This window comes from Pseudomonas sp. XK-1 (assembly GCF_038069885.1).
GTDB lineage: Bacteria > Pseudomonadota > Gammaproteobacteria > Pseudomonadales > Pseudomonadaceae > Aquipseudomonas.
In genome coordinates this window covers 1-57671 of the sequence record NZ_JBBPES010000002.1, presented here as the reverse complement: position 1 = coordinate 57671, position 57671 = coordinate 1, and the positions used below count along the sequence as shown (strand labels likewise).

Below are 57671 nucleotides of genomic sequence, written 5' to 3'. Positions count from 1 at the left end.
ATTCCTGCCTCTGATTACAGTGAACTGCGCCATCATGGGCGGTACCCTGTTTATGGTCGAGCGTGACTACAACCTGGCGGAAAGTACCGTGTATGGCTTCGGCTCCGGTCTGTCCTGGGCGCTGGCGATTGCCGCATTGGCGGGGATTCGCGAGAAGCTCAAGTACAGCGACGTTCCGGCTGGCCTGCAGGGCCTGGGTATCACCTTTATCACCATCGGCCTGATGTCTCTGGGCTTTATGTCCTTCTCCGGCGTGCAGTTGTAAGGAAGGGATGCATAGATGATCAATTTAGAGATTCTTATCGCCATCGGCATGTTCACCGGCATCGTGCTGGCGCTGGTGCTGGTCATTCTCGCGGCGCGCGCCAAGCTGGTTTCCAGCGGTGATGTGAGCATCGAGATCAACGGCGAAAAAACCATTGTGGTACCGGCCGGCGGCAAGTTGCTGCAGACCCTGGCGGCCAACAATATCTTCCTGTCTTCGGCTTGCGGTGGCGGCGGTACCTGCGCCCAGTGCAAGTGTGTGGTCGAGCATGGCGGCGGTGAAATGCTGCCGACTGAAGAGGCGGCATTCACTCGCCGCGAGGCCAAGGCTGGCTGGCGTCTGTCCTGCCAGACTCCGGTCAAGCAGGACATGAAGATCGAAGTGCCGGAAGAAGTCTTCGGCGTGAAGAAGTGGGAGTGCACCGTTGAGTCCAACCCCAACGTGGCCACTTTCATCAAGGAACTGACGCTGAAACTGCCGGAAGGCGAAAGCGTCGACTTCCGCGCCGGTGGTTATGTGCAGCTGGAATGCCCGCCGCACACCGTGTACTACAAGGACTTCGACATTCAGGAGGAGTACCGCGGCGACTGGGACAAGTTTAACCAGTGGAAGTACGTGTCCAAGGTCGAAGAGACCGTGATCCGTGCCTATTCCATGGCCAACTACCCGGAAGAAGTGGGTCTGGTGAAGTTCAATATCCGTATCGCCTCGCCACCACCGGGCAAGGACGATCTGCCACCGGGCAAGATGAGCTCCTACGTGTTCAGCCTCAAGCCGGGCGACAAGATCGACGTGTACGGTCCGTTTGGTGAGTTCTTCGCCAAGGACACCGACGCCGAGATGGTATTTATCGGCGGTGGTGCCGGTATGGCACCGATGCGTTCGCACATCTTCGACCAGCTCAAGCGTTTGAAGTCCAAGCGCAAGATCAGCTTCTGGTATGGCGCGCGCTCCATGCGTGAGGCCTTCTACGTCGAAGAGTACGACAAGCTGCAGGAAGAGAACCCCAACTTCAAATGGCATCTGGCGCTGTCCGATCCGCTGCCGGAAGACAACTGGACGGGGCTCAAGGGCTTTATTCACAACGTGCTGTACGAGAACTACCTCAAGGACCATCCGGCTCCGGAAGAGTGCGAGTTCTACATGTGCGGTCCGCCCATGATGAACGCCGCGGTGATCAAGATGCTGGTCGACCTGGGTGTGGAGGAGGAGAATATCCTCCTCGACGACTTCGGCGGTTAAGCATGAGTTATGCGGTACTACGGCCCGTTATCGCTGCCAGCTTGCTGGCAGCCCTAACGGGCTGCTTGTTTTCAGATCGGGTGGAAGAGTTTTCCGGCCCGACCATGGGCAGCACCTATTCGATCAAGTACGTGCGCGGCAAGGATTCGCCCAGCCTGGACCTGCTTAAGCGCGAGACCGAAACCATCCTGGCCGACATTGACCAGCAGATGTCGACCTATCGCGATGATTCCGCCATCGAGCAGTTCAATCAGGCACCCGCAGGCAGCTGTCAGGTCATGCCGGATGGGGTGCTGGAACTGGTTGCAGCCGGGCAGGTGCTCAATCAGCAGAGCCAGGGGGCTTTCGATCTGACCCTGGAGCCGCTGCTCAACCTTTGGGGTTTTGGCCCCAAGGCGCGTGCCGAGAAGGTTCCCTCTGCGCAGTTGCTGGCGGCCGCCCGTGAGCGCATGGGGATGCAGCATCTGCGTATCGAGGCGGGCCAGCTGTGCAAGGAGGTCGATGTGCAAGTCGACTTCAACAGCATCGCTGCCGGCTATGCGGTGGACCGTATCGTCCAGCGTCTCAACGAGCTGGGCATCGACAGCTATCTGGTGGAAGTCACCGGCGAGCTCAAGGCGGCGGGAAGAAAGCCCGACGGCGAGCACTGGCGTATCGGCCTGGAGGCTCCTCAGGACGGCCAGCGCGTCGCGCAGCGGGTGCTGGAGCTGGATGGCTATGGCATTTCCACCTCCGGCGATTACCGCAACTATTTCGAGGAGAATGGCCAGCGTTATTCCCATACCCTCGATCCGGCAACCGGGGCACCCATTACCCACAAGCTGGCGGCGGTGACCGTGGCCGATAAATCGACCTTGCGCGCCGATGGCTTGTCTACCGTACTAATGGTGATGGGCACCGAGCGTGGTCTGGCATTTGCTGAACAGCAGGGCATTGCGGCGTTTTTCGTGACCCGTGAGGGCGAGGCATTCGTCACACAGAGTACTCAGGCTTTTGAGCAGCTATTCGCTGCAGGAGAAGAGCAATGACGTTTTTAGTGGTGTTTCTGACCATGCTGCTGGTAGTCGGCATGATGGCAGTGGGCGTAATGATGGGCCGCAAGCCTATCGCCGGCTCGTGCGGTGGTATCGCCAACCTGGGTATCGAGAAAGAGTGCTCGATCTGTGGTGGCAGCCGCGAGAAGTGCGAGGAGATCAACAGCGACCCGCAAGGCAAAACCGCAGCCCTGGCTTACGACGCGACCAAACGCTAATCGTCCTGCGGCTAGCTGAAAAGCTGGGCTTGCAGTGAACGCATTGATTGTCAGGCTGCGTGCGCAGTGCTGGCCCTGCCGAGAGCACGGTACAAGTGCTCCGGTGTGATCTGAAGGAGTAAACATGGCGGTCTACAACTACGATGTGGTGGTGCTGGGCTCAGGCCCGGCGGGTGAGGGCGCGGCAATGAACGCGGCCAAGGCCGGGCGCAAGGTGGCCGTGGTCGATAGCCGGCGCGAAGTCGGCGGCAACTGCACCCACCTGGGCACCATCCCGTCCAAGGCGCTGCGCCACTCGGTGCGGCAGATCATGCAGTTCAACACCAACCCGATGTTCCGTCAGATCGGCGAGCCGCGCTGGTTCTCCTTCCCGGATGTGCTGAAAAGCGCCGAACGGGTGATCGCCAAGCAGGTGACCTCGCGTACTGGTTACTACGCACGCAACCGTATCGATGTGTTTTTCGGCACCGGCAGCTTTGCCGACGAGCAGACCGTCGAAGTGGTGTGCCCCAATGGCGTGGTGGAAACACTGGTGGCCAAGCAGATCGTCATCGCCACCGGCTCGCGGCCTTACCGCCCGGCGGACGTGGACTTTCACCACCCGCGCATCTACGACAGCGACACCATTCTCAGTCTCGGCCATACCCCGCGCCGCATCATCATCTACGGTGCCGGGGTGATCGGTTCCGAGTACGCCTCGATCTTTAGCGGCCTGGGTGTACTGGTCGATCTGATCGACAACCGTGATCAGCTGCTGAGCTTCCTCGATGCGGAAATCTCCGATGCGCTGAGCTATCACCTGCGCAATAACAACGTGCTGATTCGCCACAACGAAGATTACGAAAGCGTTGAAGGTGTGGATAACGGGGTGGTTCTACACCTCAAGTCCGGCAAGAAGATCAAGGCCGACGCCTTTCTCTGGTGCAATGGCCGTACCGGCAACACCGATCAGCTTGGCCTGGAGAATATCGGCATCAAGGTCAACGGTCGTGGCCAGATCGAAGTCGACCAGAGTTACCGCACAGAGGTGTCGAACATCTACGCTGCGGGCGACGTGATCGGCTGGCCGAGCCTGGCCAGTGCGGCGGCCGACCAGGGCCGTTCGGCTGCCGGCAGCATCGTCGACAATGGCACCTGGCGCTTTGTCGATGACGTACCGACTGGCATCTACACGATTCCGGAGATCAGCTCGATCGGCAAGAACGAGCGCGAACTGACCCAGGCCAAGATTCCCTACGAAGTGGGCAAGGCCTTTTTCAAGGGCATGGCCCGGGCGCAGATTTCCCACGAACCGGTGGGCATGCTGAAGATCCTGTTCCACCGCGAGACCCTGGAAGTGCTTGGCGTACACTGTTTCGGCTACCAGGCCTCGGAGATCGTGCATATCGGTCAGGCGATCATGAACCAGAAGGGCGAGGCCAACAGCATCAAGTATTTCGTCAACACCACCTTCAACTACCCGACCATGGCAGAAGCCTACCGGGTGGCGGCGTTCGACGGTCTCAACCGGCTTTTTTGAGCGGCTCCGGCCGGTGGCCTGAGCCGGCCGGGGAGAACCCGTTCAGCGACTCTTGCGACTGGCGTTGGCCAAATCGGGAGAGTTTCTGATCAGGCTTAACGAAAAACCGGCCCTGGTGGCCGGTTTTTTTATGCGTGCTGGGTTGGGTGCTGTTGGTATACAGAGCCGGTGCAACCGGCCTCCAGGTCGCAAATGACTCCCCGGCTACAGCGCCTAGGCCTTGAGCGTCTGCACCGCCAGGCCCGGGAAGTCGGTGATGATGCTGTCCGCACCGAAATCCGCCAGCCGGCGCATCAGCGCCGGTTCGTTGACCGTCCACACCGAGACATGCAGGCCGTTCTTCTGGGCCTTGAGCAGGCGTTCCGGGGTGCACAGGGTCCAGTTCAGGGCCAGCAGGTGGCAGTCGTAGTGCTGGGCCACCTTCAGCGGGTCGAGCCAGGCATATTCGGCCACCAGGCCGCGTTTGAGCTGCGGAGTCAGGTGCAGCAGGGCCGTGAGTACTTCCCGGGAGCTGGAGGTGACGGTGAGCTGGTCGCTTAGCTGGTAGCGCTCAGCCAGCTCGGCAATGGCCTTGACGGTCTGGGCGGCGCGGGTCTTCGAAGCGCTTTTGACTTCCAGCTGCCAATGCTCGAATGGACACTGCTGAAACAGTTCCTCCAGGCGCGGGATAGGGCAGGGGTGGACCCAGCCAGGGCCACCCTTGCGCGCGTCATAACCGACCAGTTCGGCGGCGTCGTGTTCGATCACCTTGCCGCGGTGGCCTGTGGTGCGCTTGAGGCTGGGGTCGTGAATGACCATCAGTTGGCCGTCGCGCGACAGGTGCAGGTCCAGTTCGCAACGGTTTACGCCTGATTCCAGGCATTTCTGGAAACTGACAAGGGTGTTTTCCGGTGCTTCGCCCTTGGCCCCCCGGTGTCCATAAATATGCGTCACTGCTGCTCCTTGTTGGCTGGGGTTGCGCCGGGTTGGTGATGGCGCACGCTGTTGATCACATGCTGGTGTTCGAAATAGACGCTGAATTCGCGGTAATCCCAGCGGGTAATCGGCGGGTTGCCGACGCTGGGATGCTCCTGGTCGGCCAGGCCGAAACGTTCGAGTACCGCGCGCTGCGATTCACCGCGCTGGGGCAGTGCGAGCTGGTTTGCGCCCTGCTGGCCGATAGGAATTTGCAGGACCTCCGCGGCTGCGCCCAGGGGCAGCAGGCAGAGCAATAACAGCAGGCGTGGCAGCATCAGAGTGCTCATCAGGGTGTATCCGGTAGTTCGCGGGCCTGGCGTCGTTCCAGTGCCTGACGTTGCAGGATATGCCGGGCCAGCAGCTGGCGCTGGGCATCGGTCAGGGCTTCGAACGCGGTGCCGATCTCGAACTGTTGCGACGGCAGCGGACTGCAGTGCACCACCTTGGCCCTGAGCAGCAGGCCCAGGGCCTGTGGCATCAGGACCATCTTGATCGCCAGGTGGGTGTCGAGGGCGATGCTCTGCGCGTTGTTGAAGCTCACGCCGCCTTCGGACAGGCTGACCTGGCGCGGCGCGCCGATATCGCGCAGCAGGCTCTGGGCCACGGCTTGGCCGAGCAGGTCGATGCGCTTGTTGATGACCTTGAGGTAGTTGGCCAGGGTGCGGTCGCGTTCGCTGATATGCCGCAGCAGGTGCTGCGACTCGAAGTCCATCAGGTGCAGGTCGCTGAGCAGGTTGAACAGCGGCGAGCTGTCGTGCAGCGCGTCAGTGGCCAGGGCATCTGCGCCGGACAGTGGGGTGAATTCCAGTGCGATCGTATCGTCGATACGATAGTATTCGCGGCGGTCATCTTCATCTTGAGTCGACATGGCGAACCCATGGCAGCAGTAGTGGTCTGAGTGTAAAGCTGCTGGCCAGGCCCCGCCACAAGGACGTTCCTCTTTACCTGCAAAAGCCCTCACATGTTCAGACCTCTGTTCGTATTTATTGGCACGCGCTACACGCGGGCCAAGCGTCGCAACCATTTTGTCTCCTTTATCTCGCTGACTTCGATGATCGGGCTGGCACTGGGTGTGCTGGTGATGATTCTGGTGCTGTCGGTGATGAATGGGTTCGATCACGAAATGCGCACCCGGGTGCTCGGCATGGTGCCGCACGCCACCGTCGAGAGTGCCACGCCGATCGATGACTGGCGCAGCCTGGCCGAGCAGGCCCAGGCCAATCCTCAGGTGCTGGCAGCCGCCCCCTTCAGCCAGATGCAGGGGCTGCTGACCTATGAGGGCAAGGTGCAGAAGGTGCTGATCAACGCGATTGACCCGCTGGAAGAGGTCAAGGTGTCGATTATCGATGACTTCTTCCAGCAGGGCCGGCTGGCGGATCTGCGCCCCGGCGAATTCGGCATGGTGATCGGCGACAAGGCCGCGGCCAAGCTGGGTGTGGGCCTGGGCGACAAGATCACCTTCGTCGCCCCGGAAGTAACCGTTACCCCCGCCGGGATGTTCCCGCGGCTCAAGCGCTTTACCGTGGTTGGCCTGTTTCATGTCGGTGCCGGCGAGATCGACGGTCACCTGGCCTTGACTCATGTGCAGGACCTGGCCCGCCTGCAGCGTTGGCAGGCCGATCAGGTGCAGGGCATTCGCCTGAAATTCGCCGACCTGTTCGAGGCCCCGCGCACGGCCTGGGCGCTGGCGCAGACCCTTGGCGAGGGCGATTACCATGCCCGCGACTGGACCCGCACCCATGGCAACCTGTATCAGGCGATCCGCATGGAGAAGGCGATGATCGGTCTGCTGTTGTTGCTGATCGTCGCGGTGGCGGCCTTCAATATCATCTCCACCCTGGTCATGGTGGTCACCGACAAGAAGGGCGACATCGCCATCCTGCGCACCCTGGGCGCGACGCCGGGGCAGATCATGGCGATTTTTATGGTCCAGGGCACGGTGATCGGGGTGTTCGGCACCGCCATAGGCGCTGTCCTGGGCATCTTCGCCGCGCTCAATGTGAGTGCCGCTATTGCCGCTCTGGAGTCGCTGCTGGGCATGCAGTTTCTCAATGCCGATGTCTACTTTATCGACTATATCCCCTCACAACTGATGCTCCAGGATGTGCTGCTGGTGTGTGCCGCGGCTCTGCTCCTGAGTTTTCTTGCCACCCTTTATCCAGCCTGGCGCGCGGCCCGTACCCAGCCCGCGGAGGCGCTGCGTTATGAGTGATCAGCTTATGCAAGACAAGGCAGTTCTTAGTTGTCGCAACCTCGGTAAAAGTTATGAGGAGGGCCCGCAGTCGGTGGTGGTGCTGGCGGACCTGCAGCTCGAACTGCATCCCGGCGAGCGCCTGGCCATTGTCGGCACTTCCGGCTCGGGCAAGAGCACCCTGCTCAATATGCTCGGCGGCCTGGATACGCCGAGCACCGGCAGTGTCTGGCTGGCGGGCGAAGAGCTGTCGGCGCTGAACGAGAAGGAGCGGGGGCTGCTGCGCAACCGGGCCCTGGGCTTCGTCTATCAGTTCCATCACCTGTTGCCGGAATTCACTGCCCTGGAAAACGTCTGCATGCCGCTGCTGATCGGCCGCACGCCGATCCCCGAAGCCCGGCAGCGTGCTACCGCGCTACTGGAGCGAGTCGGCCTGGGCCATCGCCTGGCGCACAAGCCGTCAGAGTTGTCCGGCGGCGAGCGGCAGCGCGTGGCGATTGCCCGGGCGCTGGTGAACAAGCCGGGGCTGGTGCTGCTCGATGAGCCCACCGGCAACCTCGACCACCACACCGCCCAGGGTATTCAGGAGCTGATGCGCGAGCTGAGCAGCTCTTCGCAGACGGCGTTTCTGGTGGTGACCCACGACATGGGGCTGGCCCGGCAGATGGACCGCATCCTGCGTCTGGAAGACGGCAAGCTGGTGGCTGTCTGATGTTCCGTCCGCTGAGTATCTTTATCGGTATGCGCTATACCGGGGCCAAGCGGCGCAATCACTTTATTTCCTTTATCTCGCTGACTTCGATGATCGGTCTGGCCCTGGGCGTGCTGGCCATGATCGTGGTGCTGTCGGTGATGAACGGTTTCCAGAAGGAAATGAGCACGCGGATTCTCGGCATGGTGCCTCACGCCAGTATCGCCGGAGTGCAGCCGCTGGATGATTGGCAGCAGGTCGCGGCTGCCGCGAAGAACAATCCGCAGGTTGTCGCCGCGGTGCCCTTTGCCGAGCTGGAGGGGATGCTGTCCTTTCGCGGGGCGATGCAGCCGATCCAGTTGCAGGGCGTCGATCCGGCGCTGGAGCCGCAGGTGTCGATCATCGACACGCATATGCAGCAGGGTCGCCTGAGCGATCTGCGCGAGGGTGAGTTCGGCGTGGTGATCGGTGAGATCACCGCACGACGTTTCCAGTTGCAGGTGGGCGACAAGCTGGCGCTGATCGTGCCGGAGCTGAGCAGTGTGCCGGGCGGTATCAGCCCGCGCATGCAGCGTCTGAATGTGGTCGGGGTGTTCAAGGTTGGTGCCGAGCTGGACAGCTCCCTGGCCCTGATCCATGTCGCCGATGCCGCGCATATCCAGCGCATGCAGCCGGGCCAGGTACAGAGCGTGCGCCTGAAGCTGCAGGACCTTTATCAGGCCCCGCAGGTGGCGGCGAGCATTGCCGCCGGTCTGGGGAAGGGCTACAAGGCCAGCGACTGGACCCTGACTCAGGGCAGTCTGTTCAGTGCGATGAAGATGGAGAAGACCATGATCGGTCTGCTGCTGCTGCTGATCGTGGCCGTGGCGGCCTTCAATATCATCGCCACGTTGATCATGGTGGTGGCCGACAAGGGCGGCGATATCGCCATCCTGCGGACGCTGGGAGCCACGCCCAGGCAGATCATGGGGATCTTTATGGTTCAGGGCACGGTGATTGGCGTGACAGGTACGCTGATCGGTGCGCTACTGGGTATTCTCGCCGCCTTGAATGTCAGCCAACTGGTGGGCTGGATCGAGCGTCTGAGCGGCCAGCAGATCATGAGTTCGGATGTGTATTTCATCAGCAACCTGCCGTCGCAGTTGCTGTTCTCCGATGTGCTGCTGATCTGCAGCGCGGCATTTGCCCTGAGTTTTCTGGCGACGCTCTACCCCTCCTGGCGAGCGGCGCAGATACAACCGGCCGATGCGCTGCGTTACGAGTAGGCTAAGCTGCCTGAAACGAAAAAGCCGTTACTGAGTAACGGCTTTTTGCTGTTTAGGAGTCCGACAGGGTTCTAGGGTTGCTGTTCACGCAGGCGGCGTTTTTCCTGGCGTTTGCGCCAGCTGCGCCTGACCCACCAGTGCCAGTAGGCGTTGGTGGCGAAGTAGCCGATCACGGCCAGCACAATGCCCAGCACCAGGGAACCGAGATAGAGCGGTTGCCAGTGGGTCTGCAGCATATGGCCGATCCAGCCCAGGCTCATGTGTTCAGGCATCTGCATGGCCGGCGTGTTTATCAGCCAGGCACCGAGCTTATAGTTGCAATAGAACACCGCGGGCATGGTCACCGGGTTGGTCAGCCAGACCAGGCCGACCGAGATCGGCATATTGGCCCGGGCGGGGATAGCCACCACGGCGGCAACCAGCATCTGCATGGGCATGGGGATCATGGCCCAGAACAGGCCGATGGCCATGGCGCGGGAAACGGAGTGACGGTTGAGGTGCCAGAGATTGGGGTCGTGAATCAAGGCCCCGAGAAAACGCAAGGATTTGCTAGCCTTGATGCGTTCTGGGTTGGGCATGTAGCGCTTGAATAAACGACGCGGCATGAAGGCTCTCGGACGAGGAAAAAGCGCCGATATTATGCACAGTTTAATGGCGGCCTGCTTTCACACTTTGTGACAGCAAATATGCAAAAGCTGAGCGAGGGGTCAGTACCCGGTATCGGCTGATGGAGCGAGTCTATGCGCACAGGGATATTGGCGCTTGCAGCGGGATTGCTTGCGCTGCGCTTTCTACCGGCATTGCCGCCGTTCTGGCTGCTGTGTCTGTTGCCGCTGCTGGGCCTGTTGCTGCTGCCCTCGCGCGCTTACTCCCTGGGTTTCTTTCTGTTCGGCTTGAGCTGGGCCTGCATCTCGGCGCAGTGGGCGCTGGATGACCGCCTGGCCGCCGAGCTCGATGGCCGCACCCTGTGGCTGCAGGGGCAGGTGGTGGGTTTACCCGAGGTAGGCGCGGGGGTGGTGCGTTTTCAGCTACAGGGCGCGCACTCACGGCGGGCCGAGCTGCCTGCCCGCATGCGCCTGGCCTGGTATGGCGGGCCGGCGCTGCAGGCGGGGGAGACCTGGCGGCTGGCGGTGCGCCTCAAGCGCCCCCATGGCCTGGTCAACCCGCAGTCATTCGATTTCGAGGCCTGGCTCCTGGCACAGCGTCTGGGTGCTACCGGCACGGTTAAAAGCGGCGAGTTGCTGCGCGCCGCCAATGGCCTGGGGAGCTGGCGCGACATCCTGCGTCAGCGTCTGCTGGCCACCCCTGCGCAAGGGCGTGAGGGGGCGCTGACGGCACTGGTGCTGGGTGACGGTTCGGGCTTGTCCACCGCCGACTGGCAGGTGCTGCAGAGCACCGGCACCGTGCATCTGATGGTGATTTCCGGACAGCATATCGGCCTGTTGGCGGGCTTGCTGTATGGCCTGGTGGCCAGTCTGGCGCGGCTGGGCTGGTGGCCACGGAGCCTGCCTTGGCTCCCCTGGGCCTGTAGCCTGGCCTTTGCCGGGGCCTTGGGTTATGGGCTGTTGGCGGGTTTCGAGGTGCCGGTGCGGCGCGCCTGCGTGATGGTCGGACTGGTGTTGCTCTGGCGTTGGCGCTTTCGTCATCTGGGCGTCTGGTTGCCGCTGCTACTGGCATTGGTCGCGGTTCTATTGCTGGAGCCCCTGGCCAGCCTGCAGCCGGGTTTCTGGCTGTCGTTTGGCGCGGTATTGCTGTTGATTCTGATCTTCAGTGGCCGCCTTGGTGCATGGCCCTGGTGGCGAAGCCTGGGGCGGGCGCAGTGGGCTATGGCCGTCGGCCTGTTGCCCTTGTTGTTGGCGTTGGGTTTGCCGGTGAGTGTCAGCGGCCCGCTGGCCAATCTGATTGCGGTGCCCGTGGTGGGCATGCTGGTGGTGCCGCTGGCGCTGTTCGGCAGCCTGTTGTTACCGGTACCCTGGTTGGGCAGCAGTGTGCTCTGGCTGGCCGGGGCCGCGCTCGATTTGCTGTTTATCTTGCTCGGGCAGATGGCGACCTGGCTACCGGCCTGGTTGCCCAGCGCATTGCCCCTGTGGGCCTGGTTGCTGGTGCTGCTGGGGGCCTGGCTCTTACTGCTGCCGGCGGGAATCCCGGGGCGCAGCTTGGGTGCGGTGCTGCTGCTGCCGCTGTTGTTCAGCCCGCAGCCGCGCCCGGATTACGCGCAGGCCGAGGTGTGGATGCTGGATGTGGGGCAGGGTCTGGCGGTGCTGGTACGCACCCAGAGGCACGCGCTGCTCTACGATGCCGGGCCGCGCTTCGGCGATTTCGACACCGGCGAGCGGGTGGTATTACCGTCCATGCGGGTCCTGGGTGTGCACGAGCTTGACCTGTTGCTGCTCAGTCATGGCGACAACGACCACGTCGGTGGCGCGCCGGCGATTCAGCGCGGGATGCCGGTACGCCGGATCGTCAGTGGCGAGCCTGGACGCTTGCCCGGCCGGCTACAGGCCGAGGCCTGCGTCAGCGGGCAGCGCTGGGAATGGGATGGCGTGCAGTTCAGCCTCTGGCAGTGGGCGGCCGCCGGCGACGGCAACCAGGCCTCCTGCGTATTGCGGGTCGAGGCCGCTGGCGAGCGTCTGCTCTTGACCGGCGACATCGACAGCCACGCCGAGCAGGCGCTCCTGGCCAGCGATATGACGCCGCGTGCCGAGTGGCTGCTGGCTCCCCACCACGGCAGCCGCGGTTCCTCATCGCAGGCCTTGCTGGCGCAGGTAGCACCTCACGGGGCGCTGATCTCCCGCGGGCAGCACAATGCCTTTGGTCACCCCCATGCCGAGGTGCTGGCGCGCTATCGGGCGGTTTCCGCGGACCTGTACGACAGTGTCGAGCAGGGCGCGGTATTGATTCGCCTGGGCGTTTTCGCGCCAGCGCAGGGTTTGCGCCATCGCGCACGTTTCTGGCGGGAAAAATGAGAACCGCGGCGGTCGGCGTGGCCGCGACCCTATGCTAGAGTGCTGCCACTTTTGTGAAGGGGATCTGCCACCGTGTGGGAACTGGTCAAAGCTGGCGGCTGGATGATGCTGCCAATCATTCTGTGTTCTATCGCAGCGGCCGGCATTATTGCCGAACGCCTGTGGACGCTGCGGCCGAGCCGCATCACCCCACCCAACCTGCTTGGTCAGGTATGGAAGTGGATCAAGGACAAGAAACTCAATAATCAGAAGCTCAAGGAGCTGCGCGCCAATTCGCCCCTTGGGCAGATCCTGGCGGCGGGGCTGGCCAACTCCAAGCATGGTCGCGAGATCATGAAGGAGTGCATCGAGGAAGCCGCGGCGCGGGTCATTCACGACCTGGAGCGCTACCTCAATGCCCTGGGCACCATTGCCGGCATTGCGCCGCTGTTGGGCCTGCTCGGCACGGTGCTGGGCATGATCGAGATCTTCAGCTCCTTTATGGGGGCGGGCATGGCCAATGCACCGATACTCGCTGCCGGTATTTCCAAGGCCCTGATCACCACGGCGGCAGGCCTGATGGTGGCTATCCCTGCGCTGTTCTTCCACCGCTACCTGCAGCGCCGTATCGACGAGCTGGTGGTCGGCATGGAGCAGGAGGCGATCAAGCTGGTGGAAGTGGTACAGGGTGACCGTGACGTCGATCTGGGTGAGGACAAGGCGTGAAATTCCGGCGCAAACCGCGGGAAAACGTCGAAATCAACCTGGCCTCGTTGATCGACGTGGTGTTTATCCTGCTGCTGTTCTTTGTGGTCACTACCACCTTTACCCGCGAGACCCAGCTCAAGGTCGATCTGCCGGAGGCCGCCAGTGGCACGCCGCCGGAGCAGACCGAGCTGAAGCAGCTGGAGGTGCTGATCGCGGCCGATGGCAGTTATTCGCTGAATGCCAAGGCCTTGCTGAAAAGCGATCTGGACAGCCTGATGGCGGCCCTGCAGAAAGAGTCAGCGGGCGATAACAGCCTGCCGCTGATTATCAGTGCCGACGCCCAGACCCCGCATCAGGCCGTGATCACCGCCATGGATGCTGCAGGCAAGCTGGGTTTTGCCCATCTGCGCATCACTACGGTCGAGACTCAGGCCGCGCCTTGAGGGTTACTCGCTTATGAGCCTGGCCGAGCGTCTGACAACTGCCTGGTATGCCGGTCACCCGGCGCTGGTGCTGTTGCGGCCGCTGGAGTGGCTCTACCGTGCGGTGGTGCAGCGTAAGCGCGCGCGCTTTCTGGCGGGCGAGGGCGAGATTTACCGCGCTCCCTTACCGGTGCTGGTGGTGGGTAATATCACCGTCGGCGGCACCGGCAAGACCCCGCTGATTCTTTGGCTGATCGAGCATTGCCGTAGCCGCGGCCTGCGCGTGGGGGTGGTCAGTCGCGGTTATGGTGCGCAGCCACCCAGCCTGCCCTGGCGGGTTCGGGCAGACGACTCGGCCAGCGTCGCCGGCGATGAGCCGCTGCTGATCGTGCAGCGCAGCGGCGTGCCGCTGATGATCGACCCGGATCGCGGTCGCGCGGTGGCAAGCCTGTTGCGTGCCGAGCAGCTGGACCTGATTCTCAGCGACGATGGCCTGCAGCACTATCGCCTGGCCCGTGATCTGGAACTGGTGCTGATCGATGCGGCGCGCGGCCTGGGCAATCGCCGCTGCCTGCCAGCCGGCCCCCTGCGCGAGCCGCTGGAGCGCCTGCACAGTGTCGATGCGCTGCTGTACAACGGCGCGAGCGAGGATCCCCAGGGCGGCTACAGTTTCAATCTGCAGCCCCAGGCCCTGATCAATCTGCTCAGCGGCGAAACTCGCTCCCTTGAGCATTTCCCTCCGGGCCAGGCCCTGCACGCGGTGGCCGGTATCGGTAACCCGCAGCGTTTCTTCAACACCCTCGAAGGGCTACACTGGCGGCCTGTCAGGCATGCCTTTGCCGATCATGCGCCGTACAGCGCCGAGGTGCTGAATTTCAGCCCGGCGCTGCCAGTGGTGATGACGGAAAAGGATGCGGTCAAATGCCGAGCCTTTGCTGCGCCCGACTGGTGGTACCTGGCGGTCGATGGTCAGCCATCGCCCGCATTTGTCGCCTGGCTCGATGGGCAGTTGCAGGGTTTGCTGCCGCATCGCTGGCACTGCGCCGATTCCGCGAGCCCGTCTCGCCCCGTGTAGCCGCTCTACCTCAAGGATTTCCCATGGACCCGAAACTACTCGATATCCTCGCCTGCCCGCTGTGCAAGGGCCCGCTGAAACTCGCAGCGGACAAGAGCGAGTTGATCTGCAAGGCCGATGCCCTGGCTTTTCCCGTGCGTGACGGGATTCCGGTGATGCTGGGGAGCGAAGCCCGCACCCTGACTGTCGACGAGCGCCTGGACAAGTAAATGACTACAGCCTTTACCGTTGTGATCCCGGCGCGCTTTGCCTCCAGCCGCCTGCCGGGCAAGCCGCTGCAGGATATTGCCGGCAAGCCGATGATCCAGCATGTCTGGGAGCAGGCCTGCAAGAGCAGTGCGCAGCAGGTGGTGGTGGCCACCGACGATGCGCGCATCGTCGAGGTCTGCCGCGGCTTTGGTGCGCAGGTGGTACTCACCGACGCCTCCCACAACTCCGGCACCGACCGCCTGGCCGAAGTGGCCACGGCTCTGGGCCTGGCGGCCGACGCCATAGTCGTCAACGTGCAGGGCGACGAACCGCTGATTCCGCCGGCCATCATCGATCAGGTGGCGGCCAATCTCGCGGCCAACCCGCAGGCGGCTATCGCTACCCTGGCCGAGCCGATCGAGGATGTGCAGGCGCTGTTCAACCCCAATGTGGTCAAGGTGGTCAGTGACAAGACTGGCCTGGCCCTGACCTTTAGCCGCGCGCCGCTGCCCTGGGCGCGGGATGCCTTCGCCCAGAGCCGCGACGAGCTGCCAGCAGGCGTGCCATACCGCCGGCATATCGGCATCTACGCCTACCGTGCACAGTTTCTCCACGACTTCGTCGCCTGGGGCCCGTGCTGGCTGGAAGACACCGAGTGCCTGGAGCAGCTGCGCGCGCTCTGGCATGGCGTGCGTATCCATGTCGCCGACGCCCTTGAGGCACCGCCCGCCGGGGTCGACACCCAGGAAGACCTCGAGCGCGTTCGCCGCCTGCTGGGGGCCTGATGCGCGTTCTGTTTGTCTGCCTGGGCAATATCTGCCGCTCGCCCACGGCCGAAGGCGTGTTGCGCCACAAGCTGCGTGAAGCAGGGCTGGAAGGGCGCATCGAGGTCGATTCGGCTGGCACTGGCGACTGGCATGTGGGCAAGGCGGCGGACATCCGCACGCGTCAGGCCGCGCAGCTGCGTGGCTATGACCTCTCTGCATTGCGCGGACGGCAGGTCCAGGCTGCAGATTTTCATGCCTTCGACCTGATTCTGGCCATGGACAACAGCAATCTGCGCGACTTGCAGCACCTGCGCCCGGGCGACGCCTTGACCGAACTGGATCTGTTTCTGCGCCGCTATCAGCTTGCTCTCGATGAAGTCCCTGACCCCTATTACGGCGGCGAGGCAGGTTTTGCTCAGGTGCTGGATTTACTCGAGCAAGCCTGTGATGCCCTGGTTATCGAACTCAAGGGGCGCTTATGAGCCTGCAGATTCGCCCCCAGGTATCGCTGAAGCCTTACAACAGCTTTGCCGTCGAGGCCTCGGCCAGCCATTTTGTCGAGGCGTGCAACGATCAGCAGGTGACTGAGGCCCTGGCATACGCCCAGGCGCAGCAGCTGCCGGTGCTACTGCTCGGCGGTGGCAGCAACCTGCTGCTGACCCGTGATGTCGATGCCCTGGTGCTGCGCATGGCCAGCCGCGGCATTCGTGTGTTGAGTGATGACGGCCAGCGTGTAGTGATCGAAGCGGAGGCGGGCGAGCCCTGGCATCCCTTTGTGCAATGGACGCTGGCCCAGGGCTTTGCCGGACTGGAAAACCTCAGCCTGATTCCCGGCACCGTGGGCGCGGCCCCGGTGCAGAATATCGGCGCTTATGGGGTTGAGCTGAAAGACCTGTTTGCCGGGTTGACGGCACTCGACCGGTTGAGCGGCGAGCTGCGCGAGTTTTCCCTGCAGGACTGCGCCTTTGCCTACCGCGACAGCCTGTTCAAGCGCGAAAGCGGGCGTTGGGTCATCCTTCGTGTGCGCTTTGCCTTGAGTCGCGCCGCGGCACTGCATCTGGATTACGGCCCGGTGCGTCAGCGTCTGGCGGAACAGGGCATCAATGCGCCGACGGCGCTGGATGTCAGTCAGGCCATCTGCGCCATTCGCAGCGAAAAACTGCCGGACCCTGCTGAGTTGGGCAATGCCGGCAGCTTTTTCAAGAATCCCCTGGTGTCTGCCGAACTGGCGCAACGCCTGCGCGCCGAGCATACCGATCTGGTGGCCTATCCCCAGGTGGTGGATGGGCAGGCGGACGGGCAGGTCAAGCTGGCCGCTGGCTGGCTGATAGAGCGTGCGGGCTGGAAGGGCTTTCGCGAGGGGGATGCCGGGGTGCATCGCTTGCAGGCATTGGTACTGGTCAATTACGGCACGGCCACGGGGGCCCAGTTGCTGACGCTGGCCCGGCGCATTCAGGCGGATATCGCCCAGCGTTTTGCGGTGGAGTTGGAGATCGAACCAAACGTGCTGTAAGGCGTTTTTAGCAGCAGCGAACAGATTGCCGGTCGCGCTCTAACAATGACTGGAATAAAAAAGGGGATGCCGAAGCATCCCCTTTTTTATAGCTCGCCATCCCTGGCAGCTACCCTGCGGGCCGTCGCTACGCGACGTTAAAAATTGCTCCAGGCAATTTTTTATTGCCGGGTGGATCAGATCTGCGGTTTGACCACTTCTTTATCCTGCTCTTCAGCGTCCACTTCAGTAAACAGCGAGCTTTGCGACTCCTGGTTTACTTCTGCTTGCGCGTCTTCAGCCTTGGGCTCGACGGCTTCGATGCTCTCAGGTGCTTCGGCTGCAGCTTCAACTACGGCTTCGGCAGCCGGCTCTTCAGCCACGGGTGCGGCGGCTTCGACCTGCGTAGCAGCAGCTTGGGCTTCAGCCGCTTCGCGGGCAAGGCGTTCGGCTTCACGCTGGCGACGACGCACTTCGCGCGGATCGTTGGGCGCTCGGCCACTGCTGCTGACGACCACGGCCGGTGCTTCTTCGGCGATCGGGGCTGCCACAACCGGTGCGGCTTCGACGATCACTGGTGCGGCTACTTCGGCCTGTTCCACTGCTACCGGAGCCGTTTCCTCTACAGCAGCGGGCGCTGCAACAGTGGGCTCGACTTCGCTGCTCGCGACAGGTGCCGGCGTCTCGACGATCGGGCTGTCGACAGTTTCGGCTGCTACTTCGGTTACTTCCGCCGCTTCAACCACTTCAGCAACTTCGCTGACCTGCGCAGTTTCTGCTGCGGCCTCGGCTACAACCTGGGCTACCGGGGCGGTTTCGCTTGGCTGCTCGATGGTTGCGTTCGGGCTGGTTTCTGCGGTGCTGGTCGCGGCCTCGGCAACTGCGGCGGTGACTGCTGCGGTTACCAGTGCCGGAGTGCCGGCCTCTTCGCTGCTTTCTTCGCCAGCTTCTTCGCTGCCTTCGATCAGGTTGCCGTTGGCATCACGCTGACGCTCGCGGCGATTGCTGCGACGACGCTGACCACGGGAGCGGCGACGTGGACGATCGCCACCTTCGCTGCCTTCCTGTTCATCGTCCTGCAGGGCTTCTTCAGTGTTCAGCACTTCCTCGTCGGCGGCAGCTGCAGCCTGCTCGGCACGCGGCTGGCGCTCTTCACGCGGCGCACGCGGCTGGCGCGGTTCGCGTTGCGGACGTTCGGCACGTACTTCTTCGCTTACGGTTGGGCTATCACCTTGCACGGCATCCAGCGGCTCACGCAGTTCGCGCGGCTGGCGCTCTTCGCGGGGCTTGCGTTCGCGTGGTTGGCGTTCTTCGCGTGGCGGACGGGACTGGCGCACTTCCTGTGGTTCGCGAACCTCGACAACCTCGCGCGGGGTGCGTTCTTCACGCGGTGCACGCTCTTCGCGCGGGGCGCGTTCTTCACGGGGCGCACGTTCTTCACGGGCTACACGTGGCTGGCGTTCTTCGCGCGGGGCACGGTCTTCACGGGGGGCGCGCTCTTCACGCGGCTTGCGCTCTTCGTCGCGACGGCCACCACGGCTGCGGTTCTGCTGGCGGCCATTACGGCGTTCATCGCTGCGTTGTGGGCGCTCGCTGGTTTTCTTCTCGATAACGACCGGTTTTTCTTCTTCCTTGCCGGCAAACAGACTGACCAGCGACTTGACCAGGCCCTTGAACAGGCTGGGTTCGGCGGCGGCAGTCACAGGCGCAACGGCAACGGCTTCAGTTGGGGTCGGCGTCGGTGCAGTACGCTGCGGCGCGGTCTTTATTGCGGCTTCCTGGCGAACCAGGGTGCGGGTGGCGGCGGACTGCTTTTCTTCTTCCACTTCAACCGCAGCCATTTCATAGCTGGACTGGGTGGATTGGGCTTCCGGGCTGTCGTCACGGATGCGCTGCACTTCGAAGTGCGGGGTTTCCAGGTGGTCGTTCGGCACGATGACGATGCGCGCACGGGTGCGCAGTTCGATCTTGGTGATCGAGTTGCGCTTCTCGTTGAGCAGGAAGGCGGCGACCGGGATCGGTACCTGGGCGCGGACTTCAGCGGTGCGGTCCTTCAGGGCTTCTTCTTCGATCAGGCGCAGAATCGCCAGGGACAGGGATTCGACGTCGCGGATAATGCCCTGACCGTTGCAGCGCGGGCAGACGATGCCGCTGGTTTCACCCAGGGACGGACGCAGGCGCTGACGGGACATTTCCAGCAGGCCGAAACGCGAGATGCGACCGACCTGTACGCGGGCACGGTCGGCTTCCAGGCTTTCGCGGACTTTCTCTTCCACGGCGCGCTGGTTTTTGGCCGGGGTCATGTCGATAAAGTCGATGACGATCAGGCCGCCGATATCACGCAGGCGCAGCTGGCGGGCGATTTCTTCGGCCGCTTCCAGGTTGGTCTGCAGGGCGGTTTCTTCAATGTCGCTGCCTTTGGTGGCGCGCGCCGAGTTGATGTCGATGGACACCAGGGCTTCGGTCGGATCGATGACGATGGAGCCGCCGGACGGCAGTTTCACTTCGCGCTGGAAGGCGGTTTCGATCTGGCTTTCGATCTGGAAACGGTTGAACAGCGGCACGCTGTCTTCATACAGCTTGATCTTGCTGGCGTACTGCGGCATCACCTGATTGATAAAGCTCAGGGCTTCCTGTTGCGCTTCGACGCTGTCGACCAGCACTTCGCCGATGTCCTGACGCAGGTAGTCGCGGATGGCGCGGATGATCACGTTGCTTTCCTGATAAATCAGGAAAGGGGCGGCGCGGTCCAGGGAAGCTTCTTTGATGGCGGTCCAGAGTTGCAGCAGGTAATCCAGGTCCCACTGCATTTCTTCGCTGGAGCGGCCCAGGCCTGCGGTGCGCACGATCAGGCCCATATCGCTTGGGGCGACCAGGCCATTCAGCGCTTCGCGCAGTTCATTGCGCTCTTCGCCTTCGATACGGCGCGAGATGCCACCGGCGCGAGGGTTGTTCGGCATCAGTACCAGGTAACGACCGGCCAGGCTGATAAAGGTGGTCAGGGCTGCGCCCTTGTTGCCACGCTCTTCTTTCTCGACCTGAACGATGACTTCCTGGCCTTCCCTGAGCACGTCCTTGATGTTGACGCGGCCTTCGGGGGCCTTGCTGAAGTATTCGCGGGAGATTTCTTTGAGCGGGAGGAAGCCGTGGCGTTCCGAACCGAAGTCAACGAAGGCGGCTTCGAGGCTGGGTTCTACGCGGGTGATCTTGCCTTTGTAGATGTTGGATTTTTTCTGCTCGCGGGCACCGGACTCGATGTCCAGGTCGTAGAGTTTCTGCCCATCTACCAGGGCGACACGCAACTCTTCGGGTTGAGTTGCGTTAATCAGCATTCTTTTCATGTAGTACCGTCGGTTTCCGGTGCTGGCGGAAGCGGCGTTCGGCACACACGACTTCAGGGTCGGTGTCAGGCGCGTCTAGAACGGTCGTAAAGCGTTCCATTGTCGAGCGGCAATCAGCCAGTTGGGCTGGGCCGCGACGGACGTCTCCTGCTCGCTGTTGTGACAGAAAGCACTAAGTCAGGAGGAGGAATCAGCTGTCGGTAGCGGACGAGATAAAGCGTCTTGGTGTAAAGCAATTGCTACGCGGACCGACAGTTGTACATCTCCACCCTACACGTATCGCTGAAAATCGGGTGCCGCTCGCGAAAATCCGCAGCGGGTTAACTATTACCGCGGCCGTCCAAAGGGGAAGGTCGCGCGTCATGGCTTGAAGGCTTTATTTCCGAGTTGTTCGCGGTCTTGGCGACCTTACTTTCTGCGAATAACCCGTCGGACGGCCTCGCGTCCAGAATGGGTTGCGTTGGTTGGGGATGGCAGTTTTGGCGATCATCCGCAAACCAGGCCGCTTTTGGCGGCGTCCCGACTATAGCAGCAATGATTAAGTGCTTCAAATCCATAAAAAATTGTTATGATTGCGCGATGACGACTCCTACCTCTCCAACCTCTGGCGTTCAGCTACTTGAGGTTGCGCCGGAACTTGCCGGCCAGCGCATCGATAACTTTCTTCGCACCCAGCTCAAAGGCGTGCCCAAGACCTTGATTTACCGCATTTTGCGCAAAGGCGAAGTGCGGGTGAACAAGGGGCGGATCAAGCCCGAGTACAAGCTGCAGGCCGGCGATATCATTCGCGTGCCGCCGCTGCGCCTGGCCGAGCGTGACGAGCCCGAGCCTCTGGCTCAGGGGCTTTTGCAGCGCCTGGAGGCGGCCATCGTCTATGAGGACAAGGCCCTGATTGTGCTCAACAAGCCCGCGGGCATCGCCGTGCATGGCGGCAGTGGCCTCAACTACGGGGTGATCGAAGCCTTCCGTCAGTTGCGGCCCGATGCCAAGGATCTGGAGCTGGTGCATCGCCTGGATCGCGATACGTCGGGGCTGTTGATGATCGCCAAGAAGCGCAGCATGTTGCGTCATCTGCACGAAGCCTTGCGTGGCGATGGCGTGGATAAACGCTATATGGCGCTGGTGCGTGGCCATTGGGCGACCGCCAAGAAGCAGGTCAATGCACCGCTGCTTAAGAGCAATCTGCGCTCGGGTGAGCGCATGGTCGAGGTCAATCCCGAGGGCAAGGAGGCGCTGACGATCTTCCGTGTACTGCGCCGTTTCGGCGAGTTCGCCACCCTGGTCGAAGCCAAGCCAGTGACCGGGCGTACTCACCAGATCCGTGTGCATGCCCAGCACGCCGGGCATTGTATTGCTGGTGACAGCAAGTATGGCGACGACGACTTCACCAAGGAAATTCGCGGCCTGGGCGGCAAGCGCCTGTTCCTGCATGCCTATGAGTTGGTGGTGCCGCTGCCGGATGGTGGTCAGTTGAAGCTGGCGGCTCCGGTCGACGAGATGTGGGCGCGGACCGTGGAGCGTCTCGGTGCCTGACTTTCAGATGCGTGATTGTCAGGAGCGTGGCTATCGGCTGCTGATCTTCGATTGGGACGGCACGCTGGTCGATTCCATCGGGCGTATCGTCACGGCCATGCATCTGGCGGCGGATGTCTGTGAGCTACCGCGCTGCACGGATGAGCAGGTGCGCGGCATTATTGGCTTGGGTTTGCCTGAGGCGATTCGCTGCCTCTATCCGGATCTGCATGATCAGGGTCGTTCCCAGCGCCTGCGCCATAGCTACAGCGAAAACTACCTGGCTCTTGAGTCCGAGCCTTCGGCTCTGTTCCATGGGGTGGCTGAAGGGCTGGAAGCCTTTCGTGCCGAGGGCTATCGTCTGGCGGTAGCGACTGGCAAAGGGCGGCATGGTCTGCAGCGGGTGCTGGCTGATCGTGGCTGGCTGGATTATTTCGATTACAGTCGTTGCGCGGATGAAACGGCGAGCAAGCCGGACCCGCTGATGCTGCACGAAATTCTTGCGCAAAGCGGTGTAACTGCCGGTCAGGCGCTAATGGTGGGTGACTCGTCCTTCGATCTGTTGATGGCGCAGCGCGCTGGCATGGATTGTGTGGCGGTGGGTTATGGTGCTCAGCCTCTGCAGGCGTTGCGTGAGTGTCAGCCGACGCTGGCAATAGAATGTTTCACCGAATTGCGCGCCTGGCTGGAGCGGCGTGCGGTTGGGCAATCAGTTGAGGTGAGAGAGCATGTCGGATGAATGGAAGGCATCGGCTACGGCGGATGACGATGGCAAAAGCTGGAAGCTGCTGGAAAAGACCTTGCTGGCGGGCGTGCAGGAGCAGCGTAGGGCGCGGCGCTGGGGGATTTTCTTCAAGCTGTTGACCTTTATCTACCTGTTTGGCGCTCTGGTGCTGTTTTCACCGTTGCTCGATATGAAAAAGGGTGTGGCGGGCGGTACCGCGCATACTGCGGTGATCGAGGTGCGCGGAATGATTGCCGACAAGGAGTCGGCCAGTGCCGACAATATTGTTGGCAGCCTGCGGGCGGCGTTTGAGGATGCAAATACCCGGGGCGTGATCCTGCGTATTAACAGTCCGGGCGGCAGTCCGGTGCAGTCGGGTTATATCTATGACGAGATTCGCCGCCTGCGCGCAGAGTACCCGGCGATCAAGCTGTATGCAGTGATCACCGATCTGGGAGCTTCGGGTGCCTATTACATTGCCAGTGCGGCTGATGAGATTTATGCCGACAAGGCCAGTCTGGTCGGCTCCATCGGTGTGACTGCGGCAACCTTTGGCTTTGTTGGGGTGATGGAGAAACTGGGTGTGGATCGTCGCGTCTATACCTCCGGCGAGCACAAGGCGTTTCTCGACCCGTTCCAGCCGCAAAAGGCCGAAGAGACCGAGTTCTGGCAGGGCGTTCTGGAGACTACTCATCGACAGTTTATTGCCAGCGTCAAGCAGGGGCGCGGTGAGCGCTTAAAGGATGCCGAGCATCCAGAACTGTTTTCGGGTCTGGTCTGGTCGGGTGAGCAGGCCCTGCAACTGGGCTTGATCGATGCGCTGGGCAATACCAGCTATGTGGCGCGTGAGGTGATTGGTGAGAAAGAACTGGTCGACTTCACGGTGAAGGAGTCGCCGCTGGATCGCTTTGCGAAAACCCTGGGTTCCAGCGTTGCCGAGCATGTGGCGATGTGGATGGGCTTTCAGGGGCCGTCGCTGCGCTGATTGTTATTGTGTTTCGAGCAAGCCCGATCATTTGATCGGGCTTGTGCGTTTATGGGATATCGATTCCAGCGCCCAGCAGCATGTCCACCAGGCGGATCAGGGGTAGGCCGATCAGGCTGTTGCTGTCGCTGCCTTCGGTGCTGCGAAACAGGCTGATGCCCAAGCCTTCGGCCTTGAAGCTGCCGGCGCAGTCATAGGGCTGCTCGGCGTGCAGGTAGCGGGTGATCTGGGCGTCGCTGAGTGGGCGAAAGTGTACGGTGAAGGGGATGCAGTCGGTCTGACTGACACCGCTGTGGCTGTCGAGCAGCGTCAGGCCGGTGAGGAAGGTGACGCTGTTGCCGCTGGCGGCAAGCAACTGCTCGCGGGCGCGCTCGAAATTATGCGGCTTGCCGAGAATCTGCTGGCCGAGCACGGCAACCTGGTCCGAGCCGATAATCAGGTGCTGGGGGTGGCTGTTGCGCAGGGCCTGGGCTTTTTCCAGGGACAGGCGACGCACCAGGCTGTCTGCGCTTTCATCTGCTCGGCGGGACTCGTCGATATCCGGGGCGCACCAACTGAAGGGCAGGCGTAGGCGGGCGAGCAGTTCGCGTCTGTAGGGTGAGCTGGATGCGAGCACCAGGGGCAGCATATTGATTTCCTTATAGGGTGGCGGGCGCGTTCGTCTTCCTTATCCGGCGCTTTGCGCCGTCGTCTCCCTGAGGGAGAAGGCATCAAGGAGGTTGTCGCTGCGCGCCTTCGGCTTAAGGCGGCGATTTTAACGGTGGCGACAGATGCTGGACAGGCCGAATTTCCTTTGACAGCGGCGGGTCGCATCCCTAGAATGCGCCGCCTATGTCAAATGCACCGATTCCACCTCACGTTGATCCGCGCAAACTTGCTGATCGTGGCGCCACCCTTGAAGGTGATTTGCCACTGGCCGATTTGCCGCGACTCTGCGACCCACTTGCCGATAACCAAGGCGTGGTTCGTGCGAAGTTTTTCTTCGAGCGTGACGAGCGTAATGCCGTGGTTATCCATAGCGAGCTTGCGGTTGAGGTCAAGATGGTATGCCAGCGTTGTCTGGACCTGGTCGTTCTGCCGATCCATAGCGAGTGTGATTACGCCGTGGTGAAAGAGGGAGCGAATACCCAGTCCGTGCCGCAAGGCTATGACGTGCTGGAGCTGGGTGAAGACCCATTGGATCTGCTGGCGCTGGTCGAGGAGGAGCTGTTGCTCGCCTTACCCATTGTCCCGGCTCATGACCCTAAAGATTGCCAGCAACCGGCTGGGCTCGATGAGCCCGAGCCGAGCGAGGACGAGGTAACGCGGTCCAACCCGTTCAATGTATTGGCGCAGTTAAAGCGTGACCCAAACGTTTAGGAGTTAATTAGTTATGGCTGTTCAGCAGAACAAAAAATCCCGTTCCGCCCGTGACATGCGTCGTTCCCACGATGCCCTCGAAGGCAGCACCCTGTCCGTCGAGAAAACCACCGGTGAAGTTCACCTGCGTCACCACGTATCGCCAGAAGGCGTTTACCGTGGTCGTAAAGTGATCGACAAGGGCGCTGACGAGTAAATCTTGTCCGCTCCGATCATCGCGATTGATGCAATGGGTGGGGACTTCGGTCCCCACTGCATTGTTCCGGCCTGCATTGCCTGTCTGGCCGAATACCCCTCGCTGCACCTGGTCCTCGTCGGCCAACCCTCTCTTCTCGAACCTTTGATTGCCCGTTACCCGGGTGTCGATCGTGCGCGCCTGCGTGTCGAGCCGGCGTCTGAGGTGATCGAGATGGATGAGCGGCCGGCGCAGGCCTTGCGCAGCAAGCCCGATTCCTCGATGCGGGTGAGCCTGGAGTTGTTGCGCAGCGGCGCGGCCCAGGCCTGCGTCAGCGCCGGCAATACCGGGGCCTTGATGGCCCTGTCGCGCTATGTGCTGAAGACCCTGCCCGGCATTGATCGTCCGGCCATGGTGACAGCTATTCCAACGCAGACGGGTTTCTGTCATTTGCTCGATCTGGGTGCCAATGTCGACTGCAGCGCCGAGCACCTCTATCAGTTCGCGGTGATGGGCTCGGTCACCGCCGAGGCCCTGGGCACGGTGCGTCCTCGGGTGGCGTTGCTGAATATCGGCACTGAAGACGTCAAGGGCAATCAGCAGGTCAAGCTTGCGGCTAGCCTGTTGCAGGAGGCCGAGGGCCTGAACTATATCGGCTTTGTCGAAGGCGACGGCTTGTACCGCGGCGAGGCCGATGTGGTGGTCTGCGACGGCTTTGTCGGCAATATCCTGCTCAAGTCCAGCGAGGGGCTCGCCAGTATGATTGCCCTGCGCATCGAGGCGCTGTTCAAATCCAGTCCGGCGGCGCGTCTGGTGGGCTTGCTGGCATTGCCGCTGCTGCGTCGCCTGAGGGGTGATCTGGCCCCGGCGCAGCACAATGGGGCGAGTTTTGTCGGCTTGCAGGGCATCGTGGTGAAAAGCCATGGTTCTGCCGGTCCCGACGGTTTTAAAAGCGCCATTCGCCGAGCTTTGGCGGAGATTGAGGAAAATCTGCCGCAACGCTTGCATGGTCGCCTGGGCGATCACTTGCTTTAGGATGTGACCGCGACGGTCGGCCTGTCATCCAACTGTCAGTTTGTTGCGCTTGGCTAGGCTAGGTGTAAATTTCCGACGATCAAGATCATTAGGAACAGGTTTCCATGTCTGCATCTCTCGCATTCGTCTTTCCGGGTCAGGGCTCGCAGTCCCTGGCGATGTTGGCCGAGCACGGCGCACAGCAGCCGTTGATTCTCGATACCTTCGCCGAGGCCTCCGAGGCCCTGGGTTATGACCTCTGGGCGCTGACCCAGCAGGGCCCTGAAGAACAACTCAATCAGACCGACAAGACCCAGCCGGCGATCCTGGCTGCCTCTGTAGCGCTCTGGCGCTTGTGGCTGGCCGAGGGCGGTGCACGTCCGGCCTTTGTCGCCGGGCACAGTCTGGGTGAATATTCCGCCCTGGTCGCTGCTGGTAGCCTGTCTCTGGCGGCCGGCGTGAAGCTGGTCGAGCACCGTGGGCAGTTGATGCAGCAGGCCGTGCCTGCCGGGCAGGGCGGCATGGCCGCCATTCTCGGGCTGGACGATGCCGATGTACTGGCCGCCTGCGCCGAAGCGGCGCAAGGTGAAGTGGTCAGTGCGGTGAACTTCAATGCCCCGGGGCAGGTGGTGATCGCCGGTGGTGCCGCCGCCGTGGCGCGCGCCATTGAGGCCTGCAAGGCGCGTGGTGCCAAGCGTGCCATGCCGCTGCCAGTGAGCGTGCCTTCGCACTGCGCGTTGATGCGCCCGGCGGCCGAACGCTTTGCCGAGGCGGTGGCGGCCATTGACTGGCAGACCCCGCAGATTGCCCTGGTGCAGAACGTCAGTGCTGCGGTGGTTACCGATCTTGAAAGCCTCAAGCGCGATTTGCTGGCGCAGCTGTACAGTCCGGTTCGCTGGGTCGAGTCCATGGTCTGCCTGGCGGGTCAGGGTGTCACCGATCTGGTCGAGTGCGGCCCAGGCAAGGTGCTATCCGGTTTGAACAAGCGCTGCGTCAAAGGTATCAATACCCATAACCTGGACACCCCGGACGCCTTCGCTACCGCGCGGGCGACCTTGGTCTGATTAAGGAGAAACGCTATGAGCCTGCAAGGTAAGGTTGCATTGGTCACTGGCGCGAGCCGTGGCATTGGCCAGGCAATTGCCCTGGAACTGGGTCGTCAAGGCGCTGTGGTAATAGGGACCGCGACCTCCGCTTCGGGGGCCGAGCGTATCGCCGAAACCCTGAAAGCCAATGGCATCGAAGGTGCCGGCCTGGTGCTGGATGTCAGCAATGACGAGTCGGTTGCCAGCACCCTCGAGCACATCCAGCAACATCTTGGTCAGCCGTTGATCCTGGTCAACAACGCCGGCATCACCCGCGATAACCTGATGCTGCGGATGAAAGACGACGAATGGTTCGACGTCATCAACACCAACCTGAGCAGTCTGTACCGGCTGACCAAGGCCGTACTGCGCGGCATGACCAAGGCGCGTTACGGGCGCATCATCAATATCGGTTCGGTGGTCGGAGCCATGGGCAACGCCGGCCAGGTGAACTATGCTGCGGCCAAGGCCGGGCTGGAAGGTTTCGGTCGTGCGCTGGCGCGTGAAGTGGGTTCGCGGGCAATTACCGTGAATGCCGTAGCGCCTGGTTTTATCGACACCGATATGACCCGTGAACTGCCGGAAGCGCAGCGTGATGCGCTGCTTACCCAGATTCCGCTGGGCCGTTTGGGGCAGGCCGAAGAGATCGCTAAAGTGGTCGCTTTCCTCGCTTCCGATGGCGCGGCTTACGTCACAGGGGCTACTATCCCTGTGAACGGCGGGATGTATATGAGCTAAATGTGACGGATGCCTTCAGAAAACTGTCATAGATGCTGTCTAAAATCCGTTATAAAGCTGCAACAGGTTTATAGACAGATCGTTGAAGTGTTCTTGGGGGCACCCCGGCATTCAGCTTGAAATGCTAAAAACCCTTTCTATACACTTGGCCGCAGATACAGTGGCCTGGATTTGTCCCATTAGGAGTGAGAACAACGTATGAGCACCATCGAAGAACGCGTCAAGAAAATCGTTGCCGAGCAACTGGGCGTTAAGGAAGAAGAAGTCACCAACAGCGCTTCCTTCGTCGAAGACCTGGGTGCCGACTCCCTTGACACCGTTGAGCTGGTGATGGCTCTCGAAGAAGAATTCGAGACCGAGATCCCGGACGAGCAAGCTGAGAAGATCACCACCGTTCAGGAAGCCATCGACTACGTTACCGCACACGCGTAAACGCAATCGTCGTTTTCCGACTCGGAAAAGCCGCACTCCCTTCTCGGGTGTGCGGCTTTTCTTTAAGCGCATTGCAAGCGTTGCAAACTAGAAAAGGAGATTGCTGTGTCGCGTAGACGCGTCGTGGTTACCGGTATGGGCATGTTGTCGCCGCTGGGTAACGATGTGCCGAGCAGTTGGCAGGGCATTTTGGCCGGGCGTAGTGGTATCGGCCTGCTTGACCATATGGACCTTTCGGCCTTTTCCACCCGTATCGGTGGCTCGGTCAAGGACTTCGATGTCGAGCAATACCTGACCGCCAAAGAGGCACGCAAACTCGATTTGTTTATTCAGTACGGTCTGGCCGCGAGCTTTCAGGCGATGCGCGATTCCGGGCTGGAAGTGACCGATGCCAATCGCGAGCGTATTGGTGTGGCCATGGGTTCGGGTATTGGCGGCCTGACCAATATCGAAAACAACTGCAAGTCGTTGATCGAGCAGGGCCCGCGGCGCATATCGCCGTTCTTCGTGCCGGGCTCGATCATCAATATGATTTCCGGTTTCCTGTCGATCCACCTCGGCTTGCAGGGCCCCAACTACGCCATCGCCACGGCTTGTACCACCGGTACCCACTGCATTGGCATGGCGGCGCGCAACATCATGTACGGCGAGGCCGACGTCATGGTAGCCGGCGGTGCCGAAATGGCCGCCTGTGGTCTGGGGCTGGGTGGCTTCGCCGCTGCGCGGGCCATGTCGACCCGCAATGATGACCCGACCCGGGCCAGTCGCCCCTGGGACAAGGACCGTGATGGTTTCGTCCTGTCCGACGGTGCCGGTGCCCTGGTGCTGGAAGAGCTGGAACATGCCAAGGCCCGTGGCGCGCATATCTATGCCGAGCTGATCGGCTTTGGCATGAGCGGCGACGCCTACCATATGACTTCGCCGCCGGACGACGGTGCAGGCGCGGCGCGCTGCATGGTCAATGCCTTGCGTGACGCAGGGCTGAATCCCGAGCAGGTGCAGTACATCAATGCCCATGGCACTTCGACTTCGGCCGGCGACAAGGCGGAAGTGGCGGCGGTGAAGTCGGTGTTCGGCGAGCATGCCTACCAGCTGGCCGTCAGTTCGACCAAGTCCATGACCGGCCACCTGCTCGGCGCGGCCGGTGCGGTGGAAGCGATTTTCAGTGTGCTGGCCATCCGTGATCAGGTCGCTCCGCCGACGATCAACCTGGATACCCCGGACGAGGGTTGTGATCTCGACTTCGTCGCGCATCAGGCCAAGGCCATGCCGATCGAGGTGGCGCTGTCCAACTCCTTCGGTTTCGGCGGTACCAATGGCTCGCTGGTGTTCCGCCGGTTCGCCGACTGATGCTGAGCTGGATCGACGGCCAGCCGGCCGAGCTGCTATCCATCCAGGATCGTGGTTTGGCCTATGGCGATGGTCTGTTTGAGACCATCGCCGTTACGGCGGGTCAACCTTCCTTGCTGGAGCGTCACCTGGCGCGGTTGACTGAGGGGTGTGCGCGTTTGCACATCCCGCTCGACCTGCCACTGCTCAGGGCCGAGTTGCTGGCGTTCAGCCGGCAACTGGGCGATGGCGTGGCCAAGCTGATCCTGACCCGGGGCGACGGTTTGCGCGGCTATGCGCCGCCACAACCGGCGCAACCGCGACGCCTGCTGCTGGGCAATCCCAAACCGAGTTATCCGGCCGCCCATGCTGCGCAGGGGGTGCGTCTGTTTCCTTGCGCCACGCGCCTGGCCGAACAGCCTGTGCTGGCCGGCTTGAAGCACCTCAATCGTCTCGAACAGGTATTGGCGCGGGGCGAGTGGCGCGACGCCGAGCATGCCGAAGGCCTGATGCTGGATGGGGCGGGGCGGGTGATCGAGGGGGTGTACAGCAACCTGTTTATCGTCAGGGATGGGGTGCTGATCACCGCGGACCTGTCGCGCTGTGGGGTGGCCGGGGTGATGCGCGCCGAGTTGCTGGCCCAGGCCGCGGCGCAGAGCATCGAGTGCCAGGTGCGCGATATCAGCTACTCCGAATTGCTGGCCGCCGACGAGGTCTTTCTCTGTAACAGCGTCTATGGCGTCTGGCCGGTGCGCAGCCTGCTCACGCATGACTGGCCGCTCGGCCCGCTCACCCGTAAACTGCAGGTTATTGCCCGCGATCTACTGGACTGCTGATTCGTGATACGCAAACTTTTGCTGCTGCTGGAAGGCGCGGTGCTGCTGGCTGGCCTGCTCGTGGCGTTTATCGCCTGGCAGCAGCATACGGCCTTGCACCAGCCCCTGAAGCTGTCCGACGAGTACCTGGTCGAGGTGGCGGCCGGCGCTACGCCTGGTGGGGTGCTCAATCGCCTCGAGGCCGATGGCGTGCTCGACGGTGCCCTCTGGTTACGCTTGTACTGGCGCTTCAATCTGCGCAACCAGCCGCTGCACAGTGGCGAATACCGGCTGACGCCCGGCCTCAAGGCGCTCGACATGCTGAGCATGTGGCGGCGTGGCGAGGTGCTGCAGTACAGCCTGACCCTGGTCGAAGGCTGGAACTTCCGCCAGGTGCGCGCCGCCCTGGCCCGGGAAACCCGCCTCGAGCTGACCTTGAGCGAGCTGAGCGATGCGCAGCTGATGGAGCGTCTCGGCCTGCCGGGGCTCAACCCGGAGGGACGTTTCTTTCCCGATACCTACAGATTTGTCCGTGGCATGAGCGACTTCGACCTGCTCAAGCAGGCCCACGCTCGCCTGGAACTTGTGTTGGCCGAGGAGTGGGCGCAACGTGCCGAAGGCTTGCCGTACCGCGAGCCTTACGACGCCCTGATCATGGCCTCGATGATCGAAAAGGAAACCGGCGTCCCTGAGGAACGGGGCGAAATCGCCGGGGTCTTCGTGCGCCGCCTGCGTATCGGCATGCGCCTGCAAACCGATCCCACGGTGATCTACGGCATGGGCGAGCGCTACAACGGCAGAATCACCCGCGCCGACTTGCGCGAGCCGACTGCCTACAACACCTACACCATCGACGGCATGCCGCCGACCCCCATTGCCCTGGTTGGCCGCGAGGCGATCCATGCCGCGCTCAACCCCGTCGATGGCAGCAGCCTGTACTTCGTCGCCCGTGGCGATGGCAGTCATGTATTTTCCAACAGCCTTGAGCAGCATAATCAGGCGGTCCGCGAGTATCAGCTCAAGCGGCGCGCCGACTATCGTTCGAGTCCTGCCCCCGTAGCGCCCAATAATCAGTAAGGACAGTCTGTGAGCGGTTTGTTTATCACCCTGGAAGGTCCCGAAGGCGCGGGCAAGAGTACCAATCGCGATTACCTGGCCGAACGCTTGCGCGCCCAGGGTATTGATGTGCTGCTGACCCGCGAGCCGGGCGGCACGCCCCTGGCGGAGCGGATTCGCGAGTTGCTGCTTACCCCCAGCGACGACGAAGACATGGCCGCCGACACCGAGTTGCTGCTGGTCTTCGCGGCTCGCGCCCAGCATCTGGCGCGGGTTATCCGCCCGGCACTGGCGCGAGGCAGTGTGGTGCTCTGCGATAGGTTTACCGACGCCACCTATGCCTATCAAGGCGGTGGTCGCGGCTTGTCCACTGCGCGTATTGCCGCCCTGGAAGACTTTGTCCAGGGTGCGCTGCGTCCGGATCTGACCCTGATTTTCGATCTGCCGATCGAAGTGGGGCTGGCGCGGGCGGCCGCCCGTGGGCGGCTGGACCGGTTCGAGCAGGAGGGGCGCGAATTCTTCGATGCGGTGCGCGGCACCTACCTGCGGCGTGCTGCCGAGCAACCGCAACGCTACCGTATTCTGAATGCCGCGCAGTCGCTGAGTCAGGTGCAGCATGCCCTGGATACACTGTTGCCGGAATTGCTGGAGCTGCACCGTGGCTGAAGCCTACCCCTGGCAGGAGGCGCTCTGGCAGCAGTTAGCCGGGCGTACGCAGCATGCTCACGCCTACCTGCTGCATGGCCCGGCCGGGATCGGCAAGCGTGCCCTGGCGGAACGCTTGATGGCGCGTCTGCTCTGCCAACAGCCAGCCGGCCTGGACGCCTGCGGCCAGTGCAAGTCCTGCCATCTGCTGGCGGCTGGCACCCACCCGGACAATTACATCCTCGAGCCGGAAGAGGCGGACAAGGCGATCAAGGTCGATCAGGTGCGTGACCTGGTCAGTTTCGTGGTGCAGACCGCGCAACTGGCGGGGCGCAAGGTGGTGCTGGTCGAGCCGACCGAGTCGATGAACGTCAATGCCGCCAACGCGTTGCTGAAAAGCCTGGAGGAGCCCTCCGGCAATACCGTGCTGCTATTGATCAGCCATCAGCCCAGTCGTCTGTTGCCAACCGTGAAGAGCCGCTGCGTGCAGCAGGCTTGCCCACTGCCAAGCGAGGCGATGAGCCTGGCATGGCTGCAGCAGGCGTTGCCGGACTGTAGCGCTGAAGAACATCACGAGTTGCTGTTCCTTGCCGCCGGTTCGCCGCTGGCTGCGGTAAAGATGCATGAGCAGGGCGTCAGCGCCCAGCGTGCGCAGGTGGTGGACGGGGTGAAGAAGCTGCTCAAGCAGCAGATCGCCCCCAGCCAACTGGCGGAAAGCTGGAATGCGGTGTCCCTGCAGCTGCTGTTCGACTGGTTCAGCCAGTGGTCGCAGTTGATGTTGCGCTATCAGTTGACCCACGATGAAGAGGGGCTGGGCCATGCCGATATGCGCAAGGTGGTGCAATATCTGGCGGACAAGACCGCGCAGGCCAAGGTGCTGAAGATGCAGGACTGGTTGCTGGCGCAGCGGCAGAAAGTCATGGGCAAGGCCAATCTCAACCGTGTCTTGCTTCTCGAAGCCTTGCTGGTGCAGTGGGCAAGCCTGCCCGGACCGGGCTAGAATCGGTCATTGAGTCATAAATTCAGGAATGCCGCATGAGTCTGCCTCCTAACTTGGGCCCGCGTAACGGGATCTTGTCCCTGACCATCAAGGACAAGTCCGTGCTCTATGCCGCTTATATGCCCTTTATCAAGAACGGCGGCCTGTTTATCCCGACCAACAAGAACTACAAGCTCGGCGATGAAGTGTTTATGTTGCTTAACCTGATGGATGAGCCGGAGAAGATCCCGGTCGCTGGCAAGGTGGTCTGGATCACGCCCAAGGGTGCCCAAGGCAACCGCGCCGCGGGTGTCGGCGTGCAGTTCAACGATGGCGACAACAGCGCCCGCAACAAGATCGAAACCTACCTGGCCGGTGCGCTGACCTCGGATCGCCCGACCCACACGATGTAATAGCCGTAAGCGACAAGCCATCCGCTGCAAGCTGGAAGCGACAGGCTCTGAGTTTGTGGCTTGGTGTTTGCGGCCTGAAGCTTGAGGCTCCCATGCTTATCGATTCCCACTGCCACCTCGATCGTCTCGACCTGGCCGCCCATGGCGGTTCGCTCGATGCGGCGCTGACTGCTGCGCGGGCGCGCGGCGTCGGTCATTTTCTCTGCATTGGCGTCAGCGCGGACAATGCCGCGGCGGTCAAGGGGCTGGCCGAGCGCTATGCCGACGTCGACTGCTCGGTGGGCGTGCACCCTCTGGACCTCGAACCCGGTGCTGCACCGGCCCTGGACTGGCTGCTGGCCGAGCTAAACCATCCACGGGTGGTGGCCATTGGCGAAACCGGCCTGGACTACCACTATGAGCCGGAAGCGGCCGAACTGCAGCGACAAGCCTTTCGCCTGCACCTGCAGGCCGCTCAGGTCACCGGTAAACCGGTGATCGTGCACACCCGTGAAGCCCGCGCCGATACCCTGACCCTGCTACGTGAGGCCGCCTTGCCGCAGGCCGGTGTGCTGCATTGCTTTACCGAAGACTGGGACATGGCCAAAGCCGCGCTGGATCTTGGTTTCTATATTTCCCTGTCCGGCATCGTCACCTTCCGCAATGCCGAAGCGCTGCGCGAAGTGGCGCGGCAAGTGCCGGCCGACCGTCTGCTGGTGGAAACCGACGCGCCTTACCTGGCCCCGGTGCCGCATCGTGGCAAGCCGAACCTGCCGGAGTATGTACGGGATGTGGCCGAGTACCTGGCGACACTGCGCGGCGTCGATTTCGAGCAGTTTGCCGAACAGACCACGAGCAACTTCAAGCGTCTTTTCCCTTTGGCCAGAGTCGCCTGAGCTCGCTTCTCTGTGCGTCGTCTGGAATCGAAGACAAAAAAAACCCGGGCTCTGGGGGATGAGTCCGGGTTAAGACCATTAGGAGTAAATCAAGATACGCGGTCCACGGTACCTTGCCTGGCGGGGCGCTTGGGGGGTACGCCGCACACCAGTACTCCTCAGTATTGGTGAAGATTGCCGATAGTCCAGGCCACTTGGCGGCATTCTTAAACGTATTTGGAATACTCGCCGCGCTCTTGAGTCCTCAAGCTGTCGCCAGCTGGTGCAGCAGCTGCAGGGTTTCCTCTATAACTTGGGCCTGTGTATAGAAATGTGGCGACAGGCGGACTCCCGCCCCGCGTTGGGCGCAGATTACCTGTTGATCTCTCAGCTGCTGGTACAGCGTCTGGTTTTCCCAACCGTCGAGGCTAAAAGTGAGGATGCCGGCGCGTCGCAGTGGATTCAGCGGGCTGTGCAGGCGACAGCCGGGAATCGCCTGCAGGCCGACCTGCAGCCATTGCATACGCTCCTGCAGGGCGGCTTCGACCTGATGCATGCCGACCTCTTCCAGCAGCGACAGGCTGGCCTCCAGGGCCATGGTGCCGAGCATATTCGGGCTGCCGCACTCGAAGCGCCTGGCGCTGCGTGCCGCTTGCCAGTCGGTGCGCTGGTAATCGCCGGCGTGTTCGAGCATATGCCAGCCGTATTCGTGCAGTTTGAGCTGTTCGCGCAGATCACTACGGCAATAGAACACCCCCAGCCCTTCCGGGCCGAGCAGCCATTTGTGGCCGTCGGCCATGGCGAAGGCGCACTGGCTGCTCTGTACATCGAAGGGCAGGGCACCGAGTTGCTGGATAGCATCCACACAGAACAGTACGCCGCGCGCCTGACAGCCCTGACCCAGGCTCTGCAGGTCCAGGCGCAGGCCGCTGGCGTATTGCACTGCGCTCACCGACAGTAGGCGGGTGCGCGGGCCACAGGCGGCGAGCAGGGCGTCTTCGGGAGCGTGGCCCTTGAGGCTGACCTGCACCACTTCGACGCCAAAACGGCGCAGGGCCTCCCACACCACCCGGTTGGAGGGGAACTCCTCGTCGCTGATCAGCACCTGGTCGCCCGCTCGCCAGTCCAGGCCGAAGGCGACAAAGGAAAGCGCCTCCGATGTGTTCTTGACCAGGGCGATATCGCCACAAGAGGGGGCGTTGAGCAGGCGCTGCAGCCTTTCGCGCAGGCGCTGCTCGGTTTTCAGCCAGTTGGGATAGTCGCGGGCCCCTGTTTGGGCATTTTCCCGGGCAAAGCGAGTGACCGCCTCGACCGCTCGTTGGGGCCAGGGTGAAACGGCTGCGTGGTTGAGGTAACGCAGGCCGGGAAGTTGCGGAAACTCGTCATGAACCGCGTGCATGGTCGGATGATCCGTGCAATTTGCCGTTAGTTAGGCATAATACTCGCCTTCGATTTTTGACCATTTAGTCCCTTTATGCATAAAGAACCCCGCAAGGTCCGTGAGTTTCGCCGCCGCGAACAGGAAATTCTCGATACAGCGCTGAAACTCTTCCTCGAACAGGGCGAAGACAGCGTGACCGTGGAGATGATTGCCGACGCCGTTGGTATTGGCAAAGGCACCATCTACAAGCACTTCAAGTCCAAGGCGGAGATCTACCTGCGCCTGATGCTCGACTACGAGCGCGACCTGAATGAGCTGCTGCACTCGTCTGATATCGACCGCGACAAGGAAGCTTTGTCGCGGGCCTACTTCGAGTTTCGCATGCGCGACCCGCAGCGCTACCGCCTGTTCGACCGCCTGGAAGAAAAGGTGGTCAAGGGCAACCAGGTGCCGGAGATGGTCGAGGAGCTGCACAAGATTCGCGCCTCCAACTTCGAGCGCCTGACCCAGCTGATCAAGGGCCGCATCGCCGAAGGCAAGCTGGAAGACGTGCCGCCCTACTTCCACTATTGCGCAGCCTGGGCGCTGGTGCACGGTGCCGTGGCGCTGTATCACTCGCCGTTCTGGAGCAATGTGCTGGAAGATCAGGAAGGCTTCTTCCAGTTTCTGATGGATATCGGCGTGCGCATGGGCAACAAGCGCAAGCGCGACGCCGACACTCCGCTTAGCTGAGGTATTCAGCTGTTCGATAACGAATCTGCTGCGCTGGCGGCGACCCTATACTCGGCGCTCACCTTCGCTGGAGTCTTGCATGATCGTTGATCGCCAGGGCAGGCGCTTTCGCAACCTGCGCATCAGCCTTACGGCTGCCTGCAACTATGCCTGCACCTACTGCGTGCCCGACGGCAAGCGCCTGGTGGCAGCGCAGGATGAGCTGTCGGCGGAGGCCATGCTGCGTGGCGTGGCCTATCTGATCGAGGCGGCGGGTATCGAGCGGCTGCGTATCACCGGTGGCGAGCCGCTGGTCAGCCCTAAACTGGACGCCTTTTTGCGTGGCGTCAGCCAGCTCGGACTGGCTGATATCAGCCTGACCAGCAACGGTCAGCTGTTGGCGCGCAAGCTGCCGCTGCTGCTGGAGTGCGGCATGCGGCGGTTGAATATTTCCCTGGATACTCTGGACGCCGAGGCCTTTCGCACGATTGCCCGCGGCGGCGATCTGGCCACAGTACTCGATGGCCTGCAGCAGGCGCGGGCGTCAGGTATGCAGATCAAGATCAATATGGTGCCGCTGCGCGGGCAGAATCTCGATCAGGTGCTGCCGCTGCTCGATTACTGCCTGACCAACGGCTTCGAGCTGCGCTTTATCGAACTGATGCGCATGGGCCATCTGGCTCGCGATGGCAACGGCTTCCTGCGCCAGTTTGTCGGCATGCCGGAGCTACTGAGCATGATTGGCCAGCACCATACCTATACCCAGGCCGTCGCACCGCTGGATGCCACGGCGCTGCGCTATGAAATCCCCGGGCAGGGCTTTTTCGGCGTGATCGCCAACGAGAGCGTGCCGTTCTGCCGCACCTGCTCGCGCCTGCGCCTGTCCTCTACCGGCTGGCTGCATGGTTGCCTGTCGTCGAGCAATCGCCACTATGTCGGCGACCTGCTCGACAAGCCGCGCCATCAGGCACTGCCAGCCCTGCAAGGGCTGCTGGTCAAGGCCCTGGGCGACAAGCAGGATGTAGCCTTTTCCGGCGGCGCGACCGTGATGAAGATTATTGGTGGCTAAGACCGCCGCTTGCCTTGAGTGAAGAGCATGCAAGATTTCCCCATCAGCTATATCGAGCCGGTGTTCCGTCCGCCCAGCGAAGCCCATTCACTGATTCTGCCGGTGACCAATGGCTGCTCCTGGAACAGGTGCACGTTCTGCGAAATGTACACTCAGGAACAGAAGAAATTTCGCGCCCGAGATGAGGCGCAGGTGCTCGAAGAGATTCGTCTGACCGGTGAGCGGATGATCGTGCAGCGGGTGTTTCTCGCTGACGGCGATGCCCTGGTGCTGCCAACGCGGCGTCTGTTGGCCATCTTGCAGGCGATTCGTACCCATATGCCCGAGGTGCAGCGGGTCTCCAGCTATTGCCTGCCGCGCAATCTGCGCAAGAAGTCGGTGGAAGAACTCAAGGAACTCGCCGACGCTGGCCTGCGCATGGCCTATGTCGGTTGCGAGTCCGGTGATGACGAGGTGCTGGCGCGGGTCAACAAGGGCGAGACCTATGAGTCCAGCCTGAGCGCGCTGGACAAGCTTGGGCAGGCCGGCATCACTCGTTCGGTGATGATCCTCAATGGCCTGGGCGGCACGCTGCTAAGCGAACAGCACGCCGATAACTCGGCGCGGCTGATGAACGAGGCGCAGCCGGAATTCCTCTCGACCCTGGTGGTGAGCTTTCCCCAGGGCGAGGCGCGTTTTCGCGAAGGCTTCACCGATTTCCAGGCGCTCGGCCAGCACGAGCTGTTTGTTGAAGTCGAACGTCTGCTGCAAGGGCTGGAGCTGCGCGATACGGTATTTCGCAGCGATCATGCCTCCAATTATCTGGTGCTCAAGGGCACTCTCGGCGCAGATAAGCAGCGCCTGCTAGCCCAGGTGCGCCAGGCTATCGAACAGCCGCAGCAGGCCCGCTTGCGCCAGGAGTGGCAGCGCGGCTTGTGATGTCGTCACGCTGGCGTGAAATCTGCATCGTGGCTCTATCCGCCGGTTTTCCGTTTGCAAAATTGGCAGCGCTGAAATCAGCTAGAAATACAGGGTTACTTCAGGGCATTCTTAATCGAGCATGTGGTGGTCTAATGCATAGCGCACCAACTCCGTATTGGTGCCGAGGTCCATTTTTCTCATCAGTCGTGCTTTATGAGAGCTGACTGTCTTGTTGCTGATAAAAAGAATATCCGCAATTTGCATAACGCTCATGCCCTGCGCTAGAAGTTTGAATATTTCAAACTCTCTATCTGAAAGCTTTTCATGGGGCGGTTGGGAGTGTGAGTTGGTATCAAAGGCGAGTCGTTCGGCCATTTTCGGATCGATGTAGTTTCCTCCCGTGGCCACTGTGCGAATGGCCATCAATAATCGGGAAGGATCATTTGTTTCTTTCGTAATATAGCCATTTGCACCCGCTTTCAGTGCGCGCCTCACAATGGGGGGCTCGTCATGCATCGATAAGACTAGGATAGGTAAAGAAGGTGCGTGCTCGCGGACGGCTTTAATGAGATCGATACCATTCATACCGGGCATGGTTAAATCAAGCAGGATGACATCGAATCCGCCCAGTTTGACGGAGTTGATAACTTGGTCGCTATTCTCGGCTTCGCCTACTACTTCAATGTCGCTGATGATGTCAAAGAGATTCTTCAGGCCGGCGCGCATGATTCCGTGGTCATCTGCCACTAACAAACGAATCATGTCTCTCTCCTAACGAGTTTGGCTTGTAGTGGGATATTCGCCGAAATGATAGTTCCTTTTCCATGAGAGCTTTTGATTGTAACGTTTCCTCCGAGGGCCAGGCAGCGTTCGCGAATGCCTATAAGGCCGAAAGACTGGCGGCCTACGATTTTTGCGTCAAAGCCGATGCCGTTGTCCTGAACTTCGACGATCAGGCAATTGTTCGCTTGATTAAGAATGATCTTCACATGGCTCGCCTTTGAATGGCGCGTTATATTGGTGAGCGACTCTTGGACGATGCGGAAGACGGCCGTCGCAACGTCATTGTCCAGGCGCAGTTCATCCGGGGATCCTTGAAGTTCTAGATCAATTTTCAGGTGGCGAGAGTAATCCGATACAAGCCACTCGAGTGCCGGGATAATGCCTAGGTCCAGTGCGGCAGGGCGCAGTGAAAAAGAGACGTTACGCGTAGTCTGAATGGTTTTTTCCAGCAGTTCCAACAGGCCTGCAGTGGACTCTCGCAGCGTTGAGAGGGCACTTCCAAACTTAAAATCCAGCATGGTTAGGCCGAAGCGTAGGGCACTCAATTGCTGGCCTAGTTCATCATGAAGTTCGCGCGCGATCCGGCAGCGCTCCTCTTCTCGGGCCGCCTCGCGGCGACTGGCGAGCATTCTCAGTTGTGCCCTGGATTCTTTTAGTTCAATTTCAGCTATCATGCGATTGCTAATATCGCGGGATAACATGATGAAATGTGGCAGGGTCTCGTTAGTGGCGGCTTTACGGGCGACTGATAATTCAAACCAATGGGGGCCGTCATGCTGTAAAAGTCTCAGTACTTTCCCATAAGAGGTGCCAGAGAGAGCGGCTTCTTGCAGCGCCTCCATGGTAATGGTAGCCGCCTCGGTATCTAAGACGTCCATAATTTTTTTGCCAAGCAGGTTGTCTGCGCTGTCGGCTAGAAGTTCGGGACTATGTGTCCAGACCTGAAGATAGCGTCCCTCTGGGTCCAGTTCGAACAAAAGATCAGGTATGGTTTGCAGAATGGCTTCCCAGTCGGCATTTAGCTTGCGGATAGTTTGTTCTGTTGCTACGCGCTCTGTAATATCTCGCCCTATCGACAATGCGCCGATTGTCTCACCTTGAGCGTTACGGTCGGGGACGATTTTAACATCAAAAACCCGCTCGCTATTATTTGTGAAGTTCAAGCGGATCTCGCCTTGATGCGAAGTGCTCGTGGCAATAACGGTATTGATCCAGGATTCAAGCGTTTGCGCATAAGTGCGAGTGCTTACTTCGCTTGGCTTCTTGTTTGTTGTAGTGGAATCGACCCCGATATTTGATAGGGTTGTTAATGCGCTGGGGTTCAGATAGATAGCTTTCGACTTCAGGTCAAAGCGAGCGATATTATCTGGCAAGCTCTCTGCTAGCGTCCGGTAGTGCTGTTCGCTGGCATAAAGTTCCTGATGTGCGAGTAGCGTCGAAATGCCACTGGTGAGGCGGCGTCCGATTTCCTTTATAAGCCGTTCCTCTGCGGGAAGCCAAACCCGCTCACTGGAAATTTGGTGCACCCCCAAATACATCCGGTGATGGCCTTTGGGCAACATCTGAACGGTCATATTGGATCGATAGCCATACCGGTTGGCCAGGTGTTGCGGAAGAGGAATTCCGCCCGTACCGAATTTTATGACTTCACCACCGTCTAGGTACTGGCTGCGAATGAAGTCCGCCATTTCAGGTGAGATTTCAAGAGGGGCGCCTTTGGCATAAGGTGGTGGATACTCGCTGCGAAAGCGAACAGATGTCATATTGAAGCGATTATTGGTCGGGTCAGTCAGGGTCAGAACGTAGACCCTATCAGCCTCCACGGCAGCCAGAATGATATCCAGGATATTATCCGACATGGTGTCAATATCGTTGGACTCGTGGATGACTCGATTAACCCGGTCCATTGTTTCAAAAAACTTAAGATGTTCGAGTCGCTCATACTCTGCTTGTTTGCGCTCTGTTAGATCTTGGGCGATGTTGATGAATAATGTTTCTCCGTCATAATCGAAGGAGGTTGATGTGACCGAGACCGGGAAAGTCCTTCCAGTGCGGGTTTTGCATTGGGTTTCGATTGTGTAAGAGTGATCGGTCGAGTCTTTGACATGTTTGAGTATTAATTGAGTGTCTTCTAAGTTGGTGTCTGGCACTATTTCGGGAAAGCTCAGCTGAAGAAGCTCTTCTAGACTGTACTCCAGCGTCTGAATCGCTGCGTTATTTGCGTACCTGAATCGCGCCTGGCTGTCGAGGACATAAGTTGCATCAGTGAACCGATCTACAGCGACCTGCAGCATGTTGAGGTCCCTCTCGTTTTGTTTTTGTTCTGTTGCATCTTTGGCCAGGGTGAGAATAAAGAACTTGCCTCGGTGTTCAAATTTGCTGACGGTAAGCACAACCGGGAACGATGAGTTGTCTTTCCTGTGGTGTCTTCTTTCGAGGGTGACTGGGTATCCCAGGTCAAGCCGTTCTTTGATTTCTGCCGAGTTCTCTTCTGTCCAATCAGGGTCTATGTCAGCGAACGTCATACTGAGCAACTCGTCGTTGCTATAACCCAGGCTGCGGCAAGCTTCATGATTTACGTATGTAAAAGAGTGAGAGCTGGTTTCCCTTAGATAAACGGCTTCATGCATCTGGCTGAGGGCTTGATTCTTTAAGTTCAGCCGGGAGTTGAAGTCATTGAGGGTGTCTCTTTGCGCTGTAATAAGGTGGGCAAGCAGGAGGTGATTATTACTTGGGTCGCTGTGAGGCTGTTTGCTATCCTGCTTCCCCGTTGTTTCCAGAGGAAGCATAAGTCGAGTAAGCATTTCCTCGGGGGGTAGAGATTCAAGCAAGAAATCTACTCCGCCGGCTAGGAGCCCGCGGGCGATGTCTTGGCTTGTTACGGCGATCCCAAAGAAAACAACGGGAATGGCACGGGTGTTCTGCATTTTTTTGAGTTGGCTGCAGACCTCTAACCCATGTCCATTACCAAGGTTCCAGTCGAGTAAAATAAGATCGAGGTGCAGGCGCTGGGCGATATCTGTTCCCGTTGCGCCGTTTTTAGCAGTGGCGATATTATAGTTTCTCTGCTGCAGGACGTCATTTAGGCGCAGTGACAGGACTGATGATTCGCAGATCATGAGGACAGTTGAGCGGCTTTCTTCTGGTTGCACTGGCAACTTTCGCCTATAGTCCGAGTCGATTGATATCAAGAGTCACCACTAGGTCTAGCGTTCGCGCAGCGCTTCATTTGCCCGGTTCAAGGGTTTCAATAAATAGTCTAGCACCGTTTTACGACCGGTCCTGATTTCCGTGCTTACGATCATGCCGAACATGATGGGGTGCTGTTTCCCATCTGCTGTTTGCAGGTAGTTGTGCTCTGTCAATACGTATGCGCGGTAGTATCGAATGCGTCGATCAATTGGGTCTTCGATCGTATCTGGGGAGATGCGGTCAACCTTGCCATGAAGGACCCCATAGATCGATGAGTCATAAGCGGTGATCTTGACCATTGCCTCTTGGCCAGGCCGAATAAAAGCAATGTCTCTTGGGCTCAGGCGCGTTTCGATAAGCAATTGATCCTCTTTAGGAACAATTTCCATCAAGACGCCTCCAGGAGGGATCACGCCGCCAATGGTTGTGACACGAATATCCTTGACGATGCCGTGGGTGGGCGAGTTGATGACCGTGCGTCTTAGTTGGTCGGCACGGCCTTCTTGAACTTTTATCAGCGGTTCCAAATCGGCCATTGTCTTAGCGTAGTCAGCTTTTAGCGCAACGATGTACTCACTTTGTTGTGAAGATAATTTGGTTGAAAGTTCGGCATGCTTCTGACGCAAGCGCAACACTTCCGCTTCGTTTGAGGCACCACTTCGGAGCAGTGGCTCCGCCATGCGAAGTTCCTGTTCGGCTAACTGAACCTGATGTCGCAGATTTGAAATGTTTCTCAGGAAGGCTTCTCGGTTAGCGATGAATAGTTGCTTCTCACGCTCAACAATGGACTGACTAAGTGCGACCTCAGGGGGAAAAGAGATGTGCGGTAGATTGGCCATCTCCGCTTCTAATCGGGCGGCTCTTGCTTGCAAGGCGCGGACCCGGACGATGGTTTCCTCAACCGAGGATCTGGCTTGGATAGGGTCCAGCGTGGCGAGTTTTTCGTCGCGCTGCACGATGTCTCCCTCCCGCAGGTTGAGTTCCAACAGAATCCCGCCTTCCAGGCTTTGTATGATTTTGGATTTAGAGGCTGGAATGACTACCCCTTCACCTATCGCCACTTCATCGAGTTCGGCGTAATAGGCCCAAGTAGCAAAAATAATGACCGCGAGAACGATCAGCCATAACAGCGATTGCTGCTTACGGGCCTGATTAATATCGAGTTCGGCGAACGAAGAGGCATTCATTTTAAGATACCGCCTGCTTGGGAGTGGGCGAACGACGGGCTACGTTTGTCTGGGCCAGCGTGTTGAGAATGTCTTCCTTGGGGCCGTCTTTTACGATCCGTCCTTCATGCATGATGATGATGCGATCGACCAAGGCCAGAACCGGATAGCGGTGGGTGGCGACTATCAGCGTTCGGCGACCCAGCCATTGTTTCATTCTCCGGGCAAATTCATGCTCCGAATACTCATCCAGAGAAGCAGTGGGTTCATCAAGTAAGAGCACTTGAGGCGAGCGGAGCAGGGTGCGGGCTAGAAGCACGGCCTGCGTTTGCCCGCCCGAGAGACCCAGGCCACCTTCGCGGATCTTGAAATCCAGGCCATGGTATTGCCCGGCCAGTAATTGGTCGGCACCGGCAACGGTCATGGCGGCCAAGATTTCATCATCGTTGGCCAGGGGATTCCCCAGTGCAATGTTTTCACGCAGGGTGCCGTAGAACAGATTGGAGTCCTGCAGCACTGTTCCAATATCGCGGCGGATATCCGCGACATCGATGGCATCCATAGCGGTATCGTCAAGCAGGATGCGGCCCATGGTGGGGGATGCAAGGCCTGCAGCAAGGCGCAGGAGTGTCGATTTGCCCGATCCTACCTTGCCCAGAATGGCGATGCGTTCCCCGGGTTTGATCTTCAGGTCTTGGATCATCAAAACCGGCTTTTCCTCTGGGTCATAGGAATAGACGGTCTGCTGAAAGTGGTAACTTCCTGCGATCGAGGGCTTGTGATAGCGGTTTTTCCTGGGGTCGTGGTCAGTCGGCAAAGAAAGAAGAGAGTCGAGCCCCTGTTTGCTTATACGTACATTCTGTATACGTGTAAGTACCGCAACTATTTGTCCGAGTGGCGCAATAGTCCGGCTGGTCAAAATGGAGCAGGCCAGTACTGCGCCAAATGACATGCTTCCCTCAAGGATGCCGTACACGCCGGCCACCAGAACGCCAACATAAGCCAGTTGTTGAGTCAGTTGCGAAAAGCCTATGACTAAACTTACGAGAAAGCGCTGTTTGAGGCTGGCATCTCCGCACACCTGATTCGACTGGTTCCAGATTTGCCTGAAACGGGTTTCTGCCTGCAGGGTTTTGATGTCCTCAATTCGGTAGATTGATTCCATCAGGATCGAGTTGCGTAGGGCGGCTTCGCTTAAACCTTCTCTCGAGAGTTTTGCCAATGGTAATTGGGCAATAAGGCCGGGCAGGAGGGTAATTGGTATAGCCGCCAGGGGAATGAGCGCAAGCGGGCCACCCAGCATCCAGATGATGCCGACAAAGGCGATCACGAACGGGATGTCGACAAGTACCCCCATGCTGCTTGAGGTGAGAAGTTCGCGAACTTGCTCCAGGTCCCGCAGTTGCGAGATCAACTGGCCGGGCGAGCGGGGCCGTGCATCACTGCGGATATCCAGCACACGGGTGAAGAACAGTTCCGATAACTTAAGGTCTGCCTGACGCCCAAAATGATCGGCGATAGAGGTCCGTGTCGTACGGATAAGAAGCTCTAGTAGCAGCGCGATGGCCACTCCGATGGTCAGCACCCACAAGGTGTTCAGGGAGCGGGCCGGAATTATGCGGTCCCACACCTGCATGGCGAACAGGGACGTCGTAATCGCTAGTAGGTTTCCTACTAGCGATCCTGCGCACAGGTGAGCCAATGTTGCCCAACCACCGGTAAAAGCGCTCTTCAACCAGGAGTCTGGGCTGACTTTGAGATATTCCTCGACCCGACTGTCCCGTTTGACTTCCCGCGACTGCACGAGCAGAACCCGACAGGTTCCGCCCGAGGCAATCTGATCGAAGGGTAAGAGACGCTCAACCGTTTTGCCATCCACTGCCGTCACAACGCAGACTTGGCCCGCTGTTACCGCAGTGATAATGCCAACTGTTGTTTTGAAGGCAACAAGGGCTGGCAATACCCCGCGGGAGAGGTCATCCAGGCTGACTTGAGCAAATTTCGCGGCTAGCCCAGCTGCCGCGCAGATATCCAGGACGGCCTGGTCGAGTTCGCTATGTCGCGCCCATGCGAAGGCGCTATGAATCTGTGCCGGAGAGTTCGGAATTTGTAACTGCTTGGTCACCAACAGGATGGCTGAGGTCCAATTCCTTAAGGCTTTGCGATGGGCTAAGGCGGCATCGCTATTAGAAGAGCCGGTTTTTGCCCCGCTATTCATGGCGACTTGCCTCGTTTTGCATCAACAACGTAGCAAACGTTCCGGTTGCAACATGTGATTTGATTTGGGCGAGCATTTCGTCGGCTATTGCATTTACACGCTCGACTTGCGCTAAGTAAATCTCATGTTCAACATTGATCACGTCCATTAATGGGCGTTTATCAAGGGTGTATTCCTTCCAGTAAATGTCACGGGAGGCGTGTGCGAAGCGGATGATATTTGCGAAGCTTTCCTGGCGAATCACTGCCCCTGAAGCTTCGCGCTTGGCAGAAATAAGCGCCGTCCGGGCAATCAATTGCTGGCTTTCCAAAGATTCTATTGCGGCCTGACGCTGTGCCTCGGCAGCCGCGACCTGGTGCTTGCCCAACCCACCGAGGGAAAAACTGCCCTTTAATGACAAACCTACCCATGTGCTATCGGTGGCATCCACTTGGCCTAGGGTGTCGACACGGTTGATGCCGACCCCAATAGAGGGATAGCGCTCTGCCTTGACTTGCTTGAGCCTGGCAGCCGCTGCCTCCACCTCCGCGCGGGCAGCCAGCACCGCCGAGGTGTCGCCGATGTTGTCCTGTAACGGCCCAAGGGCGGCAACCACAGCACCCGTCTCGTCGAGTGTCGCCACTTGTTCTGGAAGAGCGCCAATAAGTTGAGCCAAACGACCCGCTGCTACATCGAAACGGGTCTGGGCCTGCAGGATTTCAACGCGTGCGCGTTGTAGCGACATATCGGCCTGATATAAATCAGAGATATCTGAAAACCCGGCTGTTACGCGTTCGTGGATTTTTGCGCCCGTGAGTTCTTGGGCTTTGAGTTGCTGCTCGGCTTCTTGGATAACCGCCTGGCTGGCGGCCAGTTCGATATACATGCTGGCCGCATCGTAAGCCACGCTATCAATGGTATCGGCGAGCAGGTGCTCTTCCTTTTCCATGGTGGCCATGGCGGCAGAGGTACGGCCCGCTGTGCGGCCGAAGTCGTAGAGCAACTGGTTTACCCCGAGCGAGGTACGAACGCCCGCGCTGCTGCCATCCGCCGCGTAGCCACCACCGAAACCCGGCTGTATGCCGTACTCAAGTGTCGGATAGCGGGCCGACTCGGCTATAGCTATCTCCGCTTGGCTCTGCGCGATGGCGGCATGGGCATGGCGAATTTGCGGGTGAAGCGAAGCCGCTCTTCGTACTGCTTCCGTCAGTCCAATAACGCGTGTAATTGAGGGTTCGTTCACTGATATTTGCGCGTCAGCAAACTGCGGAAGTTTAATTTGCCGAGCTTCTCTCTCGGCGATATAACGCGTGTTGCTCAGCCCCGCTTGTTCCGTACCTGTCTGGTCGTCAGTAGTGTAGGTATAGGACGCGCTTTCTGCGACCGGTGCAGCAGCAAGGGTCAATATGAGACCTAAGGAAATATGCAGTGGCTGCTGCGCCCATTTCGCTTGTTTGAAAGCGGCAGTGGACGAGACCCTGTTCATTGCAGTTATTAAGCTCATTACTCTAACCCTGTGTACTTCAACGAGGTATCAGATGACGATCTGATGGTTTGCAAGCAGTGTTTCCAAGTCCGTAGTCACATTGTTTAGCGTGACCAACTGGGTGGATTGGAAATCGCCCCCGCTGCCGTCGCGATCAATGCTGACGATGGTGTCGCCGCTGCTTTGCGTCACCGAGAGGTAGTTCTGGATCGTTTCTCCGACATCCATGGTCGCCACGCCGTTCAGGTAGTGCGCCGCGCCGTCCTCATCTGCGGTGTAACCGGAGAGCAGACCGCTCAGATCGATGCGATCAGCATCGGCTGTAGCCTCGACGGTTCCGACCGTGAAGCCGTTCACCTGGTCCCAACCGTTGCCGCCGGTAGCGTCAAAGGCATCCAGCAAGCGGTACAGCAGCGTGTCGTTGCCGCCGTGGGTCAGGTTGAAGGTGTCGTTGCCGCCTCGGCCGTCGAACAGGTTGTCGCCTGCGTTATCGGTGAAGGTATCCGCAGCGCTACCGCCCGCGACTCCCTCGATGTTGACGAAGGTGGCTGTGCCGAAGCCGGTGTTCTGGGCGCTGGTGTTGCTCAGGTCCACGGTGATCGCCGTGTTGCCGGCCAGTTTGTAATCCACCATGTCTTCGCCGCCGGTATTGCTCCACACGCGCGAGTCGGACACCAGCGTGGTGCCGCCGCCGCCGTTGTAGATGTCGCTACCCTGGGTGGCGAAGAAGGTGTCGTTGTAGCCGGTGCCGACGATGCCGTTGCCGATGTTGGCGTTGTTGACCGCCGTGCCGGACTCGGCCGTAAGCACGTAGTTGTCGTATGCCTGCCCTGTGCTCAGGCCCGTCCAGCCGGCGTTGACGTTTTCGATGCTGTACCCGCCGATATTCGCCACGCCACCGACATCCTGTGAGTTGCCCGCGATGTTGCGCAGCATCACCGCCGTATAGGTCTCGTTGGCATTCAGGCCGTAGAAGTCGATCAGGGCTGAGCTGTCGCTGGTCTGGTTGCCTGATTGCGGGTTGAGGACTTGGGTCGCGACCAGGTTCCCGGCGGAGTCATACAGCTTCACGGTGTTGCCGAAGAGCGCGTTGATGCCGTTCTGGTCGAGGATGCGCAGGTGCAGGCTGGTGCCATCTGCCACGTTCACGTTGTTCTGCACCAGGGTCGCACCGGCGGTGCCGGTGAAGAGGATCGCGTCGCGGTCGCCGTCCCAGTCGATGTCCATCGCGAGAATGCCGGTGATAGCGCTGCCCGTACCGGTGTCCGCCACAGTGGTGAGCGTGCTCTGGCTGAAGTTGACTGTGCCGCCGCTGGTGTTGTTGCTGAACAACAGCACGGTCTGTGCCGTTGCCGGATTGTTGTTGGTGAAGTACGGGATCTCGATGACGTCCGTCCTGCCGTCGGCGTTCCAGTCCACCGCCACCGAGCCGCCGCCCGCCAGGGTGTCGCCCATGTTGTAGTGGCGGTTGTAGCCTTCGTCGATCGGGTCGGCGTCGGTGTTGGTCGCCGAAATCCTGCCGGTGCCGTCGTTGAAGAAGATCTTGCTCTGGTTTTCGGCCGCGCTGGTGGTGGCGTAGGTGCGCCCCTGGAACAGATCAAGCCAGCCGTCGCCATCGAAGTCGGCCCAGGTCATGGAGAGACCGTCGAAGGTGGTGCCTTCGTCGTTGTAAAGCATGTTCTCCACGATCTGGGTCACGTCGAGATTGCCGGTACCGTCATTGCTGGCGACAACAAAGCGGTTGTTATCTCCGGTTGTCGTGGCGTTGCCGGTGATGTAGTTCGAGCCGGAACCGGCCAGGTAGGTGATGTCCACCGCGCCGTCGTTGTTCAAGTCGACGGTGGAAATCAACTTCTCCGGGGTCGCTTGCCACGTTTCGTCGCCACCGGCACCCGCGCTGTAGGTCAGCGCTCCGTCCTTGGTGAAGATGCCGCCGTTGTTCAGCGTGAACGAGGTGTCGTACCCGCCGCCGGCTTCTTCGTCGTTCGGCGTGTTATCGCCGTAGACGATGTCCACATAGCCGTCGCCCACCTTGTCGTACAAAGCCGTGCCGCCAAACCAGGTATAGGTTTCGGCACTGGTGGTACCGCCGCCGCTGAAATCCACCCGTTCTGGGTCTGTTGCTTCGTTACCGATCTGGAAGGCGTAGTAACTGGTATTGGTTTGTCCCACGCTCACCCCATTGGCGTTGGTGGAGGTCATCGCCTGGGTATAGCCATCCCCCATGTACATAAAGGCCTGCTGACCGTCGGCATAGCGGGAGTCCTCACCGACGACATCCATGTAACCGTCGCGGTTCATGTCCATGAAGGTCACGGTCCCGAGCACGCCATCATTGCCCCAGACCGTGTTGCTGCTGAAGCTGACGACCGAGGTGATGTCGCTGCCGTTGGCGTCCAATATCGTCATATTGCTGAAGATGCGCCATTGGCCGTCCTCGCCGATGGTCATCGCCGTGGCCTTGTTGTCGACGTCGGACGACGCCGGAACCGCTGGCGCGGCAGGCGGGTTAGCGATATAGAGCTCGCTTACGGTTGTGTCCTGGGTGATGACGTTGCCCACGGTATTCTTGAGTACCGCGGCGACATCGTAGGAGGTGCCTGCCGGTAGCGCGTTGGCCGTGGGGATCTGCACATACCAGGTGTTGTTCTGCGGGTCTACGACGACTGCGCCGGTCAGGGAACTGTAGGTGACTCCGTTGATGGTCACCTCCAGGTATTCCCCTTCCTGAATGACGAACCCGGTTCCGCCGGTGACGACAGGTGTGGTGTCAAGCGTGTTCTGGGCATCCACCTGGACCTTGAGGTCGACTGTCAGGGTGAAGTCGCCGGAGAAGCTGCCCTCGTTGCCTGCCGCATCGGCCACCACGGCCCTGTAGGTGTGCGTCGTATTGTCGGCCAGCGCGGGCAGGGTGAAGGTCCAGGCACTACCGCTGACGGTGGCTGTGCCCAGCAAGGTGGTGCCCTCGTAGATACGCACCTCTTCGCCGCCGGCCAAGACCACCGAGACCGAGCCGTTCAATACCGGGTTGCGGTCGTCGGTGGTCGTGCCGTTGGAATAATCCCCTTGCTCGGTGCCGACCCTGTCGGTGTAGGACTGGATGGTGGCCGTATTGGTCGGCGCAACCGTATCCACGTTGAGGCTGAACGCGGACGAGGTCGCGCCCACGTTGCCTGCGGCATCTTCAACCCGCGCCGTATAGGCGTAGGTCGTGCCGTTGAGCAGCGCTGCATCCTGGAAACTCCAGGACGTGCCGGTGACGGTGGCATAGCCGATGGCCACGCCATCACGCAGCATCACCAGCAATTCGCCACTGCCCAGGGCGGTGCTGAGCGTGCCGGTGAGTTGTGGCGAGGTGTCATTGGTGGTCGAGCCGGAACCGAACACGCCCTGGGACGGATCGACATTGTCGGTGTAGCTGCTGATGCTTACGGTTTGCGTCGGAGCCGTGCTGTCCATTGTCAGCGTGAAGGCAGACGAGAGGGTGCCGCTGTTGCCGGCGGCATCGACCACCTGGGCGGTATAGCTGTAGCTCGCGCCGTCGCTCAGGCCGTTATCCTGGAAGGTCCAGGTGGTACCCGACACGGTGGCCGCGCCGATCAGCGCGCCGTTGCGGTAGATCGCCACGCTTTCGCCGCTGTTGAGCGAAGCCGACAGCGCGCCGTTGAGCAGGGGCGCGGTGTCATTGCTGATGGCACCACTGGACAGGCTACCCGTCACTGGGGCGACGTCGTCGGTGGCGGACGAGATCGTCACAACCTGGGTCGGAGCCGAAGTATCGATGAGCAGGGAGTAGGCGTTGGAATCCGGGCCTGGATTACCGGCGCTGTCTTCCACGCGAACGCTGTAACTGTAGCTCTGGCCGTCGGCCAGGCCGCTGTCCTGGAAGGTCCAGCTGGTGCCGCTGACGCTGGCGCTGCCGATTTCAACGCCGTTGCGGAACACGACCAGGGTTTCGCCCGCGAGCAGGCTGGCGGACAGGGTGCCAGAGAGCAATGGCGAGGTATCGTTGCTGCTGCTACCGCTGGCGACCGTTCCCTGGAGCGGATCAACGTTGTCGGTGATGGCCGTGATGCTGGCCGATTGCGTCGGTGCGCTGGTGTCCAGCGTGATGCTGTAACTGGCCGAGGACGTCCCCAGGTTGCCCGCCGCATCCACGACGCGCGCGCTGTAGCTGTACTCGACACCATCGACCAGAGCCGAGTCCTGGAAGGTCCAGGTGGTGGCGCTGGTCATGGTAGCCGTGCCGATGGCCACGCCATCGCGATAGACCACCACCGATTCACCGCTGTTCAAGGCTGCGCTCACGCCCCCTGAGAGGAGCGGGGAGGTGTCGTTGGTCGTGCCGCCGCTGGCCACGGTGCCCTGATCGGGGTCAACGTTGTCGGTGATGGCCGCGATGCTGACCGATTGCGTCGGCGCAGCGCTATCGACCGTCAGCGCGAAGGCGGAGGAGGCGCTGCCCAGGTTGCCGGCGGCGTCCACCACACGGGCGGTGTAGCTGTAAGTCGTAGCGTTGGCAAGGCCGGAATCCAGGTAGCTCCAGGTGGTTGCGCCGGTCATCGTGGCGGTCCCGATCTGGACGCCATCGCGGTAGATCGCCACGCTCTCGCCGGCACCCAGCGCGTTCGACAGCGTGCCGTTGAGCTGCGGGGTGGTGTCGTTGGTGACGCTGCCGCTGGCGAGGCTGCCTTGCAGCGGATCGACATTATCGGTCGCGCTGGTGATGGCGGTTGTCTGCGCCGGGGCCGAAGTGTCCAGCGTGATCACATAGTTGGCGGACAGCGGCCCCAAGTTGCTGGCGGCATCCACTACGCTGGCGGTATAGACATAGCTGCCGCCGTTGACCAGGCCGGAGTCCTGGAAGGTCCAGGTGGTGCCGGACACGCTGGCCGTGCCGACGACGCTGCCGTCGCGGTAGACCACCACGGACTCCCCGCCACTCAGGCTGGCGGTGAGCGTGCCACTCAATTGCGGGGTGTCGTCGTTGGTGGTGCCACCGCTGGCAACCGCGCCTTGTAGCGGGTCGACATTGTCGGCAACCGCGGTGATGGTGACGCCCTGGGTGGGGACCGTCGTATCCACGCTGATCGTGTAGTTGGCGGAAAGCTCACCGGGGTTGCCGGCGGCGTCTACCACGCGCGCGGTGTAGACATAGGTAGTGCCGTTGCTCAGGCCGTTGTCCTGATAGGTCCAGGCGGTATCGCTGACCGTGGCGTTGCCTACGAGCACTCCGTCGCGATACACCGCCACGTTTTCGCCGGCACCCAGGGTTGTGCTGAGCTGACCATTGAGCTGTGGTGTGTTGTCGTTGGTGCTGCCGGTATGAGTGACTGTGCCCAGCCCCGGGTCGACGTTGTCGATTACGGAAACGATGGAAACGATCTGGCTCGGGGCCGTGGTGTCGACGCTGAGGGTAAACACCGCAGACGCCGTTCCGGCGTTGCCTGCGGCATCTTCCACGCGGGCGACGTAGGTGTAGGTGCTGGCGTCGCTCAGGCCGGCATCCTGATACACCCAACTGGTGCCGCTGACGGTGGCCGTCCCCATGCGCACATCGTCGCGATAGATTGCCACCGCTTCGCCGCTGGCCAGAACGGCGCTGAGGCTGCCGGCAAGCTGGGGGGCCAGATCGTTGGTGATGGTGCCTGAGCCATAGCTGCCCTGGTTGGGTGCCGTGTCGTCCTGATAGCTGTTGATGGCGACGGTCTGCGTGGGCACCGTGGTGTCGATCGTGAACGCATAACTCGCGCTTTGCGCACCCACGTTGCCAGCGGCGTCGATGACGCGTGCGGTGTAGCTGTAGCTATCGCCATCAACCAGGCCTGCATCCTGATAGGTCCAGGCGGTGCCGTTGGTGGTGGCGGTGCCGAGCATGACGCCATCGCGGTAGATGGCCACGCTTTCACCCATATTGAGGGCGGTGGTGATTGTGCCGCTCAGCTGGGGCGAGGTGTCGTTAGTGGTGCCGCCATTGGTTACCGTGCCCTGCAGCGGATCGACATTGTCGGTCACGGCGGCGATGAGCACCGATTGCGTCGGCGTGCTGGTGTCCACGCTCAGCGTGAGGACTGCCGACTCGCTGCCGAGATTGCCCGCCCGGTCGACGACGCGTCCTGTGTAAGCGTAGGTGTTGCCATCGGCAAGCCCCGCGTCCTGGTAGCTCCAGCTCGTGCCAGAGACGGTTGCCGTGCCAATGAAGGTTCCATCGCGATAGACCGCGACCGTTTCGCCGGAGCCGAGGGTGGCACTCAGGGTCCCGTTGAGTTGCGGCGTGCTGTCGTTTGTGGTCGTGCCGCTGGCGTAGTTGCCTTGGTTCGGATCGACGTTGTCGGCGTAATTGGCGATGGTCACGGTTTGCGTCGGGGCCGTGGTGTCCACTGTCAGTGTGTAGGCCGTGCTTTGCGCGCCCTGGTTGCCACCAGCGTTGACTACACGCGCGGTGTAGCTGTAGCTGCTGCCGTTGAGCAGGCCGCTGTCCTGGTAGGTCCAGGTGCTGCCGCTGACGCTGGCGGTGCCGATCACGCTACCGCCGCGCAGCACTTCGACCACATCGCCGGCGCTCAGCGCAGTGGAGATGGAGCCGCTCAGGGTCGGGGTGGTGTCGTTGGTGGCCCCGCCAGTGGCGACGTTGCCCTGGACTGGATCGACGTCGTCCTGCACTTGCAGGATCTGCACCGTCTGGCTGACCGAGGAGGTGTTGACGGCGAAGCTCAGGCTATTGGAGACGCTGCCGAGGTTGCCGGCCGCGTCGATCACGCGGGCACTGTAGATGTAGGTGCTGCCGTTGACGAGCCCGGTGTCCTGGTAGCTCCAGGCGGTGCCGCTGACCGTGGCGACGCCGATGTCTACGCCGTTACGGAAGACGTGCACCTGCTCAGTGCCGGTCAATACGGCACTGAGCGTACCCCCCAGCAGCGGGGTGTCATCGTTGGTGGTGCCGCCGTCGGCAATCGCGCCCGTTAGCGGAGCCACGTTGTCGTAGGCCTGGCTCAATATCACCGTCTGTGTCGGCGCGATGGCATCGATATGAATCAGATTGTAGGCATTGGAGTCCGCGCCCAGGTTGCCGGTGCCGGTGTCACGAACGCGCGCCAGGTAGGTGTAGTCGCCATCGGTGAGCCCGCTGTCCTGGTACGACCAGGTCGTGTCTGTGACGGTGGCCTGGCCGATGACCACGCCGTTGCGCAGCACATCGACCACTTCGGCTGGATCGAGTGTGGCCGATAGCACGCCTGCAACCAGTGGCGAGGTGTCGTTGCTGTAGCCGCCCGAGGCGACGAGTCCCGCCTGGGGCTCGGTATCGTCGGTGACGCTGCTGATGGTCACGGTAGTGGTCGAGCCGCTGACCTGCAGGGTGATGCCGTAGGTATTGGAGAGGCTGCCGAGATTGCCAGCCGCATCCTCGACCCGCGCGGTGTAGCTGTAGCTGGTGTTGTCGGCAAGCCCGCTGGTGTCGGTGAGGGTCCAGTTGGTTGCGTTTACCGTCGCTTCGCCGATCTTGCTGCCATTACGGTAGACCGCGACCACTTCGTTAGCGGCCAGGGCAGCCGAGAGCGTGCCTTGCAGTTCGGGCTGCGAGTCGTTGGTGGTGCCGCCGTCGGCAATAGTGCCACTCACCGGCTCGATGTCATCCACGATCGCCGTGATGGTGACAGTCTGGGCCGGAGTCGAGGCGTCGATGATGAGGCTGTAGCCCGTGGAAAGTGCGCCCTGGTTGCCGGCGGCGTCATCGACGCGTGCGGTGTAGGTGTACGAGCTGCCATCGGCCAACCCGCTCTCCTGAAAGGTCCAACTGCTTGCGGATACCGTGGCCTGGCCGATGGCAACGCCATCTCGCAGGACGACGACTTGTTCACTGGCGGCCAGTGCGGAGCTCAAGGTACCGCTGAGCAGCGGCGAGGTGTCATTGGTGGTGCCGCCGTTGGCCACGGTGCCGGTGATGGGGGCCATGTCGTCGGTCACAGTGGCGATGCTGACCACCTGATTGGGCACCTGGGTATCGACGATAAAGTCGATGGAAGCCGATTGCGGCCCCTCGTTGCCGGCCGCGTCAACGTTGCTGACTGTGAAGGCGTGGGTGCCATCGGGCAACGCCGTGGTCGGGGTGAAGCTCCATGCCCCGGTGGCGTCGGCCGTGGACGTGCCGAGCAGGGTGCCGTTGTCGTAGACGTTGACCTGGCTGTCCGCTTCCGCGCCGGTGCCGTTCAATGTCGGCAGGGTGTCGTCGGTGGTGCTGCCCGAGGTGATCTCCCCGATCACGAGAGGTACGTCGTCGTGCAGGCTCACCATTGTCGGTGCGGATGCAGGTGCCGAGGTATCGACGGTCAGAACAAAGGCCGTGGATGCCGCGCCGAGGTTGCCCGCGGTGTCGACTACGCGGGCGGTGTAGCTGTAGGTGTTCTCCGTGAGGTTGCCTTCCTGGAACGTCCAGTTGGTGCCCGTGGTCGTGGCGGTGCCGATCAGCGTCCCGTCTCGGTAGATCGCCACGCTCTCGCCTGTGCCAAGCGGCGTGTCGAGGGTACCGTTGAGTTGCGGCGTCGCATCGTTGGTACTGCTGCCGTTGGCGAGCGTCCCCTGCACCGGGTCGACATCGTCCACTGCGCTGACGATCGTGACCGCTTGCGTCGGGGCCGAGGTGTCGACGGTCAGCGCAAACGCGGAGGACGTGGCACCGAGGTTGCCGGCGGCGTCCACCACTCGCGTGGTGTAGCTGTAGGTGCGGTTATCGCTGAGGCCCGCGTCCTGGTAGGTCCAGGCGCTACCGGTGACGCTGGCCGTACCGACCTGCACGCCATCGCGCAATACCGCCAGCACTTCGCCGTTGCCCAGCCCTGCGCTCAGCGTACCCGTGAGTTGCGGTGCCGTGTCGTTGGTGGTGCTGCCACTGCCGAGCGATCCCTGCAGCGGATCGACATCGTCGATCGCACTGACGATGCTGACCGTCTGGGTCGGTGCCGCTATGTCCACGGTCACCGTGTAGGCAGAAGACAGCGCCCCGAGGTTGCCGGCCGCATCCACTGCGCGAGCCGTATAGGCATAGCTGTTGCCGCCTGCGAGGCCGTTATCCTGGAAGCTCCAGGAAGTACCCGAGACATTGGCCGTGCCGATGGCAAGGCCATCGCGGTATAGATGCACGGACTCGCCACTGCCCAGCGCAGCCGTCAACGTGCCCCCGAGCAACGGCGAGGTGTCGTTGCTGATGCCGTTGTCGGCTACGTTGCCTTGTATCGGGTCGACATCGTCGCTGAGCGTGGTGATGGTCACCGACTGTGCCGGTGCCTGGGTATCAATGCTCAGGCTGAAAGCTGCCGACGGGCTGCCGAGGTTACCGGCGGCATCGACTACACGGGCGGTGTAGCTGTAGCTCTGGCCGTCGACCAGGCCGCTGTCCTGGAAGCTCCAGGTGCTGCCGCTGACCGTGGCGCTGCCGAGCAGGGCCCCGTCGCGGTACACGGCCACGGTTTCGCCGCTGTTCAACCCGGCATCGAGGGTGCCGTTGAGGCGCGGGGTGGTGTCGTTGGTGCTGCTGCCGGAGGCGAAGCTGCCGGTCTGGGCGGCCTGGTCGTCGGTGTAGCTGGTGATGGCGACCGTCTGGGTGGGCGCGGAGGTGTCGATGCTGAGGCTGTAGGCCGCGCTTTGCGCGCCCTGGTTGCCACCGGCGATGACCACGCGGGCGGTGTAGCTGTATGTGCTGCCGTCGAGCAGGCCGCTGTCCTGGTAGGTCCAGGTGGTGGCGCTGACGCTGGCGGTGCCGATCACGCTGCCATCGCGCAGCACTTCAACCACATCGCCGGCACTCAGCGCGGTGGAGATGGAGCCGCTGAGGGTCGGGGTGGTGTCGTTGCTGGTCCCTCCGTTGGCGACGTTGCCCTGTAGCGGGTCGACGTTGTCCAGGAGCTGCAGGATGGCAACCGTCTGGCTGACCGAGGAGGTGTTGACGGTGAAGCTCAGGCTGTTGGACGCGGCGCTGCTGTTGCCGGCCGCATCGACGACCTGGGCGGTGTAGGTGTAGGTGCTGCCGCTGGCCAGCCCAGCGTCCTGGTAGCTCCAGTCGGTACCGCTGACCGTGGCGACGCCGATGTCTACGCCGTTACGCAAGACGTGCAGTTGCTCGGTGGTCCCCAGGGTTGCCGAGAGCGTCCCTTGCAGGGTTGGGGTGTCGTCGTTGGTGGTGCCGCCCGCGGCTATCGCGCCGCTGATCGGGTCGACGTTATCCAGCGCCTGGGTGAGGGTGACGGTTTGCGTCGGGGCCGTGGTGTCGAGGGTGATGGCGTAGGTGTTGGACTCCGTGCCGCGGTTGCCGGCGGCGTCTTCGACACGGGCGGTGTAGCTGTAGCTTTGGCCATC

General features: G+C 61.0%; 48 protein-coding genes (1 of these 48 running past the window's edge). 35 read left to right on the top strand and 13 right to left on the bottom strand.

Annotated elements, in window-relative coordinates:
• The 5 genes from nqrE to sthA all read left to right on the top strand — a co-directional run.
• Positions 1–265 carry the 3' end of an NADH:ubiquinone reductase (Na(+)-transporting) subunit E gene (gene nqrE / locus WMW70_RS05980; RefSeq protein ID WP_090238197.1) on the top strand. Its footprint begins 344 nt before the window's first position, so only the last 265 of its 609 coding nucleotides appear in the window; its start codon lies off the left edge, out of view; it ends in the stop codon at positions 263–265.
• Between the two features lie 15 nt (positions 266–280).
• Complete coding sequence (nqrF, locus tag WMW70_RS05975; protein WP_341436601.1) at positions 281–1507, top strand: NADH:ubiquinone reductase (Na(+)-transporting) subunit F; 1227 nt, start codon at positions 281–283, stop codon at positions 1505–1507.
• Between the two features lie 2 nt (positions 1508–1509).
• Positions 1510–2535, top strand: a complete 1026-nt coding sequence (locus WMW70_RS05970) for an FAD:protein FMN transferase (RefSeq protein WP_341436600.1) — start codon at positions 1510–1512, stop codon at positions 2533–2535.
• A complete protein-coding gene (gene nqrM, locus WMW70_RS05965; protein WP_305589444.1) occupies positions 2532–2759 on the top strand; it encodes a (Na+)-NQR maturation NqrM in 228 nt (75 codons plus the stop codon). The genes WMW70_RS05970 and nqrM overlap by 4 nt, the downstream gene beginning before the upstream one ends.
• A gap of 124 nt (positions 2760–2883) precedes the next feature.
• On the top strand, positions 2884–4278 hold the full coding sequence (sthA, locus tag WMW70_RS05960) for a Si-specific NAD(P)(+) transhydrogenase (protein WP_341436599.1): 1395 nt from the start codon (positions 2884–2886) through the stop codon (positions 4276–4278).
• Between the two features lie 213 nt (positions 4279–4491).
• Here sthA and WMW70_RS05955 read toward each other — a convergent pair whose 3' ends face one another.
• From WMW70_RS05955 to WMW70_RS05945, 3 genes are read right to left on the bottom strand one after another with little or no spacing between them, the layout of a single operon-like run.
• Entirely contained in the window at positions 4492–5211 is a 720-nt protein-coding gene (locus tag WMW70_RS05955; protein ID WP_341436598.1) for a glycerophosphodiester phosphodiesterase, read from the bottom strand.
• On the bottom strand, positions 5208–5510 hold the full coding sequence (locus tag WMW70_RS05950; RefSeq protein WP_341437040.1) for a phosphodiesterase: 303 nt from the start codon (positions 5508–5510) through the stop codon (positions 5208–5210). The genes WMW70_RS05955 and WMW70_RS05950 overlap by 4 nt, the downstream gene beginning before the upstream one ends.
• Before the next feature lie 11 nt (positions 5511–5521).
• Positions 5522–6103, bottom strand: a complete 582-nt coding sequence (locus WMW70_RS05945) for a PilZ domain-containing protein (RefSeq protein WP_341436597.1) — start codon at positions 6101–6103, stop codon at positions 5522–5524.
• Between the two features lie 93 nt (positions 6104–6196).
• Between WMW70_RS05945 and WMW70_RS05940 the strand changes: the two genes are divergently transcribed.
• The 3 genes from WMW70_RS05940 to WMW70_RS05930 are packed head-to-tail and all read left to right on the top strand — an operon-like array spanning position 6197 to position 9382.
• Positions 6197–7447 (top strand): lipoprotein-releasing ABC transporter permease subunit, encoded by a 1251-nt coding sequence (locus tag WMW70_RS05940; protein WP_341436596.1) that lies wholly within the window; start codon positions 6197–6199, stop codon positions 7445–7447.
• Between the two features lie 7 nt (positions 7448–7454).
• Entirely contained in the window at positions 7455–8138 is a 684-nt protein-coding gene (gene lolD / locus WMW70_RS05935; protein ID WP_341437039.1) for a lipoprotein-releasing ABC transporter ATP-binding protein LolD, read from the top strand.
• Positions 8138–9382: a lipoprotein-releasing ABC transporter permease subunit gene (locus WMW70_RS05930; RefSeq protein WP_341436595.1), complete on the top strand. Its 1245-nt coding sequence runs from the start codon at positions 8138–8140 to the stop codon at positions 9380–9382. The genes lolD and WMW70_RS05930 overlap by 1 nt, the downstream gene beginning before the upstream one ends.
• Positions 9383–9453: 71 nt before the next feature.
• Here WMW70_RS05930 and WMW70_RS05925 read toward each other — a convergent pair whose 3' ends face one another.
• Entirely contained in the window at positions 9454–9987 is a 534-nt protein-coding gene (locus WMW70_RS05925; protein WP_341436594.1) for a DUF2062 domain-containing protein, read from the bottom strand.
• Between the two features lie 135 nt (positions 9988–10122).
• Here WMW70_RS05925 and WMW70_RS05920 point away from each other — a divergent pair, with 135 nt between their 5' ends.
• The 8 genes from WMW70_RS05920 (at position 10123) to murB (ending at position 17001) form a co-directional block, all read left to right on the top strand.
• On the top strand, positions 10123–12348 hold the full coding sequence (locus WMW70_RS05920) for a DNA internalization-related competence protein ComEC/Rec2 (RefSeq protein WP_341436593.1): 2226 nt from the start codon (positions 10123–10125) through the stop codon (positions 12346–12348).
• A 72-nt stretch (positions 12349–12420) separates the two neighbouring features.
• The gene (locus tag WMW70_RS05915) at positions 12421–13053 is read left to right on the top strand and encodes a MotA/TolQ/ExbB proton channel family protein (protein WP_341436592.1); all 633 of its coding nucleotides are present in this window, start codon (positions 12421–12423) and stop codon (positions 13051–13053) included.
• Positions 13050–13478, top strand: coding sequence for an ExbD/TolR family protein (locus tag WMW70_RS05910; protein ID WP_341436591.1), 429 nt, complete (start codon positions 13050–13052; stop codon positions 13476–13478). Before WMW70_RS05915 ends, WMW70_RS05910 begins: the two co-directional genes overlap by 4 nt.
• 13 nt (positions 13479–13491) lie before the next feature.
• Positions 13492–14532 (top strand): tetraacyldisaccharide 4'-kinase, encoded by a 1041-nt coding sequence (gene lpxK, locus WMW70_RS05905; protein WP_341436590.1) that lies wholly within the window; start codon positions 13492–13494, stop codon positions 14530–14532.
• Positions 14533–14555: 23 nt separating this feature from the next.
• Complete coding sequence (locus WMW70_RS05900; protein ID WP_341436589.1) at positions 14556–14741, top strand: Trm112 family protein; 186 nt, start codon at positions 14556–14558, stop codon at positions 14739–14741.
• Complete coding sequence (gene kdsB, locus WMW70_RS05895) at positions 14742–15506, top strand: 3-deoxy-manno-octulosonate cytidylyltransferase (RefSeq protein WP_341436588.1); 765 nt, start codon at positions 14742–14744, stop codon at positions 15504–15506.
• On the top strand, positions 15506–15970 hold the full coding sequence (locus tag WMW70_RS05890; protein WP_341436587.1) for a low molecular weight protein-tyrosine-phosphatase: 465 nt from the start codon (positions 15506–15508) through the stop codon (positions 15968–15970). Before kdsB ends, WMW70_RS05890 begins: the two co-directional genes overlap by 1 nt.
• On the top strand, positions 15967–17001 hold the full coding sequence (gene murB, locus WMW70_RS05885; RefSeq protein ID WP_341436586.1) for a UDP-N-acetylmuramate dehydrogenase: 1035 nt from the start codon (positions 15967–15969) through the stop codon (positions 16999–17001). Before WMW70_RS05890 ends, murB begins: the two co-directional genes overlap by 4 nt.
• A 176-nt stretch (positions 17002–17177) precedes the next feature.
• Here murB and rne read toward each other — a convergent pair whose 3' ends face one another.
• Positions 17178–20321: a ribonuclease E gene (gene rne, locus WMW70_RS05880; RefSeq protein ID WP_341436585.1), complete on the bottom strand. Its 3144-nt coding sequence runs from the start codon at positions 20319–20321 to the stop codon at positions 17178–17180.
• A gap of 579 nt (positions 20322–20900) precedes the next feature.
• Between rne and rluC the strand changes: the two genes are divergently transcribed.
• From rluC to WMW70_RS05865, 3 genes are read left to right on the top strand one after another with little or no spacing between them, the layout of a single operon-like run.
• Positions 20901–21854 (top strand): 23S rRNA pseudouridine(955/2504/2580) synthase RluC, encoded by a 954-nt coding sequence (gene rluC, locus WMW70_RS05875; RefSeq protein WP_339461857.1) that lies wholly within the window; start codon positions 20901–20903, stop codon positions 21852–21854.
• A gap of 7 nt (positions 21855–21861) precedes the next feature.
• Positions 21862–22572, top strand: a complete 711-nt coding sequence (locus WMW70_RS05870) for an HAD-IA family hydrolase (protein ID WP_341437038.1) — start codon at positions 21862–21864, stop codon at positions 22570–22572.
• Positions 22562–23542: a S49 family peptidase gene (locus tag WMW70_RS05865; RefSeq protein ID WP_341436584.1), complete on the top strand. Its 981-nt coding sequence runs from the start codon at positions 22562–22564 to the stop codon at positions 23540–23542. The genes WMW70_RS05870 and WMW70_RS05865 overlap by 11 nt, the downstream gene beginning before the upstream one ends.
• A gap of 49 nt (positions 23543–23591) precedes the next feature.
• Here the strand turns inward: WMW70_RS05865 and WMW70_RS05860 are convergent, their stop codons facing one another.
• Positions 23592–24170, bottom strand: a complete 579-nt coding sequence (locus WMW70_RS05860; protein WP_341436583.1) for a Maf family protein — start codon at positions 24168–24170, stop codon at positions 23592–23594.
• A gap of 203 nt (positions 24171–24373) precedes the next feature.
• Between WMW70_RS05860 and WMW70_RS05855 the strand changes: the two genes are divergently transcribed.
• The 13 genes from WMW70_RS05855 (at position 24374) to WMW70_RS05795 (ending at position 34457) form a co-directional block, all read left to right on the top strand.
• Complete coding sequence (locus WMW70_RS05855) at positions 24374–24901, top strand: YceD family protein (protein WP_341436582.1); 528 nt, start codon at positions 24374–24376, stop codon at positions 24899–24901.
• A 13-nt stretch (positions 24902–24914) separates the two neighbouring features.
• Positions 24915–25097, top strand: a complete 183-nt coding sequence (gene rpmF / locus WMW70_RS05850; protein ID WP_305624858.1) for a 50S ribosomal protein L32 — start codon at positions 24915–24917, stop codon at positions 25095–25097.
• Between the two features lie 3 nt (positions 25098–25100).
• Positions 25101–26111: a phosphate acyltransferase PlsX gene (gene plsX, locus WMW70_RS05845; protein ID WP_341436581.1), complete on the top strand. Its 1011-nt coding sequence runs from the start codon at positions 25101–25103 to the stop codon at positions 26109–26111.
• A gap of 104 nt (positions 26112–26215) precedes the next feature.
• Positions 26216–27154, top strand: coding sequence for an ACP S-malonyltransferase (gene fabD, locus WMW70_RS05840; RefSeq protein WP_341436580.1), 939 nt, complete (start codon positions 26216–26218; stop codon positions 27152–27154).
• Between the two features lie 15 nt (positions 27155–27169).
• Entirely contained in the window at positions 27170–27913 is a 744-nt protein-coding gene (fabG, locus tag WMW70_RS05835) for a 3-oxoacyl-ACP reductase FabG (protein WP_341436579.1), read from the top strand.
• Between the two features lie 198 nt (positions 27914–28111).
• Positions 28112–28345, top strand: a complete 234-nt coding sequence (gene acpP / locus WMW70_RS05830; protein WP_058066290.1) for an acyl carrier protein — start codon at positions 28112–28114, stop codon at positions 28343–28345.
• A 105-nt stretch (positions 28346–28450) separates the two neighbouring features.
• On the top strand, positions 28451–29695 hold the full coding sequence (gene fabF / locus WMW70_RS05825) for a beta-ketoacyl-ACP synthase II (RefSeq protein ID WP_341436578.1): 1245 nt from the start codon (positions 28451–28453) through the stop codon (positions 29693–29695).
• Complete coding sequence (pabC, locus tag WMW70_RS05820) at positions 29695–30510, top strand: aminodeoxychorismate lyase (protein WP_341436577.1); 816 nt, start codon at positions 29695–29697, stop codon at positions 30508–30510. The genes fabF and pabC overlap by 1 nt, the downstream gene beginning before the upstream one ends.
• A gap of 3 nt (positions 30511–30513) precedes the next feature.
• Complete coding sequence (gene mltG, locus WMW70_RS05815) at positions 30514–31566, top strand: endolytic transglycosylase MltG (protein ID WP_341436576.1); 1053 nt, start codon at positions 30514–30516, stop codon at positions 31564–31566.
• Positions 31567–31575: 9 nt separating this feature from the next.
• Positions 31576–32211: a dTMP kinase gene (gene tmk / locus WMW70_RS05810; protein ID WP_341436575.1), complete on the top strand. Its 636-nt coding sequence runs from the start codon at positions 31576–31578 to the stop codon at positions 32209–32211.
• Positions 32204–33190, top strand: a complete 987-nt coding sequence (locus WMW70_RS05805) for a DNA polymerase III subunit delta' (protein WP_341436574.1) — start codon at positions 32204–32206, stop codon at positions 33188–33190. The genes tmk and WMW70_RS05805 overlap by 8 nt, the downstream gene beginning before the upstream one ends.
• A gap of 35 nt (positions 33191–33225) precedes the next feature.
• The gene (locus WMW70_RS05800; protein WP_325510092.1) at positions 33226–33582 is read left to right on the top strand and encodes a PilZ domain-containing protein; all 357 of its coding nucleotides are present in this window, start codon (positions 33226–33228) and stop codon (positions 33580–33582) included.
• A gap of 92 nt (positions 33583–33674) precedes the next feature.
• Positions 33675–34457 carry a TatD family hydrolase gene (locus tag WMW70_RS05795; protein ID WP_341436573.1) on the top strand — a complete coding sequence of 261 codons (783 nt, stop codon included), beginning with the start codon at positions 33675–33677 and terminating at the stop codon, positions 34455–34457.
• 244 nt (positions 34458–34701) lie between these two features.
• Here the strand turns inward: WMW70_RS05795 and WMW70_RS05790 are convergent, their stop codons facing one another.
• Positions 34702–35835 carry an aminotransferase class V-fold PLP-dependent enzyme gene (locus WMW70_RS05790; protein WP_341436572.1) on the bottom strand — a complete coding sequence of 378 codons (1134 nt, stop codon included), beginning with the start codon at positions 35833–35835 and terminating at the stop codon, positions 34702–34704.
• 75 nt (positions 35836–35910) lie between these two features.
• Here WMW70_RS05790 and WMW70_RS05785 point away from each other — a divergent pair, with 75 nt between their 5' ends.
• The 3 genes from WMW70_RS05785 (at position 35911) to WMW70_RS05775 (ending at position 38515) form a co-directional block, all read left to right on the top strand.
• Positions 35911–36549, top strand: coding sequence for a TetR/AcrR family transcriptional regulator (locus tag WMW70_RS05785; RefSeq protein ID WP_341436571.1), 639 nt, complete (start codon positions 35911–35913; stop codon positions 36547–36549).
• 79 nt (positions 36550–36628) lie between these two features.
• Complete coding sequence (locus WMW70_RS05780) at positions 36629–37597, top strand: GTP 3',8-cyclase MoaA (protein ID WP_341436570.1); 969 nt, start codon at positions 36629–36631, stop codon at positions 37595–37597.
• Positions 37598–37624: 27 nt separating this feature from the next.
• Entirely contained in the window at positions 37625–38515 is an 891-nt protein-coding gene (locus WMW70_RS05775; RefSeq protein WP_341436569.1) for a radical SAM protein, read from the top strand.
• 111 nt (positions 38516–38626) lie between these two features.
• Here WMW70_RS05775 and WMW70_RS05770 read toward each other — a convergent pair whose 3' ends face one another.
• The 6 genes from WMW70_RS05770 to WMW70_RS05745 form a co-directional block, all read right to left on the bottom strand.
• Positions 38627–39259 carry a response regulator transcription factor gene (locus WMW70_RS05770; protein WP_341436568.1) on the bottom strand — a complete coding sequence of 211 codons (633 nt, stop codon included), beginning with the start codon at positions 39257–39259 and terminating at the stop codon, positions 38627–38629.
• Entirely contained in the window at positions 39256–42432 is a 3177-nt protein-coding gene (locus WMW70_RS05765) for a PAS domain S-box protein (RefSeq protein WP_341436567.1), read from the bottom strand. The genes WMW70_RS05770 and WMW70_RS05765 overlap by 4 nt, the downstream gene beginning before the upstream one ends.
• A 54-nt stretch (positions 42433–42486) precedes the next feature.
• Positions 42487–43659 (bottom strand): HlyD family efflux transporter periplasmic adaptor subunit, encoded by a 1173-nt coding sequence (locus WMW70_RS05760; protein ID WP_341436566.1) that lies wholly within the window; start codon positions 43657–43659, stop codon positions 42487–42489.
• A 1-nt stretch (position 43660) separates the two neighbouring features.
• Positions 43661–45856 (bottom strand): type I secretion system permease/ATPase, encoded by a 2196-nt coding sequence (locus WMW70_RS05755; RefSeq protein WP_341436565.1) that lies wholly within the window; start codon positions 45854–45856, stop codon positions 43661–43663.
• The gene (locus WMW70_RS05750) at positions 45849–47321 is read right to left on the bottom strand and encodes a TolC family protein (protein WP_341436564.1); all 1473 of its coding nucleotides are present in this window, start codon (positions 47319–47321) and stop codon (positions 45849–45851) included. The genes WMW70_RS05755 and WMW70_RS05750 overlap by 8 nt, the downstream gene beginning before the upstream one ends.
• A 48-nt stretch (positions 47322–47369) precedes the next feature.
• On the bottom strand, positions 47370–57671 hold a 10302-nt coding region (locus WMW70_RS05745; RefSeq protein ID WP_341436563.1), incomplete at its 5' end, for an Ig-like domain-containing protein.

Excerpts from the sequence above, each read along its gene's own strand:
- nqrF (WP_341436601.1), top strand. The coding sequence starts at position 281 with ATGATCAATTTAGAGATTCTTATCGCCATCGGCATGTTCACCGGCATC.
- WMW70_RS05970 (WP_341436600.1), top strand. The coding sequence starts at position 1,510 with ATGAGTTATGCGGTACTACGGCCCGTTATCGCTGCCAGCTTGCTGGCA.
- nqrM (WP_305589444.1), top strand. The coding sequence starts at position 2,532 with ATGACGTTTTTAGTGGTGTTTCTGACCATGCTGCTGGTAGTCGGCATG.
- sthA (WP_341436599.1), top strand. The coding sequence starts at position 2,884 with ATGGCGGTCTACAACTACGATGTGGTGGTGCTGGGCTCAGGCCCGGCG.
- WMW70_RS05950 (WP_341437040.1), bottom strand. The coding sequence starts at position 5,510 with ATGCTGCCACGCCTGCTGTTATTGCTCTGCCTGCTGCCCCTGGGCGCA.
- WMW70_RS05945 (WP_341436597.1), bottom strand. The coding sequence starts at position 6,103 with ATGTCGACTCAAGATGAAGATGACCGCCGCGAATACTATCGTATCGAC.
- WMW70_RS05940 (WP_341436596.1), top strand. The coding sequence starts at position 6,197 with ATGTTCAGACCTCTGTTCGTATTTATTGGCACGCGCTACACGCGGGCC.
- lolD (WP_341437039.1), top strand. The coding sequence starts at position 7,455 with ATGCAAGACAAGGCAGTTCTTAGTTGTCGCAACCTCGGTAAAAGTTAT.
- WMW70_RS05930 (WP_341436595.1), top strand. The coding sequence starts at position 8,138 with ATGTTCCGTCCGCTGAGTATCTTTATCGGTATGCGCTATACCGGGGCC.
- WMW70_RS05925 (WP_341436594.1), bottom strand. The coding sequence starts at position 9,987 with ATGCCGCGTCGTTTATTCAAGCGCTACATGCCCAACCCAGAACGCATC.
- WMW70_RS05920 (WP_341436593.1), top strand. The coding sequence starts at position 10,123 with ATGCGCACAGGGATATTGGCGCTTGCAGCGGGATTGCTTGCGCTGCGC.
- lpxK (WP_341436590.1), top strand. The coding sequence starts at position 13,492 with ATGAGCCTGGCCGAGCGTCTGACAACTGCCTGGTATGCCGGTCACCCG.
- WMW70_RS05900 (WP_341436589.1), top strand. The coding sequence starts at position 14,556 with ATGGACCCGAAACTACTCGATATCCTCGCCTGCCCGCTGTGCAAGGGC.
- kdsB (WP_341436588.1), top strand. The coding sequence starts at position 14,742 with ATGACTACAGCCTTTACCGTTGTGATCCCGGCGCGCTTTGCCTCCAGC.
- WMW70_RS05890 (WP_341436587.1), top strand. The coding sequence starts at position 15,506 with ATGCGCGTTCTGTTTGTCTGCCTGGGCAATATCTGCCGCTCGCCCACG.
- murB (WP_341436586.1), top strand. The coding sequence starts at position 15,967 with ATGAGCCTGCAGATTCGCCCCCAGGTATCGCTGAAGCCTTACAACAGC.
- rne (WP_341436585.1), bottom strand. The coding sequence starts at position 20,321 with ATGAAAAGAATGCTGATTAACGCAACTCAACCCGAAGAGTTGCGTGTC.
- rluC (WP_339461857.1), top strand. The coding sequence starts at position 20,901 with ATGACGACTCCTACCTCTCCAACCTCTGGCGTTCAGCTACTTGAGGTT.
- WMW70_RS05870 (WP_341437038.1), top strand. The coding sequence starts at position 21,862 with ATGCGTGATTGTCAGGAGCGTGGCTATCGGCTGCTGATCTTCGATTGG.
- WMW70_RS05865 (WP_341436584.1), top strand. The coding sequence starts at position 22,562 with ATGTCGGATGAATGGAAGGCATCGGCTACGGCGGATGACGATGGCAAA.
- WMW70_RS05860 (WP_341436583.1), bottom strand. The coding sequence starts at position 24,170 with ATGCTGCCCCTGGTGCTCGCATCCAGCTCACCCTACAGACGCGAACTG.
- WMW70_RS05855 (WP_341436582.1), top strand. The coding sequence starts at position 24,374 with ATGTCAAATGCACCGATTCCACCTCACGTTGATCCGCGCAAACTTGCT.
- rpmF (WP_305624858.1), top strand. The coding sequence starts at position 24,915 with ATGGCTGTTCAGCAGAACAAAAAATCCCGTTCCGCCCGTGACATGCGT.
- fabD (WP_341436580.1), top strand. The coding sequence starts at position 26,216 with ATGTCTGCATCTCTCGCATTCGTCTTTCCGGGTCAGGGCTCGCAGTCC.
- fabG (WP_341436579.1), top strand. The coding sequence starts at position 27,170 with ATGAGCCTGCAAGGTAAGGTTGCATTGGTCACTGGCGCGAGCCGTGGC.
- acpP (WP_058066290.1), top strand. The coding sequence starts at position 28,112 with ATGAGCACCATCGAAGAACGCGTCAAGAAAATCGTTGCCGAGCAACTG.
- pabC (WP_341436577.1), top strand. The coding sequence starts at position 29,695 with ATGCTGAGCTGGATCGACGGCCAGCCGGCCGAGCTGCTATCCATCCAG.
- WMW70_RS05800 (WP_325510092.1), top strand. The coding sequence starts at position 33,226 with ATGAGTCTGCCTCCTAACTTGGGCCCGCGTAACGGGATCTTGTCCCTG.
- WMW70_RS05795 (WP_341436573.1), top strand. The coding sequence starts at position 33,675 with ATGCTTATCGATTCCCACTGCCACCTCGATCGTCTCGACCTGGCCGCC.
- WMW70_RS05790 (WP_341436572.1), bottom strand. The coding sequence starts at position 35,835 with ATGCACGCGGTTCATGACGAGTTTCCGCAACTTCCCGGCCTGCGTTAC.
- WMW70_RS05785 (WP_341436571.1), top strand. The coding sequence starts at position 35,911 with ATGCATAAAGAACCCCGCAAGGTCCGTGAGTTTCGCCGCCGCGAACAG.
- WMW70_RS05780 (WP_341436570.1), top strand. The coding sequence starts at position 36,629 with ATGATCGTTGATCGCCAGGGCAGGCGCTTTCGCAACCTGCGCATCAGC.
- WMW70_RS05775 (WP_341436569.1), top strand. The coding sequence starts at position 37,625 with ATGCAAGATTTCCCCATCAGCTATATCGAGCCGGTGTTCCGTCCGCCC.
- WMW70_RS05770 (WP_341436568.1), bottom strand. The coding sequence starts at position 39,259 with ATGATTCGTTTGTTAGTGGCAGATGACCACGGAATCATGCGCGCCGGC.
- WMW70_RS05760 (WP_341436566.1), bottom strand. The coding sequence starts at position 43,659 with ATGAATGCCTCTTCGTTCGCCGAACTCGATATTAATCAGGCCCGTAAG.
- WMW70_RS05755 (WP_341436565.1), bottom strand. The coding sequence starts at position 45,856 with ATGAATAGCGGGGCAAAAACCGGCTCTTCTAATAGCGATGCCGCCTTA.
- WMW70_RS05750 (WP_341436564.1), bottom strand. The coding sequence starts at position 47,321 with ATGAACAGGGTCTCGTCCACTGCCGCTTTCAAACAAGCGAAATGGGCG.